The organism is Enterobacter sp. MGH 37, assembly GCF_000534515.1.
GTDB lineage: Bacteria > Pseudomonadota > Gammaproteobacteria > Enterobacterales > Enterobacteriaceae > Enterobacter > Enterobacter kobei.
Window position 1 is genome coordinate 328,443 of the sequence record NZ_KI973206.1, and the last position, 55,848, is coordinate 384,290.

Sequence of the window (55,848 nt, forward strand, 5' to 3'; positions counted from 1 at the left end):
CAGACCGGCATGGACATGCCGAAAACGCCTGAGCACAAGCAGTGGAACGGTGATATGAGCGCAACAGCCCAGCCGAAGCAGTGGCTGCCGCTAATGGCGGAAACGCCAATTAATATCTATGCGAAGGTGACCATTACGTTCCAGGACGAACAGCTGAGTTAACCCCCCTCTCCCCGTCGTTCACCGGCGGGGTTTTCATGTAGCCATAAAAAAGGGTCTGACCACGGTCAGACCCTTTTCATATTCAGCTGGCGGAATAATTACTCGTCTTCGAGATAAGTATACCCGTACAGCCCCGCCTCAAACTCTTCCAGGAACTGCTGCTGCAATGCATCGTCGAGACCGGTGTTTTTCACCTGGTCGCGGAACTGGGTCAGCAGCGTTTTCGGATCGAGCTGAACGTATTCCAGCATGTCTGCCACGGTATCCCCCTCGTCAGACAGCTCAACTTCCACGCTGCCGTCAGGGAAGACAAACACGTCAACCGCTTCGGTATCACCGAACAGGTTGTGCATGTTGCCGAGGATCTCCTGGTACGCCCCGACCATAAAGAAGCCCAGCATCGGCGGGTTCTCCGGGTCATACTCCGGCATTGGCATGGTGGTGGCGATACCGTCGCCGTCAACGTAGTGGTCGATAGCACCGTCGGAGTCACAGGTGATGTCCAGCAGCACCGCGCGACGTTCCGGGGCGTGGTTCAGCCCTTCCAGCGGCAGAACCGGGAACAGCTGGTCGATACCCCATGCATCCGGCATCGACTGGAACAGCGAGAAGTTGACGTAAATTTTATCCGCCATACGTTCCTGCAGCTCGTCGATAATCGGACGGTGCGCGCGGTTGCTCGGATCGAGCTGCTTCTGCACTTCATGGCACATGTTCAGATAAAGCTGCTCCGCCCACGCACGCTCCTGCAGGCTGAAGGTGCCTGAAGAGTAGCCGACGTGAATATCGTGCAGATCCATCTGGCTGTCGTGCAGCCATTCGCGCAGGGAGCGACGCGTGCCCGGCTCGTGCATCTCCTGCCAGGTTTCCCACATGCTTTGCAGGGAACGCGGTGCATCATCCTGCGGCGGCGTCGCTTCGGAAATTTCGCTACGCTCAACGCCGATGATATTAGAGACCAGCACCGTATGGTGCGCGGTCACCGCGCGACCGGATTCGGTGATCACCGTCGGGTGCGGCAGGCCGTGCTCTTCACAGGCATCACCGATCGCCCAGATGATGTTATTGGCGTATTCATTCAGACCATAGTTCACCGAGCAGTCAGACTGCGAGCGGGTCCCTTCGTAGTCCACACCCAGGCCACCGCCCACGTCGAAGCACTGAATATTCACGCCAAGCTTGTGCAGCTCAACGTAAAAACGGGCTGATTCACGCACGCCGGTGGCGATATCGCGAATATTGGCCATCTGCGAACCGAGGTGGAAGTGCAGGAGCTGAATGCTGTCCAGGCGACCGCGCTCGCGCAAAATTTCCACCAGCTGCAGTACCTGGTTCGCCGCGAGGCCGAATTTGGATTTTTCACCGCCGGAGGACTGCCATTTACCGGAACCCTGAGACGCCAGACGCGCACGCACGCCGAGGCGTGGCACCACGTTAAGACGTTCAGCCTCTTCCAGCACGATCGCGATTTCAGTCATCTTCTCGATAACCAGATAGACCTTGTGGCCCATCTTCTCGCCAATCAGCGCCAGACGAATGTACTCACGGTCTTTGTAGCCGTTACAGACAATGACCGAACGGGTCATGCCCGCATGCGCCAGAACCGCCATCAGCTCCGCTTTGGAGCCGGCTTCGAGGCCCAGCGGCTCGCCGGAGTGGATAAGGGACTCAATCACGCGGCGGTGCTGGTTCACCTTAATCGGGTAAACCAGGAAGTAGTCGCCTTTATAGCCGTAGGATTCACGCGCGCGCTTGAAGGCGGCGTTAATAGAACGCAGGCGATGTTGCAGGATCTGCGGGAAGCAGAACAGTGCAGGCAAACGCTGGCCCTGAGCTTCACGGGCTTTCACCAGTTTGGCGAGGTCCACGCGAGCTTCAGGGACGTCCGGATCCGGGCAAACGCTGATGTGGCCCAGTTCGTTGACGTCGTAGTAGTTATTGCCCCACCAGGCAATATTGTATGTGCGCAGCATCTTGCTGGCTTCCTGGGAGCTCATCGCAACCTCCTGCATAGAACGTAGTACACCCTGTTCGCCCGCTGACGAAGGCGAAAAAGAAGACATGTCGTCAGACATAGCGAACCTCAACTCTTTGTATTAAGTGTAAAACAGTTGACTACTATCGCAGCGTTATACGGCGATAACAACCCATAAACGGCTCCGTTTCCCAGCAGAGTATGCTGAAATCCAGACCGTGCGACCGGTTTCTTATTCATATCATTGTAAAACACGTATCCGAACTCTGTATGACAAGGTTCGGCGAAACCACGAGAAAACTCTTGTATTAACAAGAGCGCCCTTGTTCAGTTTTCACACAGCCTGACCGGCCCTGGAATCCTGAGAAGCGCCGAGATGGGTATAACATCGGCAGGTTTGCAGACTAGAAATGCGGGTTGCGGGAATCAAATGCGCGCCAGAACGGCTGCGCTGAATTAGCGGAAAACGATGGTTCATTATCTCGTATCACCTCCACGGCCGCCTCTGCTGAAACGGACCCCAAGCCAAAGCTAAAAGTTCACTGCTTAACCCGGCTGGAAGTGGCGACTCGATGAGTTCATCGAGCGCTTATTTTGTATGAGCCGCGCGCCGCGTTTTATACCGAGAAGGGGGCTAAAAAGCAAAACAAAAATGCGTGGGTTGCCAGCGCCGTCAGGAAAAATTTCCAGCAGACATTTCAACGCCGTGAGAGATGAATCAAAAAAAACTGGAAATCGGGCGAAGAAGTGACCTAAAATAGCCATCCAGATGTTAATCCATCTATACTGATTAACACTCATACTGCCAGTGTCAAAAACCTGCAGGCCTTGGTAGAATTATCTCCTTTGGCTATTCCACACAGCAGCTTGAGCTAACCAAATTCCTCTTAGGTGAAATAAAACATGGCAAAACACCTGTTTACGTCCGAGTCCGTATCAGAAGGACATCCTGATAAAATTGCTGACCAAATCTCCGATGCGGTGCTGGATGCGATCCTGGCGCAGGATCCTAAAGCGCGCGTCGCGTGCGAAACCTATGTCAAAACTGGCATGGTTCTGGTTGGCGGTGAGATCACCACCAGCGCATGGGTTGATATCGAAGAGATCACCCGTAACACGGTGCGTGAAATCGGTTATGTGCATTCTGATATGGGCTTTGATGCCAATTCTTGCGCGGTGCTGAGCGCCATTGGCAAACAGTCTCCAGACATCAACCAGGGCGTTGACCGTGCCGATCCACTGGAACAGGGCGCGGGCGACCAGGGCCTGATGTTTGGCTACGCGACCAACGAAACCGACGTGCTGATGCCAGCCCCGGTCACCTACGCGCACCGTCTGGTACAGCGTCAGGCTGAAGTACGCAAAAACGGCACCCTGCCGTGGCTGCGCCCGGATGCAAAAAGCCAGGTCACCTTCCAGTACGATGACGGCAAAATCGTTGGCATCGATGCGGTGGTACTGTCTACCCAGCATTCCGAAGAGATTGACCAGAAATCCCTGCAAGAAGCCGTGATGGAAGAGATCATCAAGCCGGTTCTGCCGACCGAATGGCTGAGCTCTGCGACCAAATTCTTCATCAACCCAACCGGACGCTTTGTTATCGGCGGCCCAATGGGTGACTGCGGTCTGACCGGACGTAAAATCATCGTTGATACCTACGGCGGCATGGCACGTCACGGCGGCGGTGCGTTCTCTGGTAAAGATCCGTCTAAAGTTGACCGCTCTGCGGCATACGCGGCACGTTATGTTGCGAAAAACATCGTTGCTGCCGGCCTGGCTGACCGCTGTGAGATTCAGGTTTCTTACGCCATCGGCGTGGCTGAGCCAACCTCCATCATGGTTGAAACCTTCGGTACCGAGAAAGTGCCTTCAGAACAGCTGACCCTGCTGGTACGCGAGTTCTTCGACCTGCGTCCATACGGACTGATTCAGATGCTGGATCTGCTGCACCCAATCTACAAAGAAACCGCGGCATACGGTCACTTTGGTCGTGAACATTTCCCATGGGAAAAAACCGACAAAGCCGCCCTGCTGCGTGAAGCTGCCGGTCTGAAATAATCGACTGACAAGAGCGTTAAAAAAGCCAGCCTTTGTGCTGGCTTTTTTTATGTTTGGAACCGCTTACACGCCAGTCCATGTACCTCGCTTTCGGAATAATCTCTTTGCGTGATGGCATTTCTTGTGCTGTTACATTTCCTTTCAGTTAAGTCTGAAATGTATTCTTTCGCGATGCATATCACCTCATTTACCTCTATATTTTCAAAGCTTTAATAATTTTTACGGTTACACACCAGTGTAACCGATTACACCAATGTGATTAATCTCACATATTTTTACGGGTCACTCACCTACCCTTAACATCAATAAAACTGATAACCCAACTGGAGGGCATAATGCCTGACAATAAAAAACAGGGGCGTACGTCCAACAAGGCGATGACATTCTTCGTCTGCTTCCTCGCCGCCCTGGCAGGTTTACTTTTTGGCCTGGATATCGGCGTGATTGCTGGCGCCCTTCCCTTCATCGCAGACGAATTCCAGATTAACGCGCATACCCAGGAATGGGTGGTCAGCTCGATGATGTTTGGCGCAGCGGTTGGTGCTGTCGGCAGCGGCTGGCTCTCCTTCAAGCTCGGACGTAAAAAGAGCCTAATGATTGGTGCCATTCTCTTCGTCGCCGGTTCACTCTTCTCTGCTGCCGCCCCTAACGTTGAAGTGCTTATTCTTTCCCGCGTACTGCTGGGGCTGGCCGTCGGCGTCGCGTCCTACACCGCCCCGCTCTATCTCTCTGAAATTGCGCCAGAGAAAATTCGCGGCAGTATGATTTCGATGTACCAGCTGATGATTACCATCGGTATTCTCGGGGCTTATCTTTCCGATACCGCGTTCAGCTACAGCGGCGCATGGCGCTGGATGCTTGGCGTGATCATCATCCCGGCCATTTTGCTGCTGATTGGCGTCTTCTTCCTGCCGGACAGCCCACGCTGGTTTGCCGCAAAGCGCCGCTTCCACGATGCCGAACGGGTGCTGCTGCGCCTGCGCGACACCAGTGCGGAGGCGAAAAACGAGCTGGAAGAGATCCGCGAAAGCCTGAAGGTGAAGCAGTCTGGCTGGGCGCTGTTTAAAGAGAACAGCAACTTCCGTCGCGCAGTATTCCTCGGCGTGCTGCTGCAGGTGATGCAACAGTTCACCGGGATGAACGTCATCATGTATTACGCGCCAAAAATCTTTGAGCTGGCGGGTTATACCAACACCACCGAGCAGATGTGGGGCACCGTCATCGTCGGCCTGACCAACGTGCTGGCGACCTTTATCGCGATCGGCCTGGTGGACCGCTGGGGACGTAAACCGACCCTGACGCTGGGCTTCCTGGTCATGGCGATCGGTATGGGCGTGCTGGGTACCATGATGCACGTCGGCATCCACTCCCCAACCGCACAGTATTTTGCGGTAGGCATGCTGCTGATGTTTATCGTCGGGTTCGCGATGAGCGCCGGTCCGCTGATTTGGGTACTGTGTTCTGAGATCCAGCCGCTGAAAGGGCGTGATTTTGGTATCACCTGCTCAACTGCAACCAACTGGATTGCCAACATGATCGTCGGCGCGACGTTCCTGACCATGCTCAATACCCTGGGCAATGCCAACACCTTCTGGGTCTACGCCGGTCTGAACATCTTCTTTATTGTGTTGACCATCTGGCTGGTTCCAGAAACCAAACATGTTTCACTGGAACATATTGAACGTAACCTGATGAAAGGTCGTCCACTGCGCGAAATCGGCGCACACGACTAATCCTCTTGCGGGAGGCGCCTCTTGCGCCTCCCCGCTTCGCGCTTTATGCTCTGCCCCTATGAAAGCTCCCCGTCTCCCCATCGCCCTTCAGCAAGCCGTTATGCGCAGCCTGCGGGAAAAACTCGCCCAGGCGAACCTGAAGCTCGATCGGAATTACCCTGAACCGAAGCTCGTCTATCAGCAGCGTGGCACCGCGGCGGGTACTGCCTGGCTGGAATCGTATGAGATCCGCCTGAACCCGGTGTTGATGATGGAAAACCAGCAGGCGTTTATTGAGGAAGTGGTGCCGCATGAGCTGGCTCACCTCCTGGTGTGGAAACATTTTGGTCGCGTCGCGCCGCACGGAAAAGAGTGGAAGTGGATGATGGAGGCAGTACTGGGCGTTCCGGCGCGCAGAACTCATCAGTTCGAGCTGGAATCTGTACGTCGCAATACGTTCCCCTACCGCTGCCAGTGTCAGCAGCATCAGCTTACCGTCCGCCGCCATAATCGCGTGGTCCGCGGCGAAGCGACCTACCGCTGCGTCAAATGCGGCGAACCGCTTATTGCGGAGTAATCATTTGAACATTCAGGAACTTTCCTGATCTGACTGATTGCATACAGGAAAAACATTCGTTACGTTGCGGGCTCGTTTTGACACGGAGTGTAAGATGTCCCGTAATTTTTCTCTCGCGGTCGCCTTTCTGACGACAGCGTTCTCAGGCCATGCTCTGGCCGATGGTATCAACAGTTTTTCCCAGGCCAAGGCAGCAGGCGTGAAGGTGAACGCCGATGTGCCGGGCGATTTCTACTGCGGCTGTAAAATTAACTGGCAGGGTAAAAAAGGGGTCGTGGACCTGGAGTCCTGCGGCTATAAGGTGCGTAAAAACGAAAACCGCGCCAGCCGCATCGAATGGGAGCATGTCGTTCCGGCATGGCAGTTTGGCCACCTGCGCCAGTGCTGGCAGGATGGCGGTCGTAAAAACTGTTCTAAAGATCCTGTCTACCGCCAGATGGAAAGCGATATGCATAACCTGCAGCCTGCCGTGGGTGAAGTGAACGGTGACCGCGGCAACTTTATGTACAGCCAGTGGAACGGTGGCGAAGGCCAATATGGCCAGTGCGGCATGAAGGTGGATTTTAAAGAAAAAGTCGCCGAGCCGCCTGCCCGCGCGCGCGGCAGCATCGCCCGCACCTACTTCTACATGCGTGACCGCTACGACCTCAACCTCTCCCGTCAGCAGACGCAGCTGTTCAATGCGTGGGATAAGCAATATCCGGTGACGGAGTGGGAATGTCAGCGCGACGAACGCATCGCCAGAGTCCAGGGGAATCATAACCCGTACGTCCAGCGGGCTTGCCAGGCGCAAAAGAGCTAACCTACACTACGGCAATTCGCTTATCTCGCATGACATATGGAATTTCTGACTATGCGCATTCCTCGCATTTACCACCCTGAACTGATTACCGCAGGTCGCGAAATCGCCCTGTCTGACGACGCCGCCAACCACGTTGGCCGCGTGCTGCGCATGGGGGCTGGCCAGGCAATACAGCTTTTCGACGGCTCTAATCAGATTTTCGAGGCGGAAATCACCCGGGCGGATAAAAAAAGCGTGCATGTGAATGTGTTGCGCGGTGAAGTGGACGACCGTGAATCGCCGCTGCACATCCACCTGGGCCAGGTGATGTCCCGCGGGGAAAAGATGGAATTCACCATTCAAAAATCCATTGAGCTGGGTGTAAGCCTCATTACGCCACTTTTTTCCGAGCGCTGTGGCGTTAAACTGGATGCGGAACGTCTGAACAAAAAGATCCAGCAGTGGCAGAAAATTGCCATTGCGGCGTGTGAACAGAGCGGCCGCAACCGCATACCGGAGATCCGCCCGGCAATGGACCTGGAGGACTGGTGTGCCGAAGAGGAGAGCGGACTGAAGCTCAATCTTCATCCGCGCGCCAGCGCCAGCATTAATACGCTGCCGCTGCCCGTTGAACGTGTACGCCTGCTGATTGGCCCCGAAGGCGGCCTGTCGGCGGACGAAATTGCGATGACGGCGCGTTACCAGTTTACTGATATTCTGTTGGGACCTCGCGTTCTGCGCACTGAGACAACGGCACTCACGGCCATTACCGCGCTACAGGTACGGTTTGGCGATCTGGGTTGAAGTATAAACGGAGAAGAACATGATTAAGCTCGGCATCGTGATGGACCCCATCGCAAACATTAACATCAAGAAAGATTCCAGCTTCGCTATGTTGCTGGAAGCGCAGCGTCGCGGCTATGAGCTCCACTATATGGAGATGAACGATCTTTACCTGATCAACGGTGAAGCCCGCGCGCGTACCCGCATCGTTAACGTCGAGCAGAACTACGACAAATGGTACGAGTTTGGCACCGAGCAGGATATTGCCCTGGCCGATCTCAACGTTATTCTGATGCGTAAAGATCCGCCGTTCGACACCGAATACATCTACTCCACCTATATCCTTGAGCGTGCCGAAGAGAAAGGGACGCTGATCGTCAATAAGCCGCAGAGCCTGCGCGACTGCAACGAGAAGCTTTATACCGCCTGGTTCTCAGACCTGACGCCTGAAACGCTGGTGACCCGCAGCAAAGCTCAGCTGAAGGAGTTCTGGCAAAAACACGGCGATATCATCATGAAGCCGCTGGACGGCATGGGCGGCGCGTCTATTTTCCGCGTGAAGGAAGGCGACCCGAACATTGGCGTGATTGCCGAAACCCTGACCGAACTGGGTACCCGCTACTGCATGGCCCAGAACTATCTGCCCGCCATTAAAGATGGCGACAAACGCGTTCTGGTCGTGGATGGCGAACCCGTACCTTACTGCCTGGCACGTATCCCACAGGGTGGCGAAACGCGCGGTAACCTGGCGGCCGGTGGACGCGGTGAGCCGCGCCCGTTGACCGAAAGCGACTGGGAAATTGCCCGCCGCGTGGGCCCAACGCTTAAAGCCAAAGGCCTGATCTTTGTTGGCCTGGACATCATTGGCGATCGCCTGACGGAAGTGAACGTCACCAGCCCAACCTGCATTCGCGAAATCGAAGCGGAGTTCCCGATCTCGATCACCGGAATGCTGATGGACGCTATCGAAAAACGTTTACAGAAATAATCTGTGACAGCGCCCGGCTTTATCCCCATACTGGGCGCTGTCGCTTTTTAAACCAGGAAACAGTACCTCTGACAATGAATTTACAGCATCACTTTCTTATTGCCATGCCTGCTCTCCAGGATCCGATTTTTCGCCGCGCCGTGGTTTATATTTGTGAATACAATGAAGACGGCGCGATGGGCATTATCATCAATAAGCCGCTGGAAAACCTGCAGGTTGAAGGGATTCTGGACAAGCTGAAAATCCCGGCTGAAGCGCGACTGCCGGAGATCCGGCTTGATAAACCGGTGATGCTGGGTGGACCACTTGCAGAAGATCGCGGCTTTATCCTGCATACCCCGCCGGTATTCTCTTCCAGTATCCGCATCTCCGATAACACCGTGATCACCACCTCGCGCGACGTGCTCGAAACGCTGGGTACCGCAGAACAGCCTTCCGAAGTGCTGGTGGCGCTGGGTTACTCGTCGTGGGAGAAAGGCCAGCTTGAGCAGGAAATCCTCGATAACGCCTGGCTTACCGCACCAGCGGACATGAATATTCTGTTTAAAACCCCAATAGCCGATCGCTGGCGCGATGCGGCAAAACTGATTGGCATTGATATTCTGACCATGCCTGGTGTCGCGGGGCACGCCTGATGAGCGGAACACTTTTGGCCTTTGATTTTGGTACCAAAAGCATTGGCGTCGCTGTGGGTCAGCGCATCACCGGTACCGCGCGTCCGCTCACGGCCCTGAAGGCCAACGACGGCACGCCTGACTGGAATCTTATCGAACGACTGCTGAAAGAGTGGCAACCGGATGATGTTATCGTTGGGCTGCCGCTGAATATGGACGGCACCGAACAACCCCTTACCGCCCGCGCGCGTAAGTTCGCCAATAAAATCCATGGCCGCTTTGGCGTCTCCGTGAAGCTTCACGACGAGCGTCTTAGCACCGTCGAAGCGCGTGCTGGCCTCTTTGAGCACGGCGGCTTCCGGGCGCTCAACAAAGGCAGCGTAGACTCCGCCTCTGCCGTCATCATCCTCGAAAGCTATTTCGAACAGGGCTATTAATCTCAGGGGCCTATAGCCGCCCCTGCGCCCGTCTCTCCGCCACGCTTTGATCAAAGTTCTGCATTCCCGCCTGCTGGCCTGTTTGAATGATACCGGGCAGTTGCCACGTTTTTCCTTCTCGAATCAGATTTGCCGCCGCCGGGGTATTCACCAGCAGTTCATACAGCGCGACACGCCCACCCTGCAGGTCGGGAAGCAGCCTCTGTGCCAGCACCGCACGCAGGCTACCGGCCAGCTGGTTACGTACCGGGTCTTTCTCCTGCGCCGGGAAGGTGTCCACCAGCCGCTCAATGGCCTGCGAGGCACCCCGCGTATGCAGTGTCGCCAGCACCAGATGCCCGGTCTCCGCCGCCGTCAACGCGAGACGGATCGTCTCTGCATCACGCAGCTCCCCCAGCAAAATCACATCTGGATCCTCGCGTAACGCTCCGCGCAGCGCCTCGACAAAAGACGGGCAGTGCTGACCTATTTCCCGCTGCTGAATCAGGCAGCGTTCGCTCCGGTACAGATACTCCACCGGATCTTCAAGCGTGAGGATATGCCCGTCAGTATGGTGGTTGAGAAAATCGACCATCGCCGCCAGAGTGGTGGATTTGCCGCTGCCGGTCGCCCCCGTCACCAGAATCAACCCGTTGTCACTGGATAACAGTTCCGGAATGGCACGCGGCACGCCCAGCGAAGAGAGTGGCGAACAGGTGCGTGGCAGCAACCGCAGGGCGATGGACACCCCGTTAATCTGCTTAAACGCACTCCCGCGCAGACGCTGGCCTTCTGCCACCGTCACGGCAAAATCGACCTGACCGTGAGCCCACCAGCTTCCCTGCTGCTCATCATTGAGCCACGCTTTTAATAACGCCCCGACATCAGGCGGCGGAAACGGCGCGGGTTCAAGGCGTCCTGACCGGCGCCAGCGGGGTGGCGAATCACTGCACAGGTGTAGATCGGAGACGTTATGCTTTACACTAAGGGCCACCATTTCTCCCACATCCATAGACTACTCCTCGGAAAATGAACGACATTGCGCATAACCTGGCACAGGTCCGGGACAAAATCTCAGCTGCCGCAACGCGTTGCGGCCGTGCTTCAGAAGAAATTACGCTCCTTGCAGTCAGCAAAACCAAGCCTGCGAGCGCCATCGCAGAAGCGATTGATGCAGGCCAGCGCGCATTTGGTGAGAACTACGTGCAGGAAGGCGTGGATAAAATTCGCGACTTCCGGGAAAAGGGGAATACGGATCTTCAGTGGCACTTTATTGGTCCACTGCAGTCGAACAAAAGCCGTCTGGTGGCTGAGCACTTCGACTGGTGCCATACGATTGACCGTCTGCGCATTGCCACACGCCTGAACGAACAACGCCCGGCAGAGATGCCAGCGCTTAACGTGCTGATACAAATCAACATCAGCGACGAAAACAGCAAGTCTGGCATTGCGCTGAGCGAGCTGGATGCGCTGGCCGCAGACGTGGCCGCCCTGCCACGCTTAACCCTGCGTGGGCTGATGGCTATTCCGGCGCCAGAGTCAAGTTATGAAAGGCAGTTTGCCGTGGCACAGCAAATGGCTGTAGCATTTGAGGCGCTTAAAGCGCGCTACAACACGGTAGACACGCTTTCTCTGGGCATGTCGGATGATATGGAAGCCGCCATCGCGGCAGGCAGCACTATGGTGCGCATCGGTACCGCCATTTTCGGTGCGCGCGACTACTCCAAATAATAAGGAAACCTGAGGAACGCCATGAAGACGTTGACTTTCCTGCTCTCAACGGTCATTGAGCTCTATACGATGGCGCTTTTGCTGCGCGTCTGGATGCAGTGGGCCCGTTGTGATTTTTACAATCCGTTCTCCCAGTTTGTCGTGAAAATCACGCAACCTATTGTCGGGCCCCTGCGCCGCATTATACCGGCCATGGGTCCCATCGACAGCGCTTCGCTGCTGGTAGCGTTTATTCTTAGCGTTATCAAAGCCATCGTGCTGTTTATGGTCATCACCTTCCAGCCGATTATCTGGATTGCCGCCGTGCTGATTCTGATCAAAACCGTCGGTCTGCTGATTTTCTGGGTGCTGCTGGTGATGGCCATCATGAGCTGGGTGAGCCAGGGGCGTAGCCCGGTAGAGTATGCCCTAATTCAGCTGGCCGAGCCGCTGCTGCGTCCGATCCGTAACTTACTTCCCTCTATGGGCGGCATCGACTTCTCCCCGATGATTCTGGTTCTGCTGCTCTATGTGATCAACATGGGGATCGCTGAACTGCTGCAGTCTACGGGCGACATGCTGTTGCCGGGGCTGTGGATGGCGCTATGAGTGCCGTAAGCACCTGCGCTGACGGGCTGGTTTTGCGGCTGTATATTCAGCCGAAAGCCAGCCGTGACAGTATTGTTGGACTGCATGGCGACGAGTTAAAAGTCGCCATCACCGCCCCGCCGGTTGACGGTCAGGCAAACGCGCATCTGACCAAATATCTGGCAAAACAGTTTCGCGTGGCCAAAAGCCAGGTCATCATTGAAAAAGGCGAACTGGGGCGGCATAAACAGGTAAAAATCCTCAACCCGCAATCCATCCCGACGGAAGTCGCGGCTTTGACAGAACAGGACTAAACCATGCAGAAAGTTGTTCTCGCGACCGGAAACGCCGGTAAAGTGCGCGAGTTGGCCTCGCTATTAAATGATTTTGGGCTGGATGTGGTCGCTCAGACCGATCTTGGCGTAGATTCTGCCGAAGAGACGGGGCTGACGTTTATTGAAAACGCGATCCTGAAAGCACGCCATGCCGCGCAGATTACCGGTCTGCCCGCCATTGCCGATGACTCCGGTCTGGCCGTCGATTTTCTTGGCGGCGCGCCGGGGATTTACTCTGCTCGTTATTCCGGTGTTGATGCAACCGACCAGCAGAATCTGGAAAAGCTGCTTGTTGCCCTGAAAGACGTACCGGACGAACAGCGGACCGCACAGTTCCACTGCGTGCTGGTCTATCTGCGTCACGCAGAGGACCCGACGCCGATCGTCTGCCACGGTAGCTGGCCGGGCGTGATTACCCGTGAAGCTGCGGGCAACGGCGGTTTTGGCTACGACCCGATTTTCTTTGTCCCGTCCGAGGGCAAAACCGCAGCGGAACTGACCCGCGAAGAGAAAAGCGCGATTTCCCACCGTGGGCGCGCACTGAAACTGTTACTGGAAGCACTGCGTAATGGCTAATTTGCCACCTCTGAGTCTTTATATTCACATCCCGTGGTGCGTGCAGAAATGCCCGTACTGCGATTTCAACTCGCACGCGCTGAAAGGTGAAGTGCCGCACGATGACTACGTTGCGCATCTGCTGGCTGACCTGGACGCCGATGTACCTTACGCACAGGGACGTGAAGTTAAGACCATTTTCATTGGTGGCGGTACGCCGAGCCTGCTGTCAGGCCCGGCGATGCAGACGCTGCTGGACGGCGTGCGTGCGCGCCTGAGCCTGGCCGCGGATGCTGAAATTACGATGGAAGCCAACCCCGGTACCGTTGAGGCCGATCGTTTTGTCGAGTATCAGCGTGCAGGCGTGAACCGTATTTCCATCGGCGTGCAGAGCTTTAGCGAGCCAAAACTGAAGCGCCTGGGGCGCATTCACGGTCCCGAGGAAGCAAAGCGTGCGGCAAACCTGGCGACAGGACTGGGTCTGCGCAGCTTTAACCTCGATTTGATGCACGGCCTGCCGGACCAGTCGCTCGACGAAGCGCTGGACGATCTGCGTCAGGCGATTGAACTTAACCCGCCGCATCTGTCCTGGTATCAGCTCACCATTGAACCCAACACGCTGTTTGGTTCCCGTCCTCCGGTACTGCCGGATGACGACGCGCTGTGGGATATTTTCGAGCAGGGCCACCAGTTGTTAACCGCTGCGGGGTATCAGCAGTACGAGACGTCTGCTTATGCGAAACCGGGGTATCAGTGTCAGCACAACCTTAACTACTGGCGTTTTGGCGACTACCTGGGAATTGGCTGCGGCGCGCACGGTAAGGTGACTTTCCCGGACGGTCGCATTCTGCGTACCGCCAAAACCCGCCACCCGCGAGGGTATATGGAAGGCCGTTATCTCGAGCGCCAGCACGACGTTGAGGCGGCGGATAAACCGTTTGAGTTCTTTATGAACCGCTTCCGCCTGCTGGAAGCCGCGCCGCGCGCGGAATTTGCGCGTTACACCGGTCTGCCGGAGTCAGTGATTCGTCCTCAGATTGACGAGGCGCTGGCGCAGGGGTATCTGACTGAGTGTGAAGATTACTGGCGGATCACCGAGCACGGCAAACTGTTCTTAAATTCCCTTCTTGAGCTGTTCCTCGCCGACGATTCCTGAAGGCTAATTCAGGTTTTTGCATCCCGTTCTGCCAGCTGAGGGAAAGGCTGGCAGAGTGTGGGGATGGAAAACTCAAAACAACTTCGCAAACAAATGACGCCCGAAGAATTTCGCCTCTGGTATTTGCTTAGAGGTCGTCGGTTCTTTGGCTATAAGTTTCGCCGCCAGATGCCGATTGGGCCGTATGTTGCAGATTTTGCCTGTTTTAAGGCGAAATTGATTATTGAGCTCGACGGAGGGCAACATCAAAGCAAAGAGAAATACGATTCACGTCGTACAGAGTTTTTGCATACAAATGGCTGGGAAGTCGTGCGATTCTGGAACAATGAATTTACTTCTCAGGAAGAGGAAGTGCTGACGGTTATACTTCAAAAATTGCAGAGCCTGATGCCCTCACCCTAACCCTCTCCCACAGGGAGAGGGCCGGGGTGAGGGGCCCAGCGCGCAGAGGATTACTTCAACGTCCCCACCAGCGCCTTCCGGCTATCTTCCAGCGACACCACGCGTTTACACACGTCTTTGCCGAACTGCTGGAAATCATCTTCCTGGTTCTTCCACTCGTTCTGAATTGAGGTCTGCAAGCCACCCAGACTGCCCAGCACGCCCTGCAGCGGGTTACCGCCGCCCTTCAGGACCGCTTTAGCCCCCATCTCGTTGATGCTGTCCTGCAGGATGCCGCCCATCGCCTGGTTCACCAGCTGCTGTCCGTCAGCACGGACCTGATCAATCGCCTTGTAGTGGAACGTCAGGCCATCAGAGCGCGTCTCGATAATCCGGTTCATCTGCTCTTTGAGCTGCTTATCGAGCTTCGTCAGGCGGGAGCGCATATTGCTGCTCTCCCCCACCTCTTTGGTAATGATCTTATCCAGTGCAACACGGCTTTTTTCAACGCGCGTCAGGGCACCTTCATTAATCCATGGCAGCGCGGTACGCAAATCGGCCTGATAGTCTTTCGCCTGCTCACGCTGTGCGGCTGTCAGATTGTACTCTTTGCCGTTAAAGGTGACGTTCCCTTGCGGCGTAATCACCAGATTGCCGTTCTCGCCTTTGACCTGCACGGTTTGCGGGCTTAACACCACGTCATCACGCGGGGTGACGCTACATTTATACTCCGCATGGGCGGTGAATCCGGTTGCCATCAAAGCAACAGCCAGCAACGTTTTGCGCATCTTAAACACTCCCTCAGACAAAATGGGCCAGCTAATGCTGGCCCTTGACTGCTTTATTAGTCCCACCAAACGTCGAAAAGTTCGCTGACGCGGACATCTTCCAGCTTGTGGTCTTCAAGCCATTTACGAACCAGCGCCTGATGTTCTTCGGTGCATTTACCCACTTCCTGGGTGCAGATCAGACCTTCCCACGCCAGGTAACCGCTACCGTCGAAGGCCAGCTTGTTGGGCTCAATCACGTCGTTGATGAAGGCATCCACGTCCTGATCGATCTGTTCTACACTGGTGCCTTCCGGGAAACGCCACGCAACGGAGAACCCCACTTCCTGGAATTCTTCGATGTGCATTTTTTTACGCAGACGACGGCTACGATTCTTTGCCATTATTTCACCCTCTCGAACATTAAGTCCCATACACCGTGACCAAGACGATGGCCACGCTGTTCAAATTTCGTTACCGGACGTGAATCCGGACGCGGAACATAGTCGTTGCTTTCAGACTGGTTTTTATACCCGTCCAGAGACGACATCACTTCCAGCATATGTTCCGCATAAGGTTCCCAGTCGGTCGCCATATGGAAGACGCCGCCCAGTTTCAGCTTGCTTTTCACCAGCTCGGCAAACGGTGCCTGAACGATACGGCGTTTATTATGACGTGCTTTGTGCCACGGGTCAGGGAAAAAGAGCTGAACCATGGTTAAAGAATTGTCAGGAATCATTTTGTGCAGCACTTCCACCGCGTCATGACACATTACGCGCAGGTTCTCTACACCCTCTTCATGGGCAGTTGCGAGACACGCGCCGACGCCCGGGGAATGCACTTCAATACCGAGGAAGTTCTGCTCCGGGCGAGCTTGCGCCATGGTCACCAGAGAGGTGCCCATACCAAAACCAATCTCCAGCGTGACTGGCGCTTCGCGGCCAAACAGCCCGGCAAAGTCCAGCGGCTGCTCGCTGAACTCAACGCCCATCACCGGCCAGTAGTTGTCCAGCGCATGTTGCTGCCCTTTTGTCAGGCGGCCCTGACGACGGACAAAGCTGCGAATACGGCGCAGCGGGCGACCGTTTTCATCAAATTCCGGTGAAATGACGTCGTTTTTCATAAAAGAGTTGTCTGCTTGTGAGAATGTTCGGGAAACGGGCATTATCCAAAGTTAAGGCGTCTATGCAAGCATGGGAAAGATCCGGTTTACAGCAGATTGACGCTGTGCTGCAATCTGCGTCCCTGATTATGTGAATCGATGACCATGCAAGCCTCTCAATTTTCAGCCCAGGTGCTGGACTGGTACGACAAATACGGGCGTAAAACCCTGCCCTGGCAAATTGAAAAAACGCCTTACAAAGTATGGCTCTCCGAAGTGATGTTGCAACAAACGCAGGTCGCCACGGTGATCCCATACTTTGAGCGTTTTATGGCACGCTTCCCGACGGTAACAGACCTGGCGAATGCCCCGCTGGACGAGGTATTGCACCTTTGGACAGGCCTGGGCTATTACGCCCGCGCGCGTAATCTGCACAAGGCCGCGCAGCAGGTCGCCACGCGCCACAACGGTAAATTCCCGGAAACTTTCGATGAAGTGGCAGATTTACCCGGCGTCGGGCGTTCAACGGCGGGAGCCATTCTCTCTCTCTCTTTGGGTAAGCATTTCCCGATCCTCGACGGCAACGTGAAGCGCGTGCTGGCACGTTGCTATGCCGTGGACGGCTGGCCCGGTAAAAAAGAGGTTGAGAAACGTCTGTGGGAGATCAGTGAAGCGGTTACCCCGGCCAACGGCGTCGAACGTTTTAACCAGGCGATGATGGATCTGGGTGCGATGGTCTGCACGCGCTCAAAACCCAAGTGCGAACTCTGCCCGCTCAATACTCTCTGCGTGGCCTACGCTAACCATTCGTGGTCGCAATACCCGGGGAAAAAACCGAAGCAGACGCTACCGGAGCGCACCGGTTACATGCTGCTGATGCAGCACGGCGACGAGGTGTTCCTGGCCCAGCGTCCACCGAGCGGCCTGTGGGGCGGTCTATACTGCTTCCCACAGTTTGAAGATGAAGATTTGCTGCGTGAATGGCTTAAACAGCGCGGTATTGCTGCCGATAACCTGACGCAGCTGACCGCGTTTCGCCATACCTTCAGCCATTTCCACCTGGATATTGTGCCGATGTGGCTTCCCGTGTCCTCATTTGCCTCGTGCATGGATGAAGGCACCGCTCTCTGGTATAACTTAGCGCAACCGCCATCAGTCGGGCTGGCGGCTCCCGTGGAGCGCCTGTTACAGCAATTACGTGCCGGTGCAATGGTTTAGCATCGACAAGAAAAAGAGGAATGAGTATGGCCAGAACGATTTTTTGTACTTTCCTGCAGCGTGACGCTGAAGGCCAGGATTTCCAGCTTTATCCGGGTGATCTGGGTAAACGCATTTATAACGAGATCTCCAAAGAAGCCTGGGGACAGTGGCAGAAAAAGCAGACCATGCTGATTAACGAGAAAAAGCTCAGCATGATGAACCCGGAACACCGCAAGCTGCTGGAACAGGAGATGGTGAACTTCCTGTTTGAAGGCAAAGACGTGCATATCGAAGGCTATACGCCTCCAGAAAAATAATATTGAGCGGCTGTTGCCGGGTGGCGCTGCGCTTACCCGGCCTACAAAACCGTAGGCCCGTGCAAGCGAAGCGCCGCCGGGCAATAGCAACGACTAAGCAAACACAACACGCACGCCCGGAATGATGAAAAAACTTTTAGCGCTAGCCCTTGTTGCGCCGTTGCTGGTCTCCTGTTCGTCAAAAAAAGGCGATGATTACAACGAAGCCTGGATCAAGGACACCAACGGTTTTGACATTTTGATGGGGCAGTTTGCCCACAACATCGAGAACATATGGGGATTTAACGAAGTTCTTATTGCCGGACCGAAGGACTACGTTAAGTACACCGACGCCTATCTGACCCGTAGCCACATCAACTTTGATGAGGGTACGATCACCATTGAAACCATCGCGGGTACTGACCCTGCGGCACGACTGCGTCAGGCGATTATCAAAACCCTGCTGATGGGTGACGACCCGGGATCTATCGATCTCTACTCCGATGCCGACGATATCACCATCTCGAAAGAGCCGTTCCTGTACGGTCAGGTTGTCGATCAAACCGGCCAGCCAATCCGCTGGGAAGGTCGCGCCACGAAATTTGCCGACTATCTGCTGCAGACGCGACTGAAGAGCCGCTCTAACGGCCTGAAGATAATTTATAGCGTCACCATCAACCTCGTGCCGAACCACCTCGACAAGCGTGCGCATAAGTATCTTGGCATGGTGCGTCAGGCATCACGTAAGTACGGCGTGGATGAGTCGCTGATCCTGGCGATTATGCAGACCGAATCGTCGTTCAACCCTTACGCAGTTAGCCGTTCCGACGCCCTGGGGCTGATGCAGGTAGTCCAGCACAGCGCCGGTAAAGATGTCTTCCGCGCGCAGGGCAAATCCGGCACGCCGAGCCGTAGCTATCTGTTCGATCCCCAGAGCAACATTGATACCGGCACGGCCTATCTGGCGATGCTGAACAATGTTTATCTCGGCGGCATCGATAACCCGACCTCACGCCGCTATGCCGTAATCACCGCCTATAACGGCGGCGCGGGCAGCGTGCTACGCGTCTTCTCGAACGACAAAGTGCAGGCCGCAAACATCATCAACAGCATGGCGCCGGGGGATGTTTACTCAACCCTCACCACTCGCCACCCATCAGCGGAGTCCCGCCGCTATCTGTATAAGGTCAATACGGCGCAGAAGAACTATCGTCGTCGCTAGAAAACTACCCCTCACCCTAACCCTCTCCCCAAAAGGGAGAGGGGACTTGAACACCCATACGAAAATGTTATTTGCATCACAATCCAAACTGCAAATTAATGTGGATTGCATTTTTTTGCGGGAGGTAACAAAACATATCGTTGCCAACTGATAGAATTGCATCAAATAACAACCCTGAATGTTCCAAAAACAACATATCTCCCGCTCACTTGTGAGGAAAGTAACATGAACCTTAAGCTGCAGCTTAAAATATTGTCGTTTCTGCAGTTCTGCCTGTGGGGTAGCTGGCTGACTACACTCGGCTCCTATATGTTTGTGACGCTCAAGTTCGATGGTGCGTCAATCGGTGCCGTCTACAGCTCGCTGGGTATCGCGGCGGTCTTCATGCCAACACTGCTCGGTATCGTGGCGGATAAATGGTTAAGTGCGAAATGGCTGTACATGCTTTGCCATCTGGTGGGCGCGGGGACGCTGTTTATGGCGGCCGAAGTGACCACGCCAGGGGCAATGTTTATGGTGATCCTGCTTAACTCGCTGGCCTATATGCCAACGCTTGGGCTGATCAACACCATCTCTTACTACCGCCTGAAATCTGCCGGGATGGATATCGTGACCGATTTCCCGCCAATCCGTATCTGGGGCACCATCGGCTTTATCATGGCAATGTGGGGCGTGAGCTTCGCAGGCTTTGAACTGAGCCATATGCAGCTCTACATCGGTGCCGCGCTCTCCGTGCTGCTGGCGATCTTCACCCTGACGCTACCAACCATTCCGGTTTCAAACCAGCAGAAAAACCAGAGCTGGAGCACCATGCTCGGTCTGGACGCGTTCGCGCTGTTTAAAAACAAACGGATGGCGATCTTCTTTATCTTCTCCATGCTGCTGGGCGCAGAGCTGCAGATCACCAACATGTTCGGCAACACCTTCCTGCACAGCTTCGATAACAATCCGCTGTTTGCCGGAAGCTTTATCGTTGAGCATGCGTCGGTGATGATGTCCATCTCTCAGATCTCTGAGACGCTGTTCATCCTGACCATCCCGTTCTTCCTGAGCCGCTACGGCATCAAGAACGTCATGCTGATCAGTATCGCGGCATGGATGTTGCGCTTTGGTCTGTTCGCCTACGGCGACCCGAGCGCATTCGGCACCGTACTGCTGGTGCTGTCGATGATTGTTTACGGCTGTGCCTTCGACTTCTTCAACATTTCCGGTTCCGTATTCGTGGAAAAAGAAGTGAAGCCTGAAATCCGCGCCAGCGCACAGGGCATGTTCCTGATGATGACCAACGGCTTCGGCTGTATTCTGGGCGGCGTGGTGAGCGGTAAAGTGGTAGAGATGTACACCACCAACGGCATCACCAACTGGCAGCCGGTGTGGCTGATCTTCGCCGCATACTCGCTGGTGCTGTTCTTCGCGTTCATCGCGCTGTTCAAGTACAAACACGTGCGTGTGCCGAACGGTGCGCAGCCGATCGCGCATTGATTGTTGTGCCCGGTGGCGCTAACGCTTACCGGGCCTACAAAACCCAACCGTAGGCCGGGTAAGGCGAAGCCGCCACCCGGCTATTTTATTCCAGAAAGCACCCACCCCACCGACAGCAAATCCGCGCTGCCCCCCGGACTCAGATTGCGCTCTATCAATGCGATATCCATTTTAAGCAACGCTTCGCGGTCCCAGCCGTTAGCCAGCAATTCCCGCGCGTAGCCCTGAACGTAGCGCAGCCCTTCCATGCCACCGCGCGACACCAGATTGCTGTCCTGATTGACTGACATCAGGCGTAACAGCAGGCTGTGAAGCGACCGTCCGTTCCACTGTGCCAACGCCTTACGCACCGTGGCAAAGCCGCTTTCCGCCTCACCGCGCGCGCCGGTTAAGCCGTGCTGCTGAAACTGCCGCTCGCCCGCCGTCGCCTGCCCGCTGCGCGCGGCCAACTCTCGCGACACCAGCCCGCGGCAGATGTTACCCACCTCACAACAGAGGCTGTCCGCAGAAAGATTGTTCACACGTCCGGCGGCGAAGCACAGTAAACCCAGGGCAAAAATCCCGCCTTTGTGCGTATTCACGCCGTTCGTCGCGGCGTACATCGCCTGCTCGCAGGCCATCCCCATTGGGCGGATAATCCGTAGCTGTGCGTCAGCGGGCTTATCCGCATGCGCGTTACCAAGTTCAGCAAAGCGCGCAAACCACGGCGTAATCGCCGCAATGCTGCGGGCAAACAGCGCGTGGTCCATATCGCGGTGGGAACCGTTATTGAGCTTGTCCACCAGCCCCGGTTTGGGCGTCAGCTCCAGCTCCTGCCACAGTGCCGCTTCGGCAAGCGCGGGCACGTCCGCAATGCGGGGTTTAGTCGCGAGCAAACCAGTCATCAATCATCTTCTCCACCCGGGAAACCACCTGCTCAACGGGATGGTTCCGCGAGCGGGAACAGGCATGCGCAGGTTCGTCGCAGATCAGGCAGCGTCTGAGATTTGCCCCCAGCGACTGACGCCCGACGTGGCCATGCTGAGGGCAGATAACATCCAGATCCCACAGCCTGCCGAGCGGGTGCGTCTGCTCCAGATCCGCGCAGTGCGCTTTAATTTCCGCTGCCGGATGAGCCACGCACCACAGGGCCTCGGGCCCGGTCGGAAGCCACAGCACCTGACGGTCCAGCACCTGCCAGCGGTTCTCCCATAGCAGCTGGTCGCACGTCTGGAGCGCTACGCCCATGGTGTTGCGATAGCGCAGGCTGTCTTTAATTTCCCCTGGCGTGACCAGCGTGAGGGAAATCACCGGTTGTTGATAGTGCTCAAGCATGTCAGCCTGACGCGCTGCGCGGCGCTCTTTCGCCGCCAGCAGTTCGTCCAGGCTGACACCCGTCCGCACGGGTGTCGCTACTGTCATAATCACTCCTTCACCTGTCGCACGGTGTCGATCACGCTGCCGTCGCGGTAGCGGATCACCCCGACGATTTTGTCGGTAAACTCAATCGGCTTCGGTACGCCCGTCAGCGATATCGCCCGTTCATAGAGCGCGTTGATATCCACAATCTTCAGCCCGGCAGCCATCAGCCGCTCCCGCACCTCCGGGCGCGCAGGGTTGACCGCAATGCCGTGATCGGTGACCAGCACGTCGATGCTCTCACCCGGCGTGAGGCGCGTGGTGACGCGCTTCACGACCGTCGGAATGCGGCTGCGCAGCAGCGGCGCGACGACGATGGTGAGGTTCGCCGCAGCGGCCACGTCGCAGTGTCCGCCGGACGCGCCGCGCATCACGCCGTCGGAGCCGGTGATGACGTTGACGTTGAAATCAACGTCGATTTCGAGGGCGCTGAGGATCACCACGTCGAGCTGGTCGCAGCTTGCCGCCTTGCTGCCGGGATTGGCGTAAACATTGGTGGAGATCTCCACGTGGTTCGGGTTGCGCGCCAGAGACGCCGCCGCCTGGCCGTCAAAGCACTGGGTGTCGAGCAGCTTTTCGATGAGCCCCTTCTCGTGCAAATCCACCAGGCTGCCGGTGATGCCGCCAAGCGCGAAGCGCGCCTTCACGCCGCTGCGCTCCATTTTCTCTTCCATAAAGCGCGTGCAGGCGGTCGCCGCCGCGCCGGAGCCGGTCTGCATTGAGAAGCCCGGGTTAAAGTAGCCGGAATGTTCAATCACGTCCGCCGCATAGCGGGCGATCATCAGCTCGCGCGGGTTGCTGGTGACGCGCGCCGCGCCAACGCTGATTTTCGCCGGGTCACCGACGCTCTCAACCTGCACGATGTAGTCCACCTGGTCCTGCACCAGGCTGGCGGGCATATTGGGGAACGGCACCAGTTCTTCGGTCAGCAGCACCACCTTGCGGGCAAAGTGCGCATCCACCATGGCGTAGCCCAGCGAGCCGCAGCAGGATTTACCGTGGGTGCCGTTGGCGTTGCCAAACTCATCGCTGCACGGCACGCCGAGAAACGCCACGTCGATATTCAGCTCGCCGTCCTGCAAGAGCTTCACGCGCCCGCCGTGGGAGTGAATTTGCACCGGCTCGTCCATCAGCCCGTGGGAGATGGCATCCGCCAGCCTGCCGCGCATTCCGGAGGTGTAAATCCGGGTGATGACGCCGCTTTCAATATGCTCGATCAGCGCGTCATTGCAGGTCATCAGCGAGCTGGAGGCCAGCGTCAGGTTTTTGAAACCCATTCGCGCCAGCAGCGCCACGACGGTGTTGATCACCCGGTCGCCTTCGCGAAACGCGTGGTGGAAAGAGATGGTCATCCCGTCCTGCAGGCCGCAGCGCTTCACCGCCTCTTCAACGGAGGCGCAGAGTTTGCGGCTGTGCTTCGCGTCAGCATCCGCCAGCCACGGCGTCGCGCTGTGGGCGGTATCAAACGGTTTTAAGCCCCGCAGATGGGGGAAATTCATATGGAGAAGTTCAGTCTGGTTCATTCTGTCATCCTTACCGACGCACGCCGGAGGCCGCCGCGCGCTCCAGCACCACCTGCGCGTGGTTAATAATCGGTGCATCCACCATTTTGCCGTTGAGCGACACCACGCCCAGGCCGTTACGCTCGCCCTCTTCTGCCGCCTCAATCACTCGCTTCGCGTGTTCCACCTCTTCCAGCGTCGGGGCGTATGCGTTATGCAGCAGGTCAATCTGGCGCGGGTTAATCAGCGATTTGCCGTTAAAGCCCATCTTGCGGATCAGATCGACCTCGCGCAGGAACCCGGCCTCGTCGTTAACGTCTGACCACACCACGTCGAAGGCGTCGATGCCCGCCGCGCGGGCGGCGTGCAATACGGCGCAGCGGGCGTAGAACAGCTCGGTGCCGTCGCCGCGCTCGGTCTGCATATCCATCACATAATCAAAGGCGGCCAGCGCGATGCCGATGAGGCGCGGGGAGCTGCGGGCAATCGCCACGGCATTTATCACGCCAATGGCCGATTCAATCGCCGCCATGACGCGGGTAGAGCCGACTTCGCGGCCGCACTCGCGTTCAATACGCGCCAGGTGCCCCTCCAGCTCGTAGATATCGTCCGGGGTATCGGTTTTCGGCAGGCGAATCACGTCCACGCCCGCCCGCACGGCGGCTTCCAGATCCAGCAGGCCAAACGGCGTGCTCAGCGGGTTAATGCGCACCACGGTTTCGATATCCTGATACATCGGGTGCTGTAGCGCTTGGAACACCAGCATGCGCGCGGTGTCTTTCTCGCGCAGGGCAACGGCGTCTTCCAGGTCAAACATGATGGAATCAGGCCGGTAGATAAAGGCGGTGGAAAGCATGGCGGCGTTGGCGCCCGGCAGGAACAGCATACTGCGGCGGAGTTTGCTCATTTCAGCGCCCCCCAGTTGATGGTTTGATCATCGGCGGCACGCATCAGCGCGCTTTGCAGGCGGGCGCGAATAACACAGTCCAGCGCCCCTTTATCTTCAATAATGATGAGTCCCTGGTGCACGTTCATGGCGCGCAATGTGTCGTTGACCACCTGGCGAATCTGCTCGCCAAACTGCTTAATCACTTCACTGTGGATGACTATCTCCAGCTCGCCGTGAGCGGGAGCGATTTTCACCATCAGGTCGCTGGACTCCTGCGTGCCGGCCAGCGCCTCCCTTACAATATTCATGATAAATTCCTGGTAGTTATGCGACTTCGGCACTCGCACGGTAATGCGTTTCGAGATGCGCGAAGGTGGAGTCCGGGACAATCTCCCGGATCCGGGAAAACTGCTGTGTCTTGAGTAAACGGCGCACTTCGGACGCGGAAATGGCGTTGCCGGTGGCCTTGATGCGCGGCATTTCCACCACCTCAATATGCGAGGCCAGCAGGTCGTGCAGCGTCTGGTTGTACTGCCGGGTGATGTCGCAAAAGGGCTCCGAGCCGATGAAGCGGTGGGTGATGCCCAGCGCCGGGGCAATAAAGTCCCGGAAAATCAGCACGTCGATTTCACTCCACGCCTGCTGCACTTTGCCGGTCTCCTTCAGGAAGTAGGCCGGGAAGGTGGCGCGGGAGATGATGTACTGCGAGCCTTCATGCACCACCACGTTCGGCAGATGCGCCACGCCCGCCCGCACCATCTCAATGCGCGCGCTAAACGGGAAGAACGACGCATCTTCACGCACCACGAAGAGATGCAGCGCATCGCACTGCTGCGCCGCCTGCTCCACCAGATGGCGATGGCCGAGGGTGAAGGGATTGGCGTTCATCACTATCGCGCCAATGTTCTCCCCGCTTTTGCGCTTCGCGCGCAGGGAACGGCAGTAGCGTTCGATCCCCTGCGGGGTGTTCTCCATCAGCACCGCGTTGTTTCCGCTCTGGGCAATCGGCCAGAAGCCACTGCGGGCAAAGCGCTCCCGGTTGCACGGACGGGTGCAGAGGAAGAGGTGAAAATGGCCGCGCTCCAGCGCCGCATTTTCCACCTCAGCCAGCAGCCGCGCGCTGAGGTTCTCACCGCGAAGCTGCTCGTTGACCGCCACGCATTTGATGACGTTGGCGGCAAGCCCTGCGCAACCCACCAGCTGCGAGCCGGACCAGGCTTCGACAAACAGCGCGATGTCGTTGTCCAGGCCCAGGCCGCTGTCTGCCAGCAGGTAGCGGATCTGGCTTAAGCGTTCCGGATGCTTCGCCACCAGAGTGTGGCGAAAATCGATGGGTTGACTGTTCATGCCGTTTTACTCAGTGTGCTGCCGCAAGCCCGACGGCGGGCGCTTCCACGATCACGTTGCTCAGATGACCGATATGCTCGATCTCCACCTCAATGCGATCGCCCTCTTTCATAAACAGCGGCGGGTTACGCTTTTTACCCACCCCGCCTGGGGATCCGGTGATGATCACATCGCCCGGGCTGAGGCGGGTGAAGGTGCTGATGTACTCGATCAGCTCCGCAACCTTGTGGATCATGCTGCTGGTGTTGTCTTCCTGCACCATGCGGCCGTTCAGCCAGGTGCGGATTGCCAGCTGGTGCGGATCCGGGATCTCATCCGCCGTCGCCATCCAGGGGCCAAACGCGCCGGTCTGACGCCAGTTTTTTCCGGCGGTAAACCAGGTGTGCTGCCAGTCACGGGCGGAGCCGTCCATGTAGCAGCTGTAGCCCGCCACGTGGCGCAGCGCGTCGTCGCGGCTGATGTTCTCCCCACCTTTGCCGATGATCACTGCCAGCTCGCCTTCGTAGTCGAATTCACTGGAGTGGCGCGGCTTCAGCACCGGTTCGTTATGGCCGGTCTGTGAATCCGGGAAGCGGACAAACAGCGTCGGGGCCGGGTTATGCTGGTCAAACTCCTTGCGCTTGTCGGCGTAGTTCATGCCCACGCAGAGAATTTTTTCCGGCTGCTCAATCACCGGTAAGAAGGTGATAGCGTTCATCGGGACGTCCACCGCGTCGTTCAGGTAGCGGGTGGCCTGTGCCAGCCCGTTGCCCTGCAGCAGCGCCTTGAGGTCGCTGTAGCGGTCGCCGAGACGGCGGCCTAAATCAATCACGCCGTCGGCCTGGACGATGCCGTAGCTGCGTTTTCCCTGGTATAAAAAGCTTGCGAGTTTCATTGTTCTTTCCTGAAAACTTAAACGAGGAAGTTGCCCAGAATCAGCAGAGAGATAGAGACGTTAATCGCTCCGCCGATACGGGTAGCAATCTGGGCGAACGGCATCAGGCTCATGCGGTTGCCTGCGGTCAGGATCGCCACGTCGCCGGTACCGCCCTGCCCGCTCTGGCAGCAGGAGACGATGGCGACATCAATCGGATGCATACCGATCTTTTTGCCGACGAAGAAGCCGGTCGCCACCAGCGCAGAAACGGTGCTGACAATCACCAGCAGGTTGCTGACGGTGAACGCCGCCACCAGTTCGTGCCACGGGGTGATAGCCACGCCGACGGCGAAGAGGATGGGGTAGGTCACGGAAGTCTGGAAGAATTTGTAGACGACCTGTGAGCCTTCCAGCAGGCGCGGAGAGGCGCCGTTGCAGAGCTTCACCAGCACCGCCATAAACAGCATGCCGACCGGGGCTGGCAGGCCAATGAGCTTGTGGCCGAGCATGCCCAGCATGTAGAGCAGCACCGCCAGCAGAGCGCCAGAGGCGATTGTGGTCACGTCCGCTTTACCAGAGAACGCAGGCTGAGAGACGGTGGTATCGGCATTGGCGCGGTTAGGCATCAGCTGGCCTTCACCGGTCAGGTGCGGGTAGCGCTTACCAAGCTGGTTCAGGCAACCGGAGATAATGATCGCGGTCAGACCGCCGAGCATCACCATCGGCAGCACGCGGCCGAGCGCTACGCCCTGGTCCATGTGCAGCAGGGTGGCATAACCGATGGAAAGCGGAATTGCGCCTTCCCCGACACCGCCCGCCATAATGGGCAGAATGATAAAGAAGAAGATCTGGAACGGCTCCAGGCCCAGCGCGAGACCAACGCCCATCCCCACCAGCATGCCGACGATTTCACCGCACAGCATCGGGAAGAAGATGCGCAGGAAGCCCTGAATCAGCACCGTGCGGTTCATGCTCATGATGCTGCCGACGATAATGCAGCAGATGTAGAGATAGAGAATATTGGTGGATTTATAGAACTTAGTGGTGGACTCGACCACCACATCCGGCAGCAGGCCGTAATAGACCAGCGCGGAAGGGATAAAGGTTGCGCAAATCGCCGCCGCACCGAGCTTGCCGACAATCGGCAGGCGCTTGCCAAACTCACCGCAGGCAAAGCCGAAGAAGGCCAAGGTCGCTACCATCACCACGATGTCGCTCGGCAGCTTTCCGCCCAGACAATCAATCGCAATCAGTGCGCCCGCCAGAACAAACAGCGGCAGAGGGATAATCCCGATTTTCCAGGTATCCATAATATGCCACCAACGCTCTTTGAGCGAGGGTCGCTGAATTTCCATCGGGTCGTGGGTAACAGAGAAAGAATCGTCAGTTGTGCTCATAATAAGCCCCTTGGTTATTTTGTGCGTTCAGCTTAGAGTCACAAAGGCTTACTTTATGTGAGGGATGACATATTAAAAGCGAAGTTTTAATGGCCACTATGGTTTTAATGGTTTCTTTTATTTAATGTGATTTATGCCTTATTTATTATCGTGGTTTTTATGGTTTCTTTTCTGAATTGAACAAACAAATAACATTTATTCATATAGCCTGAACGAGGTAAGCCCTCAGGATAAATCTTTTACAGCACCCGCTGTGCAAGGGATCACAAGTTTTCGGCAAAGCGCAGGCAGCCACAGAAAAAAAGATGATATATTGGCGATCTTTGTCGCTACCTTGCGTGATAGTTATGAAAGTCTCTTTCCAGATTAAGTTGTTTATTTCGCTGGTTGCCTTTTTCTCAGTGCTTTTTGCGTTGCTGGGCGGATATTATTATGCCGATGTCGGTAAGCAGCTTTATCAGGAAATGAGTGCGCGCGCAAAAATACAGGCGGAGGAGATTGCGCTTATTCCGTCATTACGCAATGAAGTTGAACAAAAAGATATCACCGCGATCCATGATTTTATGCAGAAAATGGCTGCCCATAGCGATGCCAGCTTTATTGTGATTGGAGATAACACGGGAAAGCACCTTTTTCATTCCGTCTTTGCCGACAGAGTGGGCACGACGCTGGTTGGCGGCGACAATGAGGCCGTCCTGCAGGGGAAAAGCACGACAACCATCCGTAAAGGCGGACTGGGTATTTCGCTGCGCAGTAAAGCCCCTATCTTCAACGATGCCGGGCAGGTGGTTGGCATTGTTTCCGTGGGCTATCTCACCAGCTACCTGGATACCATTACCGTCAGTAAAGTGGTCAATATCCTGATTGCCGCCGTGCTGCTGCTTTTGGCCCTCTTTATCTTCTCCTGGTTCTTTACCCGCAGTATAAAGAAGCAGATCTTCTCCCTCGAACCGCGAGAAATCGGCCTGCTGGTACGTCAGCAAAAGGCGATGATGGAATCTATCTACGAAGGGGTGATTGCCATTGATAACGAGCGGCGCATAGAAGTGATCAACCAGGCGGCGCGCAAACTGCTGGGGCTGAGCCAGCCGGCGCGTGAACTGCGCGGACAGTTGATAAGCCAGGTGATCGACCCGGTCCCGTTCTTCGACACGCAGACGATGCTGGCTAAAGATACCCACGATGAGATTTGCCGTTTTAACGATCTCACGGTGATTGCCAGCCGGGTTCACATCATGCTTGAGGGCTCGCTGCAGGGCTGGGTGATCACCTTCCGCGATCGCAACGAAATCGACTCTCTGAGCGCCCAGCTCAGCCAGGTAAAGCGCTATGTCGATAACCTGCGCATTATGCGTCACGAGCAGTTAAACCGGATGACCACCCTCTCCGGCCTGCTGCATATGGGCCGCTATGAGGAGGCGATTGGCTACATACAGGCGCAGTCGGAACATGCCCAGGAGCTGCTGGACTTTATCTCGTCGCGCTTCAGTTCCCCCACCCTGTGTGGCCTGCTGCTGGGAAAAGCCGCCCGCGCGCGGGAAAAAGGCGTCGAGCTGAGTTTCGACCCGGCCTGTCGGCTGGATAAGCCGTTCCTGCCGCTTGGGGAGCAAGAGTTGATTTCGATTATTGGTAACCTGCTGGATAACGCCATCGAAGCAACACAGCGCTCGCCGCTTCCCCATGCGCCGGTGGAAGTGCTGATAAAACTCAGCGAGCAGGAGCTGATTATTGAAGTCGCCGACCAGGGCGTAGGCATTAAACCGGAGATCCGTGAGCGGATCTTTGAACGCGGCATCACCACCAAAACACGCGGCGATCATGGGATTGGTCTGTATCTGATCGAAAGCTACGTTACGCAGGCTGGCGGCGCGATAGAAGTTGCCGATAATACCCCACGCGGCGCCATTTTCTCATTGTTTATCCCGGCCTCGGGAACCGTCCGGCAACTGGAAGACACCGACTATGCAACATGAACTTATCGACGTACTGATTGTTGAAGACGAGAACGAACTGGCACAGCTGCACGCGGAGCTCATCAGCAAACACCCGCGTCTGAGACTGGTGGGGATTGCCTCGTCACTGGCCGACGCGCAGGTTCAGCTTGAGCGTAAACAGCCTCAGCTGATGCTGCTGGATAACTATCTGCCGGACGGCAAAGGCATCACCCTTATCAGTAACCCGATGCTGACCCGCGCCAACTGCTCGGTGATTTTCATCACCGCCGCCAGCGATATGGACACCTGCAGCCAGGCCATCCGCAACGGCGCGTTTGACTATATCCTTAAGCCGGTTTCCTGGAAGCGCCTCAGCCAGTCGCTGGAGCGCTTTGTGCAATTTACCGAACAGCAGCGCGTCTGGAAGATTGTCGATCAGCAAAACGTCGATTCACTGTATCAACTCCAGGCGAAGAACTACCGCCAGGACAACGGCAGCAAAGGGATTGAGGAGAATACGCTGGCCCGGGTGCAGGCGCTGTTCAACGACAAGGCGACGCACTGCTTTACCGTGGATGAGGTGGTGAGCGAAACGGGGTTGAGTAAAACCACTACCCGGCGCTATCTGGAGCACTGCGTGGAGGCGGGGTTTCTGAGCGTGGAGATGCTGTACGGGAAGATTGGGCATCCAAGGAGGATGTACAAGCGTAGTGCGGTTTGATGAAACGTTCCCTCTCCCTGTGGGAGAGGGTTAGGGTGAGGGCAGCAGCCCGCACTACCTCAACACATACCCATACAGCCGTTTAATCCCGTCCGCATCCTTCTCGCTGTATACCCCCTGCAGCTCCGGCGAGAAGCCCGGCAGCAGGTTGATGCCCTCTTCCAGCGCCAGGAAGTAACGCTGTACCGCCCCGCCCCAGACTTCACCCGGCACCACGCACAGCACGCCAGGCGGATAGGGCAGCGCCCCTTCGGCAGCAATGCGCCCTGCGGCATCCCGTATGCGCACCAGCTCCACGTTTCCGCGAATGTAGGCCTGGTTCGCGTCCTGTGGATTCATCACCACCTCAGGCAGGCTTTCTTTGCGGAACATCGCCTTCTGCAGATCTTTTACGTCAAAGCTGACATAAAGATCGTGCATCTCCTGACACAACTGGCGGAGGGTGTAATCCCGGTAGCGCACCGGGTATTTCTGGTAGATGGTCGGCAGTACGTCCGCCAGCGGCGTATCGTCTTCAATATGCTGCTCGAACTGTCCCAGCATTGCCACCAGCTGCGCCAGCTTCTCGCTGCTTTCAGCTGGCGTCAGCAGGAACAGGATTGAGTTGAGATCGCATTTCTCCGGCACGATGCCGTTTTCGCGCAGGTAGTGCGCAAGAATGGTCGCCGGAATGCCGAACCCGGTATATTCCCCGGTTTCCGCATCAATCCCCGGCGTGGTCAGCAGCAGCTTGCACGGGTCGACAAAGTACTGCTCGCGGGCATAACCCGCAAACCCGTGCCATTTCGCCCCCGGCTCGAAGCTGAAGAAGCGGCGCTCGCTGGCAATGGCGTGCGTCGGATGATCCTGCCACGGCCGCCCCGCCACCACCGGCGGGATAAACGGCTTAATCATATGGCAGTTGGCAATGATCGCCTTGCGCGCCTCAATGCCCAGCTCAACACACTCCGCCCACAGCCTGCGCCCACTCTCGCCTTCATGAATTTTGGCATTCACATCCAGCGCTGCAAACAGCGGATAAAACGGACTGGTGGAGGCGTGCAGCATAAACGCATTGTTCAGCCGCTTATGGGGGCAAAAACGCGCCTGGCCACGAATGTGGTTATCCTTTTTATGGATCTGCGACGTTTGCGAGAACCCGGCCTGCTGCTTATGCACCGACTGGGTCACAAAAATGCCAGGATCGTTCTCGTTCAGCTCCAGCAACAGCGGAGACGTTTCCGCCATCATCGGAATAAATTGCTCGTAGCCCACCCAGGCAGAGTCAAACAGGATGTAATCACACAGATGGCCGATCTTGTCGATCACCTGACGGGCGTTGTAGATCGTGCCGTCATAGGTGCCAAGCTGGATGATCGCCAGGCGGAACGGACGCGCCTCGTCGGCTTTCTCCGGCGCAGCCTCGCGGATAAGATCGCGCAGGTACGCGTCATCAAAACAGTGCTCGTCAATCCCGCCAATAAAGCCAAATGGATTACGCGCAGCCTCAAGATACACCGGCGTGGCCCCTGCCTGAATCAGCGCCCCGTGGTGATTGGATTTATGGTTGTTGCGGTCGAACAGCACCAGATCGCCACGCGTCAGCAGCGCGTTGGTCACCACCTTGTTGGCCGCCGACGTGCCGTTCAGCACAAAGTAGGTTTTATCCGCATTGAACACTTTCGCCGCGAACTTTTGCGCATGCTTGGCGGACCCTTCGTGGATCAGTAAATCCCCGAGTTTCACGTCAGCATTGCACATGTCGGCACGAAACACGTTCTCACCGAAGAAATCAAAGAACTGTCGTCCCGCCGGATGCTTTTTGAAAAACGCCCCGTGCTGGTGACCAGGACAGGCGAAGGTGCTGTTACCCATCTCCACGTACTGGCTCAGTGTGTCAAAAAACGGCGGCAGCAGATTCTCTTCGTAACGGCTGGCAGCAGTCTCCAGTTCCAGAAACTCCTGCGCTTTTCCCGAGATGACCGCGGTAGCACCGTCAGGCACGTCCGTGTGCTCCTGCGAGAAAATAAACACCGGTAACTGAAAGCCCGTGCGTTTCAGCAACGCGAGAATACCGCTGCGACTTTCAGCAGTTGTCATGACGACTGCCGCCACATCGGTAAAATCCGTGTTATCCAGCGTCACCTTTTCACGGTGGGTTGAGACAGTGGAGAGCAGCTCGCGGCTGACGGCAATTTTCATGGTTTTCATAGGCGCTAGTTACCCTCACCGAATGGTGAGACAGGGAGGAGAAAATTCGCGCAATAATGTCACCTTTTATTTTGAGGTGCAAGAAGGAATCAATATGCACAAAACCTTCCAAAGCTAAGCGTAATGCCCGCTTTGCGTGTCATAATCATGCAATACCAATGATTAAGTAACAGGAGTTAGCGGTGGTAATTGGACCCTTTATCAACGCCGGCGCAGTGCTGCTGGGCGGCATACTTGGCGGCGTGTTAAGCCAGCGGCTACCGGAGCGTATTCGTACCTCCATGCCGTCTATTTTTGGCCTGGCCTCGCTGGGCATCGGCATCCTTTTAGTCATCAAATGCGCCAACCTGCCCGTCATGGTGCTGGCAACGCTGCTCGGCGCACTGATTGGCGAATTTTGCTATCTGGAAAAGGGCATCAATAACGCGGTAGGCAAAGCCAAAAACCTGATTGCCCGACCCGGTAAGGCGAAAAACGGTTCGCACGAGTCGTTTATTCAGAACTACGTTGCGATCATTATTCTGTTTTGTGCCAGCGGCACCGGGATATTCGGTTCGATGCAGGAAGGGATGACGGGCGACCCGAGTATATTAATTGCGAAAGCGTTTCTCGATTTCTTCACCGCCACCATTTTTGCCACCACGCTCGGTATCGCCGTCGCGGCAATTTGCGTCCCGATGCTGCTGATTCAGCTGGCTCTCGCCACCTGCGCCGCGCTGATACTCCCGCTGACTACGCCGGCAATGATGGCGGACTTTACTGCCGTCGGCGGCCTGCTGTTGCTGGCGACCGGGTTACGCATCTGCGGGATTAAGATGTTTGCCGTGGTGAATATGCTGCCCGCGCTGCTGATCGCCATGCCGCTCTCAGCGCTCTGGACGCGCTTTTTCGCTTAAGAGTGCGGCGAAATGGCGAGAGATTGCGCAGTCCGTAACGAAAACAACATTTTTCGTTGACGGCAGGAAGCAGATCAGGTTTAATGCGCCCCGTTGCCCGGATAGCTCAGTCGGTAGAGCAGGGGATTGAAAATCCCCGTGTCCTTGGTTCGATTCCGAGTCCGGGCACCACTATTTAGAAAACCCAGCCTATGGCTGGGTTTTTGCTTTATGGCTACGGCCGATTTCTGTGCGCTGATAAGCGTGGCTTTAATGCAGGCACGCTTACGCTAATAGCCCGATAAGTTAATACAGGCGGTGGCTCTTTTTTATCACTTAATTTTGCCGGATAAATTGCTGACCTGATTTGAAAGGTTGTCGTTGCTCCGCTTCATGTCATCAAGGCTTCTTTGCAAACGCTCGATCTTACTCTCCTGCTCAGAATTCTTTCTCTCAAGCTGTAAAACCTTCTGAGTTAGCTCATCGACTTTGCGGTTGTCGGACTTCATCTTCCTCAGGCTATCCTGCATCTCCCGTAGGTCCGACTCCCTGAAATCAGAAGGCTCGATTTCATCTGCATCAGAAATTACCGGGATATATCCTCCATTAGCGCTGCTGGGTTTGATACTAACCTGAACTTTATTTAGCCCCGCAGAGTGCGCGTAACCTATTGAAGAAAAATAAAAAAAAGAAACAACACACAGACCAGACAGATATTTATTCATTTCTAACGTCCTTTTAAATTTTTCAATCACTTCCAGGAGTCTCCTTCTGGTATCACCCGCTCAGGATAAAACACATGGCTTAGCCTCTGGCAGTTCATAAACGGGGTTAAAGAGCAGAAGATACTGTTCGTTTTTCATTATAATACGCGTTTCCTCTCCCCCAAAATCCAACCGCCACCCGCTCATTTTCTGCCACCTTATATCCGCCGGTATCGAGATAAACGCGTTACCACGCACCTTATCAAAGGTATCTCCCATGCCCATCAAAGATATAATCCTGCTTAGCCCCTGCCTGTCAGGGCACCTTGTCCGCTACAACGGTACCGATAAATCCTGTTCCTCAGATCTGCTGCAATACCGGCGCGAAGAAGGCCGTCTGGTCACCCACTGCCCGGAACTGGCGGCGTGGCTGGCGTTGAAAACTGCGCAGAGTCAGGGCGGGATTGAAAATCCCCGTGTCCTTGGTTCGATTCCGAGTCCGGTCACCACTGTTTAAAGAACCCGCCCAAAAGGCGGGTTTTTGCTTTTGATCTCTTTTCAATCTAGGGATCGTTCCCAATCACATCCAGCAGTTTATTTTTAAAGATAAACAAACACGCCTCATTGAAGTTCTCCGCCCCCAGCCGTTCCGAAAGCGCCGTTCGTTTGCGGTAGAGGCTTTTCACCGACGTATTCAACTCATCGGCAACGGCTTCCATCGACATCCCTGCCCTCAGCAACCGCAGCATGATCGCCTCGTGCGTGCTAAGCCGTAAGTTAAGCAGCCATTTGGTTGTCAGACGCCTGCCCTTCATGTTGAGCACCAGATTAAACAGCGACGCCATATCCGGCGCGGTGAGCGACGTGTTCATAAACAACTTCATACTGAGTAGATTCTCTTCGCGATGTCGCATATCCAGCATAACGCAGCAGATCGTTTTCCTTGTTCTGGCCGGATGACGTATCAGGTAATCATATAAACGGAGCGGAGAACGACTATCAATCAATACAGAGTATTCGTCGGCACCATTATCAAATATGTTTCTGTCAATCGAGTCGAGCAGGATAATATCTGGAAAAAAAAGCCTCATGCCCCTGACAAGATAGCGATCCTGAGTCACTAACACTATTGAAGTTGCCACTAACCATCCCTTTTAGATTAAAGCAAGAACGCTCCTTCCGAGAGAAGGCCGCCTTCGTTTTATAGCGCTGTTATATTAACGACAAATGTATTCTGGCTTTGAACATCCCTCAATACACACATTGATGAGTAAGACTTCCTGTAGACCATCATTCAATGTCTGACATTAATTATAAATAAAAAACAATCTCAGAAAAGACACTTCGCTAAACATTAAGAATTTTTGTCATGAAACTTCCCAAACATGCACAAGAAAGTACTTTAATTGATGCTTCCATGCCTCATTAAAAATATAAACAAATCTGTCACAATAAAAATAAAACATTTAAATATCATAATGTTATAAATACAGAACCCCTCCAATATAATCATAAAAAACCGCTCACTACAGAATTATCTCAAAACCACCCAGCCTCTATTCACCATATTTATCCGGCAACATATCAGGTGTACATTACCGTTTACCCAATCCATCGAGATAAGGATCCATAATTACCTTTAAGTAAGTACCCCATAACGTTACTGCATTCAGATTTAATGTTCTCATTTATCGCCTTTAACGCACAGTTAAAAGGCAGCCGTGTTATGCAATGGATTCATGATAAACAAATGGCAAATAGATATGGAAAGATCGCTTCGCTTCAATACGTTATTCTTTTATCGCACCCCAGGATTATTGTTACTGTTATTACTCTTTCCTGTTCTGGTTCAGGCAACGGAATCCGTTTATGAACAACAGATTCAACAGGCGCGTAACGGTAATTACACGCCGTTTCTTGATTATCTACAGCATTATCAGCAACAGCACGCCCTGACGCCTGAACAGGTCGCAGACTGGTTACAGGTGGCATCCTGGGCAGGTCATGATGATGAGGTGATTGAGGTCTGGCAGCGTTATGGCATCTATATGCCGCTGCCCGCTCGCGGCGTTGCTGCCGTTGCCCAGGCCAGGAGAAATCAAAAAGCGTGGCAGCCAGCCTTATCGCTCTGGAAAGAGGCGTGCAGCCTTGCGCCGAATAACGATGATTATCGTATCGGCTATATCAAAACCCTGGCCGATGCTCGCATGGATGCACTCGCGCTGCAGGAAGCCCGGCAGTTGGTCACCCAAAACCCCACTCAGGCGCATCTTCAGACGCTCTCGTATGTCTGGTTACGCCAGGGAAAAAGCTGGGATCGGCTTCTGGCGGACACGCGCGCACTGGCTACCGCGCCAGAGAATAATGTCCTGCTCAGCGAGCTTGTCGACGCCCTGACGGATAACCGCGTGAATACCCCCGCGCTCGTACTTTCACAGCGGGTGCCGCTGTCCCCGGCGGAGCGTCGCCGTCTTGAGCGTAACGCCGCCGCCGAAAGGGTTCGCCTTGCCGATGTGCCAGGCAGAACAGAAAAGGAGCGCCTGCAGCTTGCGCAATCTGCGCTGAATCGTTACGACGTTCTGCTTTCTCGCTGGAAAAGCGAGCCGCAGGCGGCGGAAGATGTCATCCTTGCGCGTATAGACCGGCTCGGCGCGCTGTACGCCCATGCTGATTATCCGCGGGTCATCAGCGAGTATCAGGATCTTACGGCAGCGCAGCACCCGGTGCCGGACTGGGCAATCGGCTGGGTTATCTCCGCGTATCTGCAGGAGAAAAACGCCGATGCCGCCTTCTCGCTTCTGCAACGCTATCCGCAATACGCCGCCGATCCGCAGGACGAAGAGCACGCACTTTTCTACGCCTGGCTGGATACCGGGCAGTATCGGGCCGCCCGCCAGTATGTAGAGCGCCAGACCCGTAACGTCCCCTGGACCCGCTACGATTTCGGTTCCCCTACCCCTCAGCCGAACGATCGATGGCTCACCGGGCAGTCTCTCCGTTTTAACTATCTGCTGGCGACCCACGCCCTGCCTGAAGCCGAAAAGCTATCTCAGCGTCTGGCGACAACGGCGCCGGGCAACCAGGGATTGCAGATTGACTACGCCACTTTGCTACAGGCGCGGGGCCTGCCGCGTGCGGCCGAGCAGAAGCTGAAAATGGCGGAGGCACTGGAGCCATCAAATCTGGAGCTTGAGCAGCAGCAGGCTTACGTCGCCATGGATCTACAGGAGTGGCAAGAGATGGATTTACTGGCCGACGACGTGCTTGCTCGCGCACCGGTCGATCGCAGTGCCCGTCGTCTGGACAGGCTCAGAACGGTTCATCATATGTCCGAGCTTCGCCTCAATGCGAGCAAGGGTTTGCACTCCGATAACCCCGTCAGCGGTACGCACGACCTGAACTGGGACGCCACGCTCTATGGCCCGCCAGTTGCGGATAACTGGCGGCTGTTTGCCGGCACCCGCTATGCAGAGGGTAATTTCGATGAAGGCAAAGGCACCAGCCGCCACCTCCTGGGCGGCGTGGAATGGCGGCCTCGTGACCTCCAGCTCGAAGCCGAGCTTTCCAGTAACCGCTATCACGGCGCGAACAAGCCGGGGGCTCGCCTTTCCACAACTTACTTTCTCACCGATAACTGGCAGCTCAGCGGCAGCCTTGAACGCGTAGCTCGCACCACGCCCTTACGGGCATTACGCAACGGGATTAGCGCCAACCGGGGGGAAGGCGGCGTGCGCTGGTATCAAAACGAGCGACGTGAGTATCAGTTTAGCGCCGCCGTCAGCCGCTTCTCAGACCACAACCACCGTCAGGAATACACCCTTACGGGTAAGGAGCGTCTCTGGCAAACCCCGTCCCTGACGCTGGATCTCGAACCGGGGATCGCCGCCAGTAAAAACAGCCTGCGGGACACGCTCTATTACAACCCGGCGCGGGATCTGTCCGTAACGGCCGCTCTGTCCGTCGATCATGAGATGTATCGCCATTACGACACCCTCTGGAGCCAGCAGTTCGTGGCAGGCGGCGGCAGCTCCTGGCAGAAAAATCAGTCCGCCGGGGCCATCACCCTGCTGGGCTACGGACAACGCATCCAGTGGAACAACGTCATCGATACCGGCGTGATGCTGAACTGGGACAAGCGCCCTTACGACGGCAAGCGCGAGAGCAATCTCTCCGTCACGTTTGATGCGACTTTACGCTTTTAAGGATGAATATGCTGAACATACGTTTTTCCGTGAGTGTGATACTCATCGGCTGGTTCTGCCTCAGCGCGAGCATTTGCGCCCAGGCACTCCCGTTTATTGCCCCCAAAGAGAGACCCCAGTTGGAGGCAAGCAAGCCCTGGCCAACGAATCGATTTCTGGTACTGGCCTACCACGACGTTGAAGATGATGCCGCCGATCAGCGCTACCTCTCCGTTCGCACCAGCGCGTTAAACGAGCAAATAAGCTGGCTTTTGCATAACGGCTATCACGCCATCAGCGTGCAGGACATTCTGGACGCCCATGACGGAAAAAGAACGCTGCCGCCGAAAGCCGTTTTGCTCAGTTTTGACGACGGCTACAGCAGCTTTTATACCCGCGTCTGGCCACTGCTTCAGGCCTGGAACGTCCCTGCCATGTGGGCACCGGTAGGCAGTTGGGTGGACACGCCAGCAAATCAAAAGGTCAATTTTGGTGGTCTGATGACGCCCCGCGATCGCTTCGCAACGTGGGACATGGTGCGCGAGCTCAGCCAGTCTCCGCTGATTGAGATCGGCTCACATACCTGGGCCTCCCATTACGGTATCGTGGCTAACCCTCAGGGAAGCCGCGAGCCTGCCATCGCCAATCGCTTTTACGATAAGGCGACGGGCCGCTATGAAACCGATCGGCAGTTCAGCCAGCGGATCGGCGACGACGTGCGTAAAGTGACCGAGAAAATCACGCTGGTGACGGGCAAAGCACCGCGCGCCTGGGTCTGGCCTTACGGTGCCGCCAACGGTACGTCGCTCGCCATCGCCAGACAACAGGGTTACCAGCTGGCCTTTACGCTGGAAGACGGTCTGGGGGACGTAAATGACCCTGGCAACATTCCCCGTCTGCTGATCGCCGGTAATCCTTCGCTAAAAACGTTTGCCAGTACGGTCAGCCAGATCCAGGAACACGATCCCGTTCGCGTCATGCACGTCGACCTCGACTACGTTTACGATCCCGATCCGGCCCAGCAAACCCAAAATATCAACAGGCTGATCCAGCGAGTTTACGACATGAAAATCAGCCATGTTTTCTTGCAGGCGTTTGCCGATCCGCAGGGCGATGGCCGGATCAAAGCGCTCTATTTTCCCAACCGTCGGCTTCCGGTCCGCGCCGATCTGTTCAATTTTGTCTCCTGGCAGCTCCAGACCCGTGCGGGGGTGAAAGTCTTCGCGTGGATGCCGGTGCTCTCGTTCGATCTCGATTCCTCCCTGCCGCGCGTGCAGCGTCGGGATCGTCAAACGGGCCAGCTGCACGAGGCCACTGAACCTTATATCCGGCTCTCCCCGTGGAACCCGCAGGTTCGCCAGCAGGTGACGGACATCTATGAAGATCTGGCCCGCTATAGCACCTTCAATGGGATTTTGTTCCATGACGATGCGGTGCTGACGGACGTTGACGATGCCGGACAAGACGCCGCTCAGGACACAACGCGTCAGAAAAGCCGTCTGCTGATGGGCTTTACCCGTGCGCTGGGCCAGGCGGTGAAGCACATCCGGGGACCGCAGATCAAAACCGCACGCAATATGTTCGTCTTACCCATCCTGGAGCCTGAAAGCGAAGCCTGGTTTGCACAGAATTTTGATGATTTTCTGGCGGCCTATGACTGGACGGTGCCGATGGCCATGCCGCTGATGGAGTCCTTTCCGGCGAACGAAAGCGACGCCTGGCTGACGCGTCTGGTTAACGTGGTCGCCGCTCGTCCCGGCGCGCTCGATAAAACCATTTTCGAACTGCAGGCCAGAGACTGGGAGCAAAAACCGCAGCGTGCCGTTTCCGATAAACAGCTTGTCCAGTGGATGCGCGTTCTCCAGCTGAACGGCGTCAAAAACTACGGCTACTACCCCGACGATTTCATCAACAACCAGCCTGATATCTCCCGCATCAGGCCTGAATTTTCTTCCTACTGGTACCCTGACAATGACTGATCGCATCATCGCTTTTTCTATTTTGTGTCTGGTATTCGGGTTGCCTTTAGGCGTGGCCGCCCTTTTTACTGGCGAACTGATTCTGGATTTTGTGTTCTTCTGGCCGCTGTTCATGTCCGTGCTCTGGGTCACCGGCGGACTCTATTTCTGGTTTCAGCTTGAACGCCACTGGTCGTGGGATAAAGAGACCCCACCACCCTCGCTCGCTGGCGAGCCGCTTATTTCCATTCTGATCCCCTGTTTCAATGAGGAAAGGAACGCCAGAGAGACCATCAGCGCCGCGCTGGATCAGCGGTATAAGAATATAGAGGTTATCGCCATTAACGATGGCTCTTCTGATAACACAGCGGACGTGCTGCAGCAGCTGGCGCAGGAGCAGCCGCGCCTGCGGGTAATTAACCTCGCGGAGAACCAGGGAAAAGCCGTCGCGCTAAAAGCGGGTGCCGCGGCAGCCCGGGGCGATCTGCTGGTCTGCATTGATGGCGACGCCCTGCTCGACCGCGACACTGCGGTTTATCTGGTAGCCCCGCTGATTCAGTATCCTCACGTCGGCGCGGTCACCGGCAATCCGCGCATACGCACGCGATCCTCGCTGATTGGGCGCATTCAGGTGGGCGAGTTCTCGTCCATTATTGGCCTTATCAAACGCACGCAGCGGATCTATGGCCGGGTCTTTACCGTGTCCGGCGTCATCGCCGCCTTTCGCCGCCAGGCGCTGGCGGACGTCGGGTACTGGAGCCCGGATATGATCACGGAAGACATCGACATAAGCTGGAAGCTTCAGCTGCGCCACTGGGATATCTTTTTCGAGCCGCGGGCGCTGTGCTGGATCCTGATGCCGGAGACGCTCAAAGGCCTGTGGAAACAGCGCCTGCGCTGGGCTCAGGGCGGCGCGGAGGTGTTTCTGGTCAACCTTCGCAAGGTTGTGCGCTGGGAGCATCATCGCATGTGGCCCCTGTTTCTGGAGTACGCGCTGTCCACGCTGTGGGCGTTCGCTTACGCGATGACGGTACTGCTGTTCATTATCAGCCAGGTCGCGCCGATTCCCGCCAGGCTGACCGTTGAGACCCTGTTCCCACCCGCGTTCACCGGTCTGCTGTTGGGCGTCATGTGTCTGCTGCAGTTCCTGGTCAGTTTGTTCATCGAGCGGCGATACGAGCGGAAGGTGGCAAGCTCGCTTTTCTGGGTGATTTGGTTCCCGATGGTGTACTGGATGATTGGCCTGTTCACTACCCTCGTCGCGTTTCCGAAAGTCATGCTTAAACGTCAGCGTGCCCGCGCGCGCTGGATCAGTCCGGACCGGGGAAAAGGAAGCATTCAATGAACGAAAATACCTTAATTTTGACTGAACATCGGCTGTTACCACGTCTTTTCGATGCCGCGTTAACTCTGGTGGCGTGGGGAGGATTTCTGTTTTTCCTGTATGCCAGGCTGTGGATGCAGTTAACCGAAGAGAGTGAACACCGGTGGAGCGTCATTATTGCCTCCTTTAATACGGTGTTGATCTATTTGCTGTTCGCCGCGCTTAACGGATGGCTGCTGATTTTGTGGTATCAGTACAACCGCCGCCGCACGCATGTAAGACGGCGTCAGCCGGGCTATTTTCACCAGGAGGAGCTGGCCCGCAGCTTTAATGTCTCACCACAGATCATCTCCGAGATGAGCCAGTACAACCTGCTGACGGTCTATCACGATCGGATTGGCCGTATTATTGATTTAAAGATCAGTCAGCAGGACGAGGAAGAAGAGTGAAGAAACGTCCCCGCAGAATGGTCTGCGGGGAGCTATTTCGAGCGGTTCTGAGTTACTTATCCTTCACCACAATCAGCGGTTCAATATCGCTCTCTTTCTTCACCACCAGCGAGTCATCTCCGCGCAGACAGGTGCCGCCGTAGTTCCCGCCGACGGTAAAGGTGCAGACCTGAATGTATTTGCCGTCGACGTTTGGCAGGCACCACAGCTGCTGGTAAATGTTTTTGCGATCGATAAACTTGCCGCTGGATTTATCCAGCAGTTCGTCCTGGGCGCTAATGAGATCGATATTGCTGCCGCAGCGTCCGGCAATCGGCTTGACGGCATAACCAGTCTGCTTCAGCAGGTCGTTAACCTCAAAATCGGTATCGAGCAGGTAACGGTGGTTCGGGAAAAGCTGCCACAGTACCGGCAGAATGGCTTTGTTACCCGGTATCACCGTCCACAGCGGCTCAAAGACCAGCACTTCCGGACGCAGCAGGACGTCGATCAGGCGCACTTCACCCTCGGGATGTCCGGTCCGAATCGGCACGGCGGCATATTCGGTTTCGCTGACCTCGCGGATTTGCTCTATCGCCGTTTCCCACGCCCAGGTTTTCCACACGCAGTTGACGTGGCGACCTTCGTCGTCAATCAGCTGCCCGGCAGCATCCCAGCTCAGCGCCCCCAGCCCGTGCAGAATTTTGGTTTCAAACCCGGCCTGCAACAGTGAACGCTGAATAAAGAGCGCGTGATAATCCTCTTCGACATCGTTGTCCTGCATGATGTGCACGAACGGACGCGCGTGGCTGTGTTTCCACGCGCCGGTTAGCTCTTCCAGCAACCCTTCTGCCGGGTTATGACCGTGGCCGCGATAACCGTTTTTCACCCACTCTTCGAGAATCAACCCGCCCTCGGTATGGCAGGACGCGGAGTCGGCATTGTACTCGTAGACCTTAATCCCGCGCTCATCCATGCAAAAATCCATACGGCCGGTGATCATATGGTGACGACGCCACTGCCAGGAGAGGCGCAGGCGCGGCCAGAGGATTTTTGGAATGTCGAAAAGCGCCAGCAAATTGTCGTCTTTCAGCACCTTGTCCGTCGCGTGCAGGTACATCAGGTGCAGTTCGTTGGTGGCCTTGATCAGCTCCTGCTCGGCGCTTTCGGTGATGGTGAAGTACTGGCAGGGATCTTTATTGATCACATGACCGTTCGCGCGGATATACGCCTGCTGCAGCGCGTCATTTTCGTTGAGCCATTTTCCGTCGAACTGACGTTTGTTTTTCAGCCGCGCACCGCGAATTTTCAGCAGTTCGCCGTCGATTTCCGGCTGGGGAATGCTGTGTTCCGTGTCGTCGGTCTGGATCATCCAGCCGAGAATTTCCGTGTCGCTGAAGGTGTCATGGATTGTGTAACATCCGTTCTCCACGCTCAGCCGCAGCTCGCGCGTCCACTGCTGCCCGAGCGGCAGCGGGGAGTGCAGGACGTTCTGCTCTGCAATGCGCACCTTGTCGTCCAGAAGCTGGGTGATTACCGCCACGTGGCCGGTCTCATGAAACTCTCCGCCCTTTTGCCAGATCAGCAGCGCCCCGGCGCGCGGCGCGCGCTTCGAGCCGTTGGCAAACGCCTGAAGGGGCAGAATGTTATCGTTCACCACCTGACGCAAAAAGCGCAGGGAGAAGATCTCCCACGCCATGCCGACGTCGGTAAACACGAAACCATAGTTGAGGAACAGGAAACGGCGGGCAAACTCAACACACTGCCATTTGTGGCCCATGTATTCGTTGCCGATATAACTGCGAAAATCCGCATCTTCCGGGTATTTTCGCGGGTCCAGACTGCCGTAATTTGAAGAGTAAATCGCCACGCCACCCGGCGCATAGCCTAACAACGTCCCGAATGGCGCATCACTGCTTAACTTTCCTTTACGCATGTATCCAACCTAAAACAGGCAGGCGGCAATTTTTTGAAGGGTTGTCGTCGTCTGCACGTTGTAATTAACCTGACAGAGGTGGAATTATCATACACCTGCCCTGTCCATTACGCTCGCATCGTTAAACGGTTCCCCTGCCACCTGCTAAACTGCCTCAACACAACACCAAAGAGGCAGACCAACATGTCAGACGAAAACACCTATCAGCCACCGAAAGTGTGGGAATGGAAAAAGAACGGCGGCGGCGCGTTCGCCAATATTAACCGCCCGATTTCGGGCGCGACGCATGAGAAAGATCTCCCCGTGGGCTCCCATCCGCTGCAACTTTATTCGCTGGGAACACCTAACGGCCAGAAAGTGACCATCATGCTTGAAGAGCTGCTGGCGCTGGGCGTGACGGGCGCGGAGTATGACGCCTGGTTGATCCGCATCGGCGAGGGCGATCAGTTCTCCAGCGGGTTCGTTGAAGTGAACCCGAACTCGAAAATACCGGCGCTGCGGGATCACTCCACGACCCCACCAACGCGCGTCTTTGAATCCGGCAATATCCTGCTCTATCTGGCAGAGAAGTTTGGTCACTTCCTGCCGAAAGACCCGGCGGGACGCACCGAAACGCTGAACTGGCTGTTCTGGCTGCAGGGCGCGGCGCCATTCCTGGGCGGCGGTTTTGGTCACTTCTACAACTACGCGCCAGTGAAAATTGAGTACGCGATCGATCGCTTTACCATGGAAGCCAAACGCCTGTTCGACGTGCTGGATAAACAGCTGGCGCGCGGCCGTTACGTGGCGGGCGAGGAGTACACCATCGCGGATATGGCGATCTGGCCATGGTTTGGCTGCGTGGCCCTGGGTAGCGTCTATAACGCCGCCGAGTTCCTGGATGCCGAAAAGTACACCAACGTCCAGCGTTGGGCGAAAGACGTGGCGAACCGCCATGCCGTGAAGCGTGGACGCATCGTTAACCGCACCAGCGGCGAGCTGAACGAGCAACTGCACGAACGTCACGCGGCGAGCGACTTCGATACCAACACGGAAGACAAGCGTCAGGCGTAATGCTTTGCCGGGCGGGTCACCGCCCGGCAGATGAGATCCTTGCCATGGGCATGATTAGCCTAAAGGTTGAGCCGCAATTGCTGGCACTATCTGGCCGTTTTTCTCGCGCAGATGTGAGAAACGACGTATCAACCGACAGCAGTCACAAAGGATCTGTTATGAAACTTATTAAAACAACGCTGGTCATCAGCGCTCTCCTTTTTTCCACCTCGGGAATGGCCATCGACAAAACCGCCGCTGGCGCGGTAGCGGGCGCTGCCATTGGCGCGGCCACAGGCAAAGATCTGAAATCCACCGTCGGCGGTGCCGTTGTTGGCGCAGGTACAGGTGCCATGTTCAAAAACGGCGAAAAAGGTAAAGACGCACGTAAGGGGGGTGCCGTGGGTGCCGTCGTTGGCGCAGGAGCGGCTGCCGTGACGGGCAAGAGTGTGCTGAAAGGAGCGGCCGTGGGTGCGGGCACGGGTGCACTGATTGGCGAAGCGACCCACTGATAAGTATTGCCGGGCAGCGCTGCGTTTGCCCGGCCACAGCGTTGTTCAATAATCCCCCCCTGCCAAATCTCTCGTTTTTGCGATCCGCTTTCTGAAAATTATCTTCCCACTCAGTTATTACAATGCAAACAATTGCCTGTCGTAGCCTGAAGATTACAATGCTTTGCTTATCGTAAACTACAGGCTACAATAATGGCTAACGTTAAACACTACATTACAGCTGATGGATATGATCCTTTTGATGCATATCTGCGAAGTTTGAAAGATCCCATAGCAAAAGCCATGATTGCCACGCGTGTCGCCAGAATGTCGACGGGTAACTATGGCGATTGCAAACCATGCAGAGAGAGTGTGTCAGAGCTCAGAATTGACCGGGGACCCGGCTATCGTGTCTATTTTAGTGAAGTCTCCGATCCGGCAGATGGCGCAGTAAGTCTGGTGCTATTGACTGGAACGAAAAAAAAGCAAAATGCAGACATTGAAAGGGCCGTTGAGTACCTCAACGACTACAAGCGCAGAATATAAGAGGAAATCGCAATGGCTAAATCAGTACTTCATGATGACGCAATGGTACAACTCCTGAAAGATTCTCCGGATTTCGCGCCCGTCTATCTTCACCAGGCTTTCATTGAAATTGACGAGCCAGGAGGCTATGAGGCGTTCATGCTCGCCTTACGGCATGTGATCGAAGCCTCTGGCGGGATGACTGTTATTGCAAAACGTGCTGGCATTTCTCGCGAATCACTTTATAAATCACTCTCACCAAACGGTAACCCCTCATTTAAGCGTATCGCAGAAGTGGCATCTGCAACGGGATATCCGATTTCCCGAATTGCAACAGCAGGGTTAAACGATAATACAAGGCCGCATCAGGCGGCCTTGTAACGTTGTGTTATGCCGTCAGGCGGAACTTCTGCACCGAACGCTGAAGCTCTTCGGTCTGACGTTCCAGCGCGGCGGCTGCCGCGGAAACCTCTTCCACCAGCGAGGCGTTTTGCTGGGTGACGCCGTCCATCTGCGTAATGGCAATCCCGACCTGCGAAATGCCCTTGCTTTGCTCTTCAGAAGCGGAAGCGATTTGCTTCATAATGGTCGTCACTTCCGTCACGTCGCGTAAGATGGCATCCATGGTCGTGCCCGTGTCGCCCACCAGCTGTGCCCCCTGTTCTACGCGATTAACCGAATCAGCAATCAGCCCCTCAATTTCCTTGGCCGCGTTGGCGCTGCGGCTTGCCAGATTACGGACTTCCCCCGCGACGACGGCGAAACCGCGGCCCTGCTCGCCCGCGCGTGCCGCTTCAACGGCTGCGTTGAGCGCCAGGATATTGGTCTGGAAGGCAATACTGTTGATGACGTTGGTGATTTCAGCAATTTTCTTCGAGCTTTCGGAAATACCGCTCATGGTGGTAACCACCTCTTCCACCAGCGAACCGCCGCGGCTGGCAGTGGTTGAAGCCACATCGGCAAGCTGGCTGGCCTGACGCGCGCTTTCCGCGTTCAGTTTCACGGTGGCGGTCAGCTGTTCCATGCTGGCCGCCGTCTCTTCCAGTGCGGCAGCCTGCTCTTCGGTACGCGAAGAGAGATCGTTATTGCCGCTGGAGATTTCCGTCGCCCCGCGCCAGATATTTTCACTGCCCGAGCGAATCGTACTGACGGCTTCACGCAGGCTGTCCTGCATGGCACTCAGCAGGGGAACCAGTTGTCCCACACAGTTGCGGCCGAACGGCGCAATGGGCTGGCTGAGATCGCCCTGGGCAATCTGGCGGAACTGCTGGCGGATACGCTCCAGCGGTTTTACCAGCATCGCCACCAGGTAACGGTCGGTAAAGAGCAGAATCAGCAGACCGATAATCGTGGCGACGATAATCACCGTGCGGGTCATACTGGTCAGGCCGTCCACCACCACGCGGGTACTGTCGAGCGTGTTCGCAGCGGCAGTGTTGAACGCCTCGGCAGCCGCACCGAACGCACGGCTCAACGGTGGCGTGACGTTGTTGGCCTGCTGGCGGTAGCCTTCCAGAGCCCCCTGCTTCGCCTGCGCCATTTGCGGCGTCACGCCCTGGTCGAGCAGCGCTTGCCAGGAGCCGATCACCCGGGATGCGATCGCCTCATCCATCGGGCCGGGTGACATCGCTTTCATCTCGGCCAGTTTCTTGCCCATGTTATCCAGCGCCTGTTGGGCGGAGGACAAATCGGGCGTGCCGCCAGCGGCTTTGACTTCCATTGCGCGGCTCAGGCGGGTCACGAAGCGGAAATACTGATCGTTGCCCTGGCTCAGTACCGTCATCTGTTTCACCAGATGGCGATCAACTTCATTGCCCTCTGAAACGCGTGACAAAGACCAGGTGCTGTACAGCCCAACGCCCGCCCACATTAAACAAAAGATCCCGAGAATCGTCAGCATGACGAAGCGGATCGTGAAATTACGTAGCATATTCATAAGATTTCCTTGCCGTGAGGGTGAATTCGCCCAGAGGCGAGTACTCCTCTCTTTATCGGCAGGCAGCGCGGAAATTATAACCTTTTGTGATTATTTTTAATTAGCGTGGCTTCACAGGTCACACAGCCAGGGTTAATTATTACCTTTCAATATGAAGGGGTTAAACCCTGTCATCGCTTCTGTGAACAATTTATGATTTGATAAACGCAGAATAAAAACGCTGTTTCGAAAATTCATTAAATAAGAAAGGAGACATCATGTCCTGGCACCCTTCCCCTGACCGCTACGAGAACATGCAGTACCGCTATTGTGGAAAGAGCGGCCTGCGCCTGCCAGCGCTGTCGCTGGGTCTGTGGCATAGCTTTGGCCACGTCCAGCCTCTCGATGCCCAGCGCGCACTGCTACGTAAAGCCTTCGATCTCGGCATTACCCATTTCGATCTTGCCAACAACTACGGCCCACCGGCAGGGAGCGCAGAGGAGAACTTTGGCCGCCTGCTGCGAGAGGACTTTGCCGCGTACCGCGACGAGCTCATCATCTCCACTAAAGCCGGTTACGACATGTGGCCGGGGCCGTACGGTTCAGGCGGTTCACGCAAATACCTGCTCGCCAGCCTCGATCAAAGCCTGAAACGCATGGGGGTCGAGTACGTTGATATTTTCTACTCCCACCGCGTGGATGAAAATACGCCGATGGAAGAGACGGCCTCAGCGCTGGCCCACGCCGTGCAGAGCGGTAAAGCGCTGTACGTCGGGATCTCGTCCTACTCAACGGAGCGCACTCAAAAAATGGCCGGGTTACTGCGCGAGTGGAAGATCCCACTGCTCATCCACCAGCCGTCCTATAACCTGCTTAACCGCTGGGTCGATAAGACCGGATTGCTGGATGCGCTGGAAGCAAACGGTACGGGGTGCATTGCCTTTACCCCGCTGGCGCAGGGTCTGCTGACCGGGAAATACCTGAACGGCATTCCGGAAGGTTCACGCATGCAGCGAGAAGGGCATAAGGTGCGCGGGCTGACAGAGAAGATGCTGACCGACGCCAACCTGAGCAGTCTTCGTCTGCTCAATGAGATGGCACAGGCGCGTGGCCAGACCATGGCGCAAATGGCGTTGAGCTGGTTACTGAAAGATGCGCGCGTGACGTCAGTGCTGATTGGTGCCAGCCGTCCGGAACAGCTTGAGGAGAACGTCCGGGCTCTGGATAACCTGCGCTTTACAGAGGACGAGCTCACGCGGATTGACCAGCATGTTGCGGATGGGGAGTTGAATCTGTGGCAGGCGTCGTCGGATAAATAGTGCAGATTGATGCCCTCTCCCCTCTGGGGAGAGGGATATGCATATTACTTCTTACTGATCTTATCCAGATACCCCATCACAAACGCCGACAGCACAAACGTCAGGTGGATAATCACGTACCACATCAGTTTATTATCCGGGACATTCTTCGCGTCCATAAACACGCGCAACAGGTGGATAGAGGAGATCGCCACAATCGACGCTGCCACTTTATTCTTCAGCGACGAGGCATCCATTTTACCCAGCCAGTTGAGCTTCTCCTTGCGCTCGTCGATATCAAGCTGGGAGACAAAATTCTCGTAGCCGGAAAACATCACCATCACCAGCAATCCCCCCACCAGGGTCATATCCACCAGCGACAGCAGAACCAGAATCAGGTCCGCTTCGGCAATGGAAAAAATGTTCGGCAGAACATGCAGGATTTCCTGAAAAAACTTAATCGTCAGCGCGATAAGTGCCAGCGAAAGGCCAAAATAGACGGGAGCCAGTATCCAGCGGGAGGCGTACATGGCATTTTCAAAGAAGCGTTCCATAAAGTCCTGTTTGCAAAAGAAACCAGCGCCCAGTATATCTCAACGGCGCTGGCTATTTGCAAGAACTCAACTGTTCATGACTTAGACGTTGTCCGGATTAACCTCCGGACGCGCATACTCCGGCCAGACCAGCACCACAAGTTCGGGGTAGGCTTCCAGACTGAACTCGCGAAAACACTGGCGAAGGTTTAATACGTCCAGGTCTGAATACGAGACCTTCTCTCCGTTAAGACAGCGCTTTTTGATATTGTCGTAATATTTATAAACCGCTGAATTCAGGTCGCTGCAACGACGCTGCGCCTCAAACAGACCGGGCGTGTCATTAATTTCGGACATTTTCATACGCTTAATTGTCGCGTGTAAAAAGTCGATATATTCGTGATTTACCCGCCAGTACCAGACAGGCGTAACAGAGTTCATCAAAACAGAGAAATGGTCTTCACCTTCCTCTTTTGTCATCAGTTCAGGCTGTGGAGGTTCACTGGTGTCTTTCGACACTTTCGTTTTATTGAACTCCTGCATCAATAAAAGCACACCAGCGGTCAGTAATAGTAATGTGATGACCGTAAAAAAGATGCTGTTCATGGGTTGGCTCCATTTTTTTTGATTTTAAAATTGCCTCATGATATTGTCAACGAATCTCACGCCTTTACCAACCCCACCCTGTTGAAAATAAAGGAAATTAAAAAATGCTGCCCGACTATCTCGTCCCGGCTAAGTACCACATTACGCCTGTGGAACAGCAACCGACGGAAGAAGAAAAAAAGGCCAGTTTCACTCAGGGGAAAAGAAAGCTCTCCGATTTCGAGCCTGATATATTAATTGGTGTTTCCCGCACTGGCAAATCCCGTAATATGTTGCTGGAGGAGCACGATCGCCATATAAAAGACCGCTTATTTCGCGCTATAAAAATTGAGGCCTTCGTCCACCTGCTGAATGACCTCCAGGCTGAAGGCGAAATAGATGCCCAGAAACTAAGTCAAATAATGGCTGAAAAAACAAAAGAAATAAATGAAGCGGGCAATGAAATTTGGCTTAATCTAATTACGCGTGAAAAAAACAACCCTATTTTTTATACCCTTGGGGAAGATTAACGTGAAAGAAGTTAAAGACAACGACGTTTATTTGACTTTAGATGATAAAAAAAGTGATGAATTTATCTTAAAGCAAAATCTCGACGCCCTGAGAAACACAAAAAATATCGAGATGACGCGTATTACGCAAGACCTGGTATCGATTCCGGCGACGCTGGTGCGGCTGAAATGGCAGAATCGCCGCGAGATTTACCCGCTACAGGTCAAAGAAGAGATTTACGGTGCGGTGATAAATAGCCTCATCGAGCAGCAACCCGAGCTGAAAGAGAAGCTGCTGGGCCGGCTCGAGGCCAACTATCAGTATCTGCTTGCCAGAGAAGTCGCCACCCTGCGCCTGACGCGCAAGCTGTCAGCCGGTGAGTACCGTACCTCAAACGTCACCTGCGTTGCGCTCGACGAAGACACGCTGGCAACCTCCTCTGCCGCGCAGACGGATAATAAAAACGCATAAACCGACAGACATAAAAAAAGCCGGCTTTCGCCAGCTTCTTTACTATTTTTTGGCCGCTTTCTCTTCGCCGACCAGCCCAATCTTCAGATAACCCGCCTGATGCAGCGTGTCCATCACCTTCATCATGGTTTCGTAGTCGACGGTTTTGTCCGCACGGAAGAAGACGGTGGTGTCTTTCTTGCCGCCGGTTAGCTGATCCAGCGCCGGAATAACCGAAGCATCCGTTACCGGGTCGTTACCCAGGAACATCGATTTATCCGCTTTCACAGAAAGATAGATGGGCTTTTCCGGGCGCGGCTGCGGCTGGCTGGACGAGGCCGGCAGATTCACCTTCACGTCCACCGTCGCCAGCGGCGCAGCGACCATAAAGATAATCAGCAGAACCAGCATGACGTCGATAAACGGCGTCACGTTGATCTCATGCATTTCACCGTTATCGTCCAGATTTTCGTTTAGACGCATCGCCATAATATCAACCTACGCGCAGTTTAGACGCCGTATGCACCGGTTTCACGGCGCTGGCATTCAGGTCGAGATCGCGGCTTTGTAGCAGCAGAACCTGAGCGGCAACGTCACCGAGCGTGGCTTTGTAGCTGCCAATCATACGCGCGAAAATGTTATAGATAACGACTGCCGGAATCGCCGCGACCAGACCAATCGCCGTCGCCAGCAGCGCTTCTGCGATACCGGGCGCAACAACCGCCAGGTTGGTGGTTTGAGTCTGAGCGATACCGATAAAGCTGTTCATGATGCCCCAGACCGTACCGAAAAGACCGACGAACGGCGAAATTGCGCCGATGGTAGCCAGATAACCATTACCACGTCCCATGTGTCGGCCAACGGCCGCAACGCGACGCTCCAGACGGAAACCGGTACGCTCTTTAATGCCTTCGTTATCTTCACTGCCAGCGGAGAGTTCCAGCTCGTTCTGCGCTTCGTTCACTAACAGGGTGGTCAGGCTTTTTGCGTGGAAGGATGAGGTCATTTCAGACGCCTGATCCAGAGAGCGGGCTTCTGCCAGCTGCTGCTGTTCCCGCTTGAGGCGACGCTTCTGCGAAAGCAGCTCGGCGCTTTTGCTGAAGAAGATAGCCCAGGTGACAACGGACGCCAGAATCAGGCCGATCATCACAATCTTAACCACGATGTCAGCATGTTGATACATGCCCCAAACGGAGAGATCCGTCTGCATCAAATTATTACCCACTCTGTATCTCCAGGACGCAAATCACAAAATCTGAACGTAATAATATCAAAACGTCGTCGAATTGATAGTAGTTCTCATTAGTATTTGCATGGTGCCGTAATTTTCGCTCACTTTCCTTGCGCTTACGCAGTAAAAATTCCTTATGCGGTTTTTTGCTAATATTTTCTGCTTATTCGATAAGCATGCGGGTGCAGTTTTTCACAATCGTGGTAGTCTGGACGTCCAGACGTATAAAAACAGGGTTAGCGAACATGACTAAGAAGCATCTTGATACCACGCTGGTACAGGCCGGACGCAGCAAAAAATATACGCAGGGTTCGGTTAACAGCGTGATTCAACGCGCCTCCTCCCTGGTGTTTGACACCGTTGAGGAGAAAAAAATCGCCACGCGTAACCGCGCAAAAGGCGGGCTGTTTTATGGCCGTCGCGGAACGCTAACCCATTTTTCTCTGCAGGAAGCGATGTGCGAGCTGGAAGGCGGTGCGGGCTGCGCGCTGTTCCCGTGCGGTGCGGCTGCGGTCGCCAATACCATTTTGGCGTTTGTGGAACAGGGCGACCATATCCTGATGACCAACACCGCCTATGAACCCAGCCAGGACTTTTGCACCAAAATCCTCAGTAAACTCGGCGTCACTACCGGGTGGTTCGATCCGCTGATTGGCGCAGGCATTGCCGAACTTATTCAGCCAAACACGCGCATCGTGTTCCTGGAGTCTCCCGGTTCAATCACCATGGAAGTGCACGACGTACCGGCTATCGTGAAGGCCGTGCGCAGCAAAGCGCCGGAGGCGATCATCATGATCGACAACACCTGGGCGGCGGGCGTGCTGTTTAAAGCGCTGGAATTCGACATTGATATCTCGATTCAGGCGGCGACGAAATACCTGATTGGCCATTCAGACGGGATGATTGGCACAGCAGTATCTAACGCGCGCTGCTGGGATCAGCTGCGTGAAAATGCCTACCTGATGGGCCAGATGGTCGATGCAGATACGGCCTACATGACCAGCCGCGGTATCCGCACGCTGGGGGTTCGCCTGCGTCAACACCATGAAAGCAGCCTGAAAGTGGCAGAGTGGCTGGCTCAGCATCCACAGGTTGAGCGCGTTAATCATCCTGCGCTTGCGGGCAGTAAAGGCCATGAATTCTGGCAACGTGACTTTACGGGCAGCAGCGGGTTGTTCTCGTTTGTGCTTAAAAAACGGCTAGATAATGACGAACTGGCAAACTATCTGGATCACTTTACCCTCTTCAGCATGGCCTACTCCTGGGGCGGTTTTGAGTCCCTGATCCTGCCTAATCAGCCGGAGCAAATCGCGGCTCTGCGCCCTGGCGGCGAAGTGGACTTCAGCGGCACCCTGATTCGCCTGCACATCGGTTTAGAAAATGTGGACGATTTAATTGCGGATTTATCAGCAGGGTTTGAACGTATCGTGTAGAGTGCTCGCTGAAAATGTACTCCCCGGACGCTTTTCTTAACACTGCAAGCAGAAAAGTCTGCATGAGTTGCGCCTGCGATCAATCCCGGCAGGTATAATTGGGAGTACAATAGCGTTATCTCTGCTGTTCCACAGGAAAGTCCATGGCTGTTATTCAAGATATTATCGCGGCGCTCTGGCAACATGATTTTGCCGCACTGGCGGATCCGCACGTTATAGGCGTCGTCTATTTCGTGATGTTCGCAACGCTGTTTCTGGAAAATGGATTACTGCCAGCCTCGTTTTTACCCGGTGACAGTTTGCTTTTGCTTGCCGGGGCATTGATCGGTAAAGGCGTTATGGACTTTACGCCAACGATGGTTATCCTCACCTCTGCCGCGAGCCTGGGCTGCTGGCTGAGCTATCTGCAGGGCCGCTGGCTGGGGAACACGCGCGTCGTAAAAGGCTGGCTGGCGCAGTTACCGCATAAATACCATCAGCGGGCGACCTGTATGTTTGACCGACACGGCCTGCTGGCGCTGCTGGCCGGACGTTTTCTGGCTTTTATTCGCACTCTGCTGCCCACCATGGCGGGTATTTCCGGCCTGTCGAACCGCCGTTTTCAGTTCTTCAACTGGCTGAGCGGCCTGCTGTGGGTGGGGGTCGTGACCACGTTAGGCTACGCGCTGAATATGATCCCCTTTGTGAAACACCACGAAGATCAGGTCATGACCTTCCTGATGGTGCTGCCGATTTTCCTGCTGGTAGCCGGGCTGGTGGGAACCATTGCGGTGGTGATTAAGAAAAAGTACTGCAGCGCATAAACAAAAGCCGGGTGGCGGCTACGCCTTACCCGGCCTACGTTTCTCGTCAGGCGCCCTGCATCGTTCGTATACGCGACGCATCTTCTCCCGGCGTGACGCCGAAATAGCGCTTAAACTCCCGACTAAACTGCGACGCACTCTCATAGCCCACCCGCATTGCCGCCGCGCTGGCCTTCATGCCGTCGTGGATCATCAGCATCCGCGCCTTATGCAGCCGGTATGTCTTGAGGTATTGCAGCGGCGAGGTGCTGGTCACCGATTTAAAGTTATGGTGAAACGCCGAGACACTCATGTTCGCTTCCGCGGCGAGCTGATCGACGCTGAGGTTTTCCGTGTACTGGCTCTCAATACGCTTGAGCACGCGGCTTATCAGACTGAAGTGGGTCTGTCGGCTCACCAGCGCCAGCAACGCTCCCCCGCCGGGGCCCAGCAGCACATGATAGAGAATTTCGCGAATGATCTGCTTGCCCAGGATACGCGCGTCCAGCGGCCGCTCCATGACGTCCAGCAGACGCTCGATGGCGCACAGGATCTCTTCAGAC

60 protein-coding genes and 1 tRNA gene (1 of these 61 cut by a window edge) are annotated in these 55,848 nt (G+C 55.5%); 36 read left to right on the plus strand and 25 right to left on the minus strand.

Going from position 1 to position 55,848, the window contains the following annotated elements:
• Positions 1-260: 260 nt before the first annotated feature.
• From speA to L383_RS0124080, 3 genes are all read right to left on the minus strand, one after another.
• Positions 261-2,237 (minus strand): biosynthetic arginine decarboxylase, encoded by a 1,977-nt coding sequence (speA, locus tag L383_RS09575; protein ID WP_014885182.1) that lies wholly within the window; start codon positions 2,235-2,237, stop codon positions 261-263.
• 8 nt (positions 2,238-2,245) lie between these two features.
• Positions 2,246-2,377: an acid stress response protein YqgB gene (yqgB, locus tag L383_RS25140; protein WP_127312443.1), complete on the minus strand. Its 132-nt coding sequence runs from the start codon at positions 2,375-2,377 to the stop codon at positions 2,246-2,248.
• Between the two features lie 306 nt (positions 2,378-2,683).
• Positions 2,684-2,902 carry a hypothetical protein gene (locus tag L383_RS0124080; RefSeq protein ID WP_014885183.1) on the minus strand — a complete coding sequence of 73 codons (219 nt, stop codon included), beginning with the start codon at positions 2,900-2,902 and terminating at the stop codon, positions 2,684-2,686.
• Between the two features lie 138 nt (positions 2,903-3,040).
• Between L383_RS0124080 and metK the strand changes: the two genes are divergently transcribed.
• From metK to ruvX, 8 genes are all read left to right on the plus strand, one after another.
• Positions 3,041-4,195, plus strand: coding sequence for a methionine adenosyltransferase (gene metK / locus L383_RS09570; RefSeq protein WP_014885184.1), 1,155 nt, complete (start codon positions 3,041-3,043; stop codon positions 4,193-4,195).
• 335 nt (positions 4,196-4,530) lie between these two features.
• Entirely contained in the window at positions 4,531-5,928 is a 1,398-nt protein-coding gene (gene galP / locus L383_RS09565) for a galactose/proton symporter (protein ID WP_014885185.1), read from the plus strand.
• 58 nt (positions 5,929-5,986) lie between these two features.
• Positions 5,987-6,484 carry a SprT family zinc-dependent metalloprotease gene (locus L383_RS09560; protein ID WP_032629486.1) on the plus strand — a complete coding sequence of 166 codons (498 nt, stop codon included), beginning with the start codon at positions 5,987-5,989 and terminating at the stop codon, positions 6,482-6,484.
• A gap of 94 nt (positions 6,485-6,578) precedes the next feature.
• Entirely contained in the window at positions 6,579-7,286 is a 708-nt protein-coding gene (endA, locus tag L383_RS09555; protein ID WP_023331276.1) for a deoxyribonuclease I, read from the plus strand.
• 51 nt (positions 7,287-7,337) lie between these two features.
• Positions 7,338-8,069 carry a 16S rRNA (uracil(1498)-N(3))-methyltransferase gene (rsmE, locus tag L383_RS09550; RefSeq protein WP_023331277.1) on the plus strand — a complete coding sequence of 244 codons (732 nt, stop codon included), beginning with the start codon at positions 7,338-7,340 and terminating at the stop codon, positions 8,067-8,069.
• 19 nt (positions 8,070-8,088) lie between these two features.
• Entirely contained in the window at positions 8,089-9,036 is a 948-nt protein-coding gene (gshB, locus tag L383_RS09545; RefSeq protein WP_023331278.1) for a glutathione synthase, read from the plus strand.
• A gap of 74 nt (positions 9,037-9,110) precedes the next feature.
• The gene (locus L383_RS09540; RefSeq protein WP_008499752.1) at positions 9,111-9,671 is read left to right on the plus strand and encodes a YqgE/AlgH family protein; all 561 of its coding nucleotides are present in this window, start codon (positions 9,111-9,113) and stop codon (positions 9,669-9,671) included.
• A complete protein-coding gene (gene ruvX, locus L383_RS09535) occupies positions 9,671-10,087 on the plus strand; it encodes a Holliday junction resolvase RuvX (RefSeq protein WP_006811925.1) in 417 nt (138 codons plus the stop codon). Before L383_RS09540 ends, ruvX begins: the two co-directional genes overlap by 1 nt.
• A gap of 10 nt (positions 10,088-10,097) precedes the next feature.
• Here the strand turns inward: ruvX and L383_RS09530 are convergent, their stop codons facing one another.
• Positions 10,098-11,078: a type IV pilus twitching motility protein PilT gene (locus tag L383_RS09530; protein ID WP_023331279.1), complete on the minus strand. Its 981-nt coding sequence runs from the start codon at positions 11,076-11,078 to the stop codon at positions 10,098-10,100.
• Between the two features lie 17 nt (positions 11,079-11,095).
• On the opposite strand from L383_RS09530, the gene L383_RS09525 reads away from it, so the two are divergent.
• The 6 genes from L383_RS09525 to L383_RS09500 all read left to right on the plus strand — a co-directional run bounded on the left by L383_RS09525 (position 11,096) and on the right by L383_RS09500 (position 14,812).
• Positions 11,096-11,797: a YggS family pyridoxal phosphate-dependent enzyme gene (locus tag L383_RS09525; RefSeq protein ID WP_014885191.1), complete on the plus strand. Its 702-nt coding sequence runs from the start codon at positions 11,096-11,098 to the stop codon at positions 11,795-11,797.
• 21 nt (positions 11,798-11,818) lie between these two features.
• Positions 11,819-12,385, plus strand: coding sequence for a YggT family protein (locus tag L383_RS09520; RefSeq protein WP_014885192.1), 567 nt, complete (start codon positions 11,819-11,821; stop codon positions 12,383-12,385).
• Positions 12,382-12,678: a DUF167 family protein YggU gene (gene yggU, locus L383_RS09515; protein ID WP_014885193.1), complete on the plus strand. Its 297-nt coding sequence runs from the start codon at positions 12,382-12,384 to the stop codon at positions 12,676-12,678. The genes L383_RS09520 and yggU overlap by 4 nt, the downstream gene beginning before the upstream one ends.
• A 3-nt stretch (positions 12,679-12,681) precedes the next feature.
• Complete coding sequence (locus tag L383_RS09510; RefSeq protein ID WP_023331280.1) at positions 12,682-13,275, plus strand: XTP/dITP diphosphatase; 594 nt, start codon at positions 12,682-12,684, stop codon at positions 13,273-13,275.
• Positions 13,268-14,410 (plus strand): radical SAM family heme chaperone HemW, encoded by a 1,143-nt coding sequence (gene hemW, locus L383_RS09505; RefSeq protein ID WP_023331281.1) that lies wholly within the window; start codon positions 13,268-13,270, stop codon positions 14,408-14,410. Before L383_RS09510 ends, hemW begins: the two co-directional genes overlap by 8 nt.
• A 63-nt stretch (positions 14,411-14,473) precedes the next feature.
• Positions 14,474-14,812 carry an endonuclease domain-containing protein gene (locus L383_RS09500; RefSeq protein ID WP_023331282.1) on the plus strand — a complete coding sequence of 113 codons (339 nt, stop codon included), beginning with the start codon at positions 14,474-14,476 and terminating at the stop codon, positions 14,810-14,812.
• A 50-nt stretch (positions 14,813-14,862) separates the two neighbouring features.
• Here L383_RS09500 and L383_RS09495 read toward each other — a convergent pair whose 3' ends face one another.
• The 3 genes from L383_RS09495 to trmB are packed head-to-tail and all read right to left on the minus strand — an operon-like array spanning position 14,863 to position 16,681.
• The gene (locus tag L383_RS09495; RefSeq protein WP_014885197.1) at positions 14,863-15,579 is read right to left on the minus strand and encodes a YggN family protein; all 717 of its coding nucleotides are present in this window, start codon (positions 15,577-15,579) and stop codon (positions 14,863-14,865) included.
• Between the two features lie 56 nt (positions 15,580-15,635).
• Complete coding sequence (locus L383_RS09490) at positions 15,636-15,962, minus strand: YggL family protein (protein ID WP_014885198.1); 327 nt, start codon at positions 15,960-15,962, stop codon at positions 15,636-15,638.
• On the minus strand, positions 15,962-16,681 hold the full coding sequence (gene trmB / locus L383_RS09485; RefSeq protein ID WP_014885199.1) for a tRNA (guanosine(46)-N7)-methyltransferase TrmB: 720 nt from the start codon (positions 16,679-16,681) through the stop codon (positions 15,962-15,964). Before trmB ends, L383_RS09490 begins: the two co-directional genes overlap by 1 nt.
• Before the next feature lie 144 nt (positions 16,682-16,825).
• Between trmB and mutY the strand changes: the two genes are divergently transcribed.
• From mutY to L383_RS09465, 4 genes are all read left to right on the plus strand, one after another.
• The gene (gene mutY / locus L383_RS09480) at positions 16,826-17,878 is read left to right on the plus strand and encodes an A/G-specific adenine glycosylase (RefSeq protein ID WP_014885200.1); all 1,053 of its coding nucleotides are present in this window, start codon (positions 16,826-16,828) and stop codon (positions 17,876-17,878) included.
• A 26-nt stretch (positions 17,879-17,904) separates the two neighbouring features.
• The gene (locus L383_RS09475) at positions 17,905-18,177 is read left to right on the plus strand and encodes an oxidative damage protection protein (protein WP_003862425.1); all 273 of its coding nucleotides are present in this window, start codon (positions 17,905-17,907) and stop codon (positions 18,175-18,177) included.
• A 124-nt stretch (positions 18,178-18,301) separates the two neighbouring features.
• Entirely contained in the window at positions 18,302-19,378 is a 1,077-nt protein-coding gene (mltC, locus tag L383_RS09470; protein ID WP_014885201.1) for a membrane-bound lytic murein transglycosylase MltC, read from the plus strand.
• Between the two features lie 225 nt (positions 19,379-19,603).
• On the plus strand, positions 19,604-20,860 hold the full coding sequence (locus L383_RS09465) for a nucleoside permease (protein ID WP_014885202.1): 1,257 nt from the start codon (positions 19,604-19,606) through the stop codon (positions 20,858-20,860).
• Between the two features lie 80 nt (positions 20,861-20,940).
• On the opposite strand, the gene citG is transcribed toward L383_RS09465, so the two are convergent.
• From citG to L383_RS09425, 8 genes are read right to left on the minus strand one after another with little or no spacing between them, the layout of a single operon-like run.
• Complete coding sequence (citG, locus tag L383_RS09460) at positions 20,941-21,744, minus strand: triphosphoribosyl-dephospho-CoA synthase CitG (RefSeq protein ID WP_023331285.1); 804 nt, start codon at positions 21,742-21,744, stop codon at positions 20,941-20,943.
• Positions 21,722-22,261 (minus strand): citrate lyase holo-[acyl-carrier protein] synthase, encoded by a 540-nt coding sequence (citX, locus tag L383_RS09455; protein WP_014885204.1) that lies wholly within the window; start codon positions 22,259-22,261, stop codon positions 21,722-21,724. Before citX ends, citG begins: the two co-directional genes overlap by 23 nt.
• Positions 22,262-22,263: 2 nt before the next feature.
• Complete coding sequence (gene citF / locus L383_RS09450; RefSeq protein WP_023331286.1) at positions 22,264-23,781, minus strand: citrate lyase subunit alpha; 1,518 nt, start codon at positions 23,779-23,781, stop codon at positions 22,264-22,266.
• 10 nt (positions 23,782-23,791) lie between these two features.
• Positions 23,792-24,667, minus strand: coding sequence for a citrate (pro-3S)-lyase subunit beta (gene citE / locus L383_RS09445; protein ID WP_023331287.1), 876 nt, complete (start codon positions 24,665-24,667; stop codon positions 23,792-23,794).
• Positions 24,664-24,957 carry a citrate lyase acyl carrier protein gene (citD, locus tag L383_RS09440; RefSeq protein WP_014885207.1) on the minus strand — a complete coding sequence of 98 codons (294 nt, stop codon included), beginning with the start codon at positions 24,955-24,957 and terminating at the stop codon, positions 24,664-24,666. The genes citE and citD overlap by 4 nt, the downstream gene beginning before the upstream one ends.
• 16 nt (positions 24,958-24,973) lie before the next feature.
• Positions 24,974-25,996: a [citrate (pro-3S)-lyase] ligase gene (citC, locus tag L383_RS09435; protein ID WP_023331288.1), complete on the minus strand. Its 1,023-nt coding sequence runs from the start codon at positions 25,994-25,996 to the stop codon at positions 24,974-24,976.
• Between the two features lie 10 nt (positions 25,997-26,006).
• A complete protein-coding gene (locus L383_RS09430) occupies positions 26,007-26,870 on the minus strand; it encodes a fumarylacetoacetate hydrolase family protein (protein WP_023331289.1) in 864 nt (287 codons plus the stop codon).
• 17 nt (positions 26,871-26,887) lie between these two features.
• Positions 26,888-28,249 (minus strand): 2-hydroxycarboxylate transporter family protein, encoded by a 1,362-nt coding sequence (locus L383_RS09425; RefSeq protein WP_023331290.1) that lies wholly within the window; start codon positions 28,247-28,249, stop codon positions 26,888-26,890.
• Between the two features lie 347 nt (positions 28,250-28,596).
• Here L383_RS09425 and L383_RS09420 point away from each other — a divergent pair, with 347 nt between their 5' ends.
• Positions 28,597-30,222: an ATP-binding protein gene (locus L383_RS09420; protein ID WP_023331291.1), complete on the plus strand. Its 1,626-nt coding sequence runs from the start codon at positions 28,597-28,599 to the stop codon at positions 30,220-30,222.
• Entirely contained in the window at positions 30,212-30,904 is a 693-nt protein-coding gene (locus L383_RS09415; RefSeq protein ID WP_023331292.1) for a response regulator, read from the plus strand. Before L383_RS09420 ends, L383_RS09415 begins: the two co-directional genes overlap by 11 nt.
• 54 nt (positions 30,905-30,958) lie before the next feature.
• Here the strand turns inward: L383_RS09415 and L383_RS09410 are convergent, their stop codons facing one another.
• Entirely contained in the window at positions 30,959-33,094 is a 2,136-nt protein-coding gene (locus tag L383_RS09410; RefSeq protein ID WP_023331293.1) for an ornithine decarboxylase, read from the minus strand.
• A gap of 182 nt (positions 33,095-33,276) precedes the next feature.
• On the opposite strand from L383_RS09410, the gene L383_RS09405 reads away from it, so the two are divergent.
• Positions 33,277-33,990 (plus strand): DUF554 domain-containing protein, encoded by a 714-nt coding sequence (locus L383_RS09405; protein WP_023331294.1) that lies wholly within the window; start codon positions 33,277-33,279, stop codon positions 33,988-33,990.
• A 95-nt stretch (positions 33,991-34,085) separates the two neighbouring features.
• Positions 34,086-34,161: transfer RNA gene (locus L383_RS09400), tRNA-Phe, on the plus strand.
• Between the two features lie 140 nt (positions 34,162-34,301).
• On the opposite strand, the gene L383_RS09395 is transcribed toward L383_RS09400, so the two are convergent.
• A complete protein-coding gene (locus L383_RS09395; RefSeq protein ID WP_230678193.1) occupies positions 34,302-34,724 on the minus strand; it encodes a hypothetical protein in 423 nt (140 codons plus the stop codon).
• A 226-nt stretch (positions 34,725-34,950) separates the two neighbouring features.
• Here L383_RS09395 and L383_RS09390 point away from each other — a divergent pair, with 226 nt between their 5' ends.
• Complete coding sequence (locus L383_RS09390; RefSeq protein ID WP_023331296.1) at positions 34,951-35,190, plus strand: 2-thiouracil desulfurase family protein; 240 nt, start codon at positions 34,951-34,953, stop codon at positions 35,188-35,190.
• A gap of 46 nt (positions 35,191-35,236) precedes the next feature.
• Here the strand turns inward: L383_RS09390 and L383_RS09385 are convergent, their stop codons facing one another.
• Positions 35,237-35,764 carry a helix-turn-helix domain-containing protein gene (locus L383_RS09385; RefSeq protein WP_045134821.1) on the minus strand — a complete coding sequence of 176 codons (528 nt, stop codon included), beginning with the start codon at positions 35,762-35,764 and terminating at the stop codon, positions 35,237-35,239.
• 672 nt (positions 35,765-36,436) lie between these two features.
• On the opposite strand from L383_RS09385, the gene pgaA reads away from it, so the two are divergent.
• From pgaA to pgaD, 4 genes are read left to right on the plus strand one after another with little or no spacing between them, the layout of a single operon-like run.
• Entirely contained in the window at positions 36,437-38,875 is a 2,439-nt protein-coding gene (gene pgaA, locus L383_RS09380; RefSeq protein WP_032629496.1) for a poly-beta-1,6 N-acetyl-D-glucosamine export porin PgaA, read from the plus strand.
• Positions 38,876-38,883: 8 nt separating this feature from the next.
• The gene (gene pgaB, locus L383_RS09375) at positions 38,884-40,833 is read left to right on the plus strand and encodes a poly-beta-1,6-N-acetyl-D-glucosamine N-deacetylase PgaB (RefSeq protein WP_023331299.1); all 1,950 of its coding nucleotides are present in this window, start codon (positions 38,884-38,886) and stop codon (positions 40,831-40,833) included.
• Positions 40,826-42,157, plus strand: coding sequence for a poly-beta-1,6-N-acetyl-D-glucosamine synthase (gene pgaC, locus L383_RS09370; protein WP_023331300.1), 1,332 nt, complete (start codon positions 40,826-40,828; stop codon positions 42,155-42,157). The genes pgaB and pgaC overlap by 8 nt, the downstream gene beginning before the upstream one ends.
• On the plus strand, positions 42,154-42,585 hold the full coding sequence (gene pgaD / locus L383_RS09365; RefSeq protein WP_014885222.1) for a poly-beta-1,6-N-acetyl-D-glucosamine biosynthesis protein PgaD: 432 nt from the start codon (positions 42,154-42,156) through the stop codon (positions 42,583-42,585). Before pgaC ends, pgaD begins: the two co-directional genes overlap by 4 nt.
• Positions 42,586-42,637: 52 nt before the next feature.
• Here the strand turns inward: pgaD and gss are convergent, their stop codons facing one another.
• Positions 42,638-44,500 carry a bifunctional glutathionylspermidine amidase/synthase gene (gene gss / locus L383_RS09360; protein WP_023331301.1) on the minus strand — a complete coding sequence of 621 codons (1,863 nt, stop codon included), beginning with the start codon at positions 44,498-44,500 and terminating at the stop codon, positions 42,638-42,640.
• Between the two features lie 183 nt (positions 44,501-44,683).
• Between gss and yghU the strand changes: the two genes are divergently transcribed.
• The 4 genes from yghU to L383_RS09340 all read left to right on the plus strand — a co-directional run bounded on the left by yghU (position 44,684) and on the right by L383_RS09340 (position 46,929).
• A complete protein-coding gene (yghU, locus tag L383_RS09355; protein ID WP_014885224.1) occupies positions 44,684-45,553 on the plus strand; it encodes a glutathione-dependent disulfide-bond oxidoreductase in 870 nt (289 codons plus the stop codon).
• A 158-nt stretch (positions 45,554-45,711) separates the two neighbouring features.
• Entirely contained in the window at positions 45,712-46,044 is a 333-nt protein-coding gene (locus L383_RS09350; RefSeq protein WP_014885225.1) for a YMGG-like glycine zipper-containing protein, read from the plus strand.
• 192 nt (positions 46,045-46,236) lie between these two features.
• A complete protein-coding gene (locus L383_RS09345; RefSeq protein ID WP_014885226.1) occupies positions 46,237-46,569 on the plus strand; it encodes a type II toxin-antitoxin system RelE/ParE family toxin in 333 nt (110 codons plus the stop codon).
• Positions 46,570-46,581: 12 nt separating this feature from the next.
• The gene (locus L383_RS09340; RefSeq protein WP_014885227.1) at positions 46,582-46,929 is read left to right on the plus strand and encodes a helix-turn-helix domain-containing transcriptional regulator; all 348 of its coding nucleotides are present in this window, start codon (positions 46,582-46,584) and stop codon (positions 46,927-46,929) included.
• 7 nt (positions 46,930-46,936) lie between these two features.
• On the opposite strand, the gene L383_RS09335 is transcribed toward L383_RS09340, so the two are convergent.
• A complete protein-coding gene (locus L383_RS09335) occupies positions 46,937-48,484 on the minus strand; it encodes a methyl-accepting chemotaxis protein (RefSeq protein ID WP_014885228.1) in 1,548 nt (515 codons plus the stop codon).
• 257 nt (positions 48,485-48,741) lie between these two features.
• Between L383_RS09335 and L383_RS09330 the strand changes: the two genes are divergently transcribed.
• Positions 48,742-49,782, plus strand: a complete 1,041-nt coding sequence (locus tag L383_RS09330; RefSeq protein ID WP_023331302.1) for an aldo/keto reductase — start codon at positions 48,742-48,744, stop codon at positions 49,780-49,782.
• 44 nt (positions 49,783-49,826) lie between these two features.
• On the opposite strand, the gene L383_RS09325 is transcribed toward L383_RS09330, so the two are convergent.
• Positions 49,827-50,315 carry a TIGR00645 family protein gene (locus L383_RS09325; protein ID WP_014171606.1) on the minus strand — a complete coding sequence of 163 codons (489 nt, stop codon included), beginning with the start codon at positions 50,313-50,315 and terminating at the stop codon, positions 49,827-49,829.
• Between the two features lie 81 nt (positions 50,316-50,396).
• Positions 50,397-50,900, minus strand: coding sequence for an ESA_00282 family adhesion-associated protein (locus L383_RS09320; RefSeq protein ID WP_008499806.1), 504 nt, complete (start codon positions 50,898-50,900; stop codon positions 50,397-50,399).
• A 104-nt stretch (positions 50,901-51,004) separates the two neighbouring features.
• Here L383_RS09320 and L383_RS09315 point away from each other — a divergent pair, with 104 nt between their 5' ends.
• The gene (locus L383_RS09315) at positions 51,005-51,409 is read left to right on the plus strand and encodes a hypothetical protein (RefSeq protein WP_014885230.1); all 405 of its coding nucleotides are present in this window, start codon (positions 51,005-51,007) and stop codon (positions 51,407-51,409) included.
• Between the two features lies 1 nt (position 51,410).
• Entirely contained in the window at positions 51,411-51,860 is a 450-nt protein-coding gene (locus L383_RS09310) for a hypothetical protein (protein ID WP_014885231.1), read from the plus strand.
• Between the two features lie 42 nt (positions 51,861-51,902).
• On the opposite strand, the gene exbD is transcribed toward L383_RS09310, so the two are convergent.
• Both exbD and exbB read right to left on the minus strand, forming a co-directional pair.
• Positions 51,903-52,328, minus strand: a complete 426-nt coding sequence (exbD, locus tag L383_RS09305) for a TonB system transport protein ExbD (RefSeq protein ID WP_014885232.1) — start codon at positions 52,326-52,328, stop codon at positions 51,903-51,905.
• Positions 52,329-52,332: 4 nt separating this feature from the next.
• Positions 52,333-53,064, minus strand: a complete 732-nt coding sequence (gene exbB / locus L383_RS09300) for a tol-pal system-associated acyl-CoA thioesterase (protein WP_023331303.1) — start codon at positions 53,062-53,064, stop codon at positions 52,333-52,335.
• Positions 53,065-53,315: 251 nt separating this feature from the next.
• On the opposite strand from exbB, the gene metC reads away from it, so the two are divergent.
• Both metC and yghB read left to right on the plus strand, forming a co-directional pair.
• On the plus strand, positions 53,316-54,503 hold the full coding sequence (metC, locus tag L383_RS09295; protein ID WP_014885234.1) for a cystathionine beta-lyase: 1,188 nt from the start codon (positions 53,316-53,318) through the stop codon (positions 54,501-54,503).
• Between the two features lie 143 nt (positions 54,504-54,646).
• Complete coding sequence (yghB, locus tag L383_RS09290; protein ID WP_014885235.1) at positions 54,647-55,306, plus strand: DedA family general envelope maintenance protein YghB; 660 nt, start codon at positions 54,647-54,649, stop codon at positions 55,304-55,306.
• Between the two features lie 46 nt (positions 55,307-55,352).
• On the opposite strand, the gene L383_RS09285 is transcribed toward yghB, so the two are convergent.
• On the minus strand, positions 55,353-55,848 hold the 3' portion of the coding sequence (locus L383_RS09285; RefSeq protein WP_023331304.1) for an AraC family transcriptional regulator. The gene runs 404 nt beyond the window's last position; only the last 496 of its 900 coding nucleotides appear in the window; the start codon falls outside the window, past its right edge; it ends in the stop codon at positions 55,353-55,355.

Coding starts and splice junctions, on each gene's coding strand:
- speA (WP_014885182.1), bottom strand. CDS start 2,237: ATGTCTGACGACATGTCTTCTTTTTCGCCTTCGTCAGCGGGCGAACAG.
- yqgB (WP_127312443.1), bottom strand. CDS start 2,377: ATGAATAAGAAACCGGTCGCACGGTCTGGATTTCAGCATACTCTGCTG.
- L383_RS0124080 (WP_014885183.1), bottom strand. CDS start 2,902: ATGGCTATTTTAGGTCACTTCTTCGCCCGATTTCCAGTTTTTTTTGAT.
- metK (WP_014885184.1), top strand. CDS start 3,041: ATGGCAAAACACCTGTTTACGTCCGAGTCCGTATCAGAAGGACATCCT.
- galP (WP_014885185.1), top strand. CDS start 4,531: ATGCCTGACAATAAAAAACAGGGGCGTACGTCCAACAAGGCGATGACA.
- L383_RS09560 (WP_032629486.1), top strand. CDS start 5,987: ATGAAAGCTCCCCGTCTCCCCATCGCCCTTCAGCAAGCCGTTATGCGC.
- endA (WP_023331276.1), top strand. CDS start 6,579: ATGTCCCGTAATTTTTCTCTCGCGGTCGCCTTTCTGACGACAGCGTTC.
- rsmE (WP_023331277.1), top strand. CDS start 7,338: ATGCGCATTCCTCGCATTTACCACCCTGAACTGATTACCGCAGGTCGC.
- gshB (WP_023331278.1), top strand. CDS start 8,089: ATGATTAAGCTCGGCATCGTGATGGACCCCATCGCAAACATTAACATC.
- L383_RS09540 (WP_008499752.1), top strand. CDS start 9,111: ATGAATTTACAGCATCACTTTCTTATTGCCATGCCTGCTCTCCAGGAT.
- ruvX (WP_006811925.1), top strand. CDS start 9,671: ATGAGCGGAACACTTTTGGCCTTTGATTTTGGTACCAAAAGCATTGGC.
- L383_RS09530 (WP_023331279.1), bottom strand. CDS start 11,078: ATGGATGTGGGAGAAATGGTGGCCCTTAGTGTAAAGCATAACGTCTCC.
- L383_RS09525 (WP_014885191.1), top strand. CDS start 11,096: ATGAACGACATTGCGCATAACCTGGCACAGGTCCGGGACAAAATCTCA.
- L383_RS09520 (WP_014885192.1), top strand. CDS start 11,819: ATGAAGACGTTGACTTTCCTGCTCTCAACGGTCATTGAGCTCTATACG.
- yggU (WP_014885193.1), top strand. CDS start 12,382: ATGAGTGCCGTAAGCACCTGCGCTGACGGGCTGGTTTTGCGGCTGTAT.
- L383_RS09510 (WP_023331280.1), top strand. CDS start 12,682: ATGCAGAAAGTTGTTCTCGCGACCGGAAACGCCGGTAAAGTGCGCGAG.
- hemW (WP_023331281.1), top strand. CDS start 13,268: ATGGCTAATTTGCCACCTCTGAGTCTTTATATTCACATCCCGTGGTGC.
- L383_RS09500 (WP_023331282.1), top strand. CDS start 14,474: ATGGAAAACTCAAAACAACTTCGCAAACAAATGACGCCCGAAGAATTT.
- L383_RS09495 (WP_014885197.1), bottom strand. CDS start 15,579: ATGCGCAAAACGTTGCTGGCTGTTGCTTTGATGGCAACCGGATTCACC.
- L383_RS09490 (WP_014885198.1), bottom strand. CDS start 15,962: ATGGCAAAGAATCGTAGCCGTCGTCTGCGTAAAAAAATGCACATCGAA.
- trmB (WP_014885199.1), bottom strand. CDS start 16,681: ATGAAAAACGACGTCATTTCACCGGAATTTGATGAAAACGGTCGCCCG.
- mutY (WP_014885200.1), top strand. CDS start 16,826: ATGCAAGCCTCTCAATTTTCAGCCCAGGTGCTGGACTGGTACGACAAA.
- L383_RS09475 (WP_003862425.1), top strand. CDS start 17,905: ATGGCCAGAACGATTTTTTGTACTTTCCTGCAGCGTGACGCTGAAGGC.
- mltC (WP_014885201.1), top strand. CDS start 18,302: ATGAAAAAACTTTTAGCGCTAGCCCTTGTTGCGCCGTTGCTGGTCTCC.
- L383_RS09465 (WP_014885202.1), top strand. CDS start 19,604: ATGAACCTTAAGCTGCAGCTTAAAATATTGTCGTTTCTGCAGTTCTGC.
- citG (WP_023331285.1), bottom strand. CDS start 21,744: ATGACTGGTTTGCTCGCGACTAAACCCCGCATTGCGGACGTGCCCGCG.
- citX (WP_014885204.1), bottom strand. CDS start 22,261: ATGACAGTAGCGACACCCGTGCGGACGGGTGTCAGCCTGGACGAACTG.
- citF (WP_023331286.1), bottom strand. CDS start 23,781: ATGAACCAGACTGAACTTCTCCATATGAATTTCCCCCATCTGCGGGGC.
- citE (WP_023331287.1), bottom strand. CDS start 24,667: ATGAGCAAACTCCGCCGCAGTATGCTGTTCCTGCCGGGCGCCAACGCC.
- citD (WP_014885207.1), bottom strand. CDS start 24,957: ATGAATATTGTAAGGGAGGCGCTGGCCGGCACGCAGGAGTCCAGCGAC.
- citC (WP_023331288.1), bottom strand. CDS start 25,996: ATGAACAGTCAACCCATCGATTTTCGCCACACTCTGGTGGCGAAGCAT.
- L383_RS09430 (WP_023331289.1), bottom strand. CDS start 26,870: ATGAAACTCGCAAGCTTTTTATACCAGGGAAAACGCAGCTACGGCATC.
- L383_RS09425 (WP_023331290.1), bottom strand. CDS start 28,249: ATGAGCACAACTGACGATTCTTTCTCTGTTACCCACGACCCGATGGAA.
- L383_RS09420 (WP_023331291.1), top strand. CDS start 28,597: ATGAAAGTCTCTTTCCAGATTAAGTTGTTTATTTCGCTGGTTGCCTTT.
- L383_RS09415 (WP_023331292.1), top strand. CDS start 30,212: ATGCAACATGAACTTATCGACGTACTGATTGTTGAAGACGAGAACGAA.
- L383_RS09410 (WP_023331293.1), bottom strand. CDS start 33,094: ATGAAAACCATGAAAATTGCCGTCAGCCGCGAGCTGCTCTCCACTGTC.
- L383_RS09390 (WP_023331296.1), top strand. CDS start 34,951: ATGCCCATCAAAGATATAATCCTGCTTAGCCCCTGCCTGTCAGGGCAC.
- L383_RS09385 (WP_045134821.1), bottom strand. CDS start 35,764: ATGAGGCTTTTTTTTCCAGATATTATCCTGCTCGACTCGATTGACAGA.
- pgaA (WP_032629496.1), top strand. CDS start 36,437: ATGGAAAGATCGCTTCGCTTCAATACGTTATTCTTTTATCGCACCCCA.
- pgaB (WP_023331299.1), top strand. CDS start 38,884: ATGCTGAACATACGTTTTTCCGTGAGTGTGATACTCATCGGCTGGTTC.
- pgaC (WP_023331300.1), top strand. CDS start 40,826: ATGACTGATCGCATCATCGCTTTTTCTATTTTGTGTCTGGTATTCGGG.
- pgaD (WP_014885222.1), top strand. CDS start 42,154: ATGAACGAAAATACCTTAATTTTGACTGAACATCGGCTGTTACCACGT.
- gss (WP_023331301.1), bottom strand. CDS start 44,500: ATGCGTAAAGGAAAGTTAAGCAGTGATGCGCCATTCGGGACGTTGTTA.
- yghU (WP_014885224.1), top strand. CDS start 44,684: ATGTCAGACGAAAACACCTATCAGCCACCGAAAGTGTGGGAATGGAAA.
- L383_RS09350 (WP_014885225.1), top strand. CDS start 45,712: ATGAAACTTATTAAAACAACGCTGGTCATCAGCGCTCTCCTTTTTTCC.
- L383_RS09345 (WP_014885226.1), top strand. CDS start 46,237: ATGGCTAACGTTAAACACTACATTACAGCTGATGGATATGATCCTTTT.
- L383_RS09340 (WP_014885227.1), top strand. CDS start 46,582: ATGGCTAAATCAGTACTTCATGATGACGCAATGGTACAACTCCTGAAA.
- L383_RS09335 (WP_014885228.1), bottom strand. CDS start 48,484: ATGAATATGCTACGTAATTTCACGATCCGCTTCGTCATGCTGACGATT.
- L383_RS09330 (WP_023331302.1), top strand. CDS start 48,742: ATGTCCTGGCACCCTTCCCCTGACCGCTACGAGAACATGCAGTACCGC.
- L383_RS09325 (WP_014171606.1), bottom strand. CDS start 50,315: ATGGAACGCTTCTTTGAAAATGCCATGTACGCCTCCCGCTGGATACTG.
- L383_RS09320 (WP_008499806.1), bottom strand. CDS start 50,900: ATGAACAGCATCTTTTTTACGGTCATCACATTACTATTACTGACCGCT.
- L383_RS09315 (WP_014885230.1), top strand. CDS start 51,005: ATGCTGCCCGACTATCTCGTCCCGGCTAAGTACCACATTACGCCTGTG.
- exbD (WP_014885232.1), bottom strand. CDS start 52,328: ATGGCGATGCGTCTAAACGAAAATCTGGACGATAACGGTGAAATGCAT.
- metC (WP_014885234.1), top strand. CDS start 53,316: ATGACTAAGAAGCATCTTGATACCACGCTGGTACAGGCCGGACGCAGC.
- yghB (WP_014885235.1), top strand. CDS start 54,647: ATGGCTGTTATTCAAGATATTATCGCGGCGCTCTGGCAACATGATTTT.